Annotated in this window: 55 protein-coding genes (1 of these 55 only partly in view); 28 read left to right on the top strand and 27 right to left on the bottom strand. The window is 72.3% G+C overall.

Annotated elements, in window-relative coordinates:
- On the bottom strand, nt 1-1,125 hold the 5' portion of the coding sequence (gene leuC / locus E1269_RS24060; protein ID WP_131899329.1) for a 3-isopropylmalate dehydratase large subunit. It extends 300 nt beyond the left edge of the window; only the first 1,125 of its 1,425 coding nucleotides appear in the window; the start codon lies at nt 1,123-1,125; its stop codon lies off the left edge, out of view.
- Nucleotides 1,126-1,205: 80 nt separating this feature from the next.
- Here leuC and E1269_RS24055 point away from each other — a divergent pair, with 80 nt between their 5' ends.
- Nucleotides 1,206-1,928 carry an IclR family transcriptional regulator gene (locus E1269_RS24055; protein WP_131899327.1) on the top strand — a complete coding sequence of 241 codons (723 nt, stop codon included), beginning with the start codon at nt 1,206-1,208 and terminating at the stop codon, nt 1,926-1,928.
- Here E1269_RS24055 and E1269_RS24050 read toward each other — a convergent pair.
- Together E1269_RS24050 and E1269_RS24045 are read right to left on the bottom strand one after the other, a co-directional pair.
- Nucleotides 1,894-3,063 carry a Cmx/CmrA family chloramphenicol efflux MFS transporter gene (locus E1269_RS24050; RefSeq protein ID WP_131899325.1) on the bottom strand — a complete coding sequence of 390 codons (1,170 nt, stop codon included), beginning with the start codon at nt 3,061-3,063 and terminating at the stop codon, nt 1,894-1,896. The genes E1269_RS24055 and E1269_RS24050 overlap by 35 nt on opposite strands.
- Before the next feature lie 147 nt (nt 3,064-3,210).
- Nucleotides 3,211-3,816, bottom strand: coding sequence for a CGNR zinc finger domain-containing protein (locus E1269_RS24045; protein WP_131899323.1), 606 nt, complete (start codon nt 3,814-3,816; stop codon nt 3,211-3,213).
- A 65-nt stretch (nt 3,817-3,881) separates the two neighbouring features.
- Between E1269_RS24045 and E1269_RS24040 the strand changes: the two genes are divergently transcribed.
- Entirely contained in the window at nt 3,882-4,796 is a 915-nt protein-coding gene (locus E1269_RS24040) for an EamA family transporter (RefSeq protein ID WP_131899321.1), read from the top strand.
- On the opposite strand, the gene E1269_RS24035 is transcribed toward E1269_RS24040, so the two are convergent.
- Entirely contained in the window at nt 4,729-4,935 is a 207-nt protein-coding gene (locus E1269_RS24035) for a DUF1918 domain-containing protein (RefSeq protein ID WP_131899319.1), read from the bottom strand. The two genes, E1269_RS24040 and E1269_RS24035, sit on opposite strands and share 68 nt — an antisense overlap.
- Before the next feature lie 167 nt (nt 4,936-5,102).
- On the opposite strand from E1269_RS24035, the gene E1269_RS24030 reads away from it, so the two are divergent.
- Together E1269_RS24030 and E1269_RS24025 are read left to right on the top strand one after the other, a co-directional pair.
- Nucleotides 5,103-5,726 carry a ClpP family protease gene (locus E1269_RS24030; protein ID WP_131899317.1) on the top strand — a complete coding sequence of 208 codons (624 nt, stop codon included), beginning with the start codon at nt 5,103-5,105 and terminating at the stop codon, nt 5,724-5,726.
- Nucleotides 5,723-6,340 carry a ClpP family protease gene (locus E1269_RS24025; protein WP_131899315.1) on the top strand — a complete coding sequence of 206 codons (618 nt, stop codon included), beginning with the start codon at nt 5,723-5,725 and terminating at the stop codon, nt 6,338-6,340. The genes E1269_RS24030 and E1269_RS24025 overlap by 4 nt, the downstream gene beginning before the upstream one ends.
- Nucleotides 6,341-6,405: 65 nt before the next feature.
- Here the strand turns inward: E1269_RS24025 and E1269_RS33920 are convergent, their stop codons facing one another.
- The gene (locus E1269_RS33920) at nt 6,406-6,714 is read right to left on the bottom strand and encodes a helix-turn-helix domain-containing protein (protein ID WP_131899343.1); all 309 of its coding nucleotides are present in this window, start codon (nt 6,712-6,714) and stop codon (nt 6,406-6,408) included.
- 121 nt (nt 6,715-6,835) lie between these two features.
- On the bottom strand, nt 6,836-8,074 hold the full coding sequence (gene manD, locus E1269_RS24015; RefSeq protein ID WP_131899313.1) for a D-mannonate dehydratase ManD: 1,239 nt from the start codon (nt 8,072-8,074) through the stop codon (nt 6,836-6,838).
- A gap of 74 nt (nt 8,075-8,148) precedes the next feature.
- Between manD and E1269_RS24010 the strand changes: the two genes are divergently transcribed.
- Nucleotides 8,149-8,847, top strand: coding sequence for a GntR family transcriptional regulator (locus E1269_RS24010; protein WP_162606605.1), 699 nt, complete (start codon nt 8,149-8,151; stop codon nt 8,845-8,847).
- Nucleotides 8,848-8,866: 19 nt separating this feature from the next.
- On the opposite strand, the gene E1269_RS32480 is transcribed toward E1269_RS24010, so the two are convergent.
- Complete coding sequence (locus E1269_RS32480) at nt 8,867-9,106, bottom strand: hypothetical protein (protein ID WP_162606604.1); 240 nt, start codon at nt 9,104-9,106, stop codon at nt 8,867-8,869.
- Nucleotides 9,107-9,289: 183 nt separating this feature from the next.
- Between E1269_RS32480 and E1269_RS24000 the strand changes: the two genes are divergently transcribed.
- A complete protein-coding gene (locus E1269_RS24000; protein ID WP_131899309.1) occupies nt 9,290-11,590 on the top strand; it encodes an LLM class flavin-dependent oxidoreductase in 2,301 nt (766 codons plus the stop codon).
- Entirely contained in the window at nt 11,587-12,486 is a 900-nt protein-coding gene (locus E1269_RS23995) for an LLM class flavin-dependent oxidoreductase (RefSeq protein WP_131899307.1), read from the top strand. The genes E1269_RS24000 and E1269_RS23995 overlap by 4 nt, the downstream gene beginning before the upstream one ends.
- A 26-nt stretch (nt 12,487-12,512) precedes the next feature.
- On the opposite strand, the gene E1269_RS23990 is transcribed toward E1269_RS23995, so the two are convergent.
- The 3 genes from E1269_RS23990 to E1269_RS33560 form a co-directional block, all read right to left on the bottom strand.
- The gene (locus E1269_RS23990) at nt 12,513-13,604 is read right to left on the bottom strand and encodes a hypothetical protein (RefSeq protein WP_131899305.1); all 1,092 of its coding nucleotides are present in this window, start codon (nt 13,602-13,604) and stop codon (nt 12,513-12,515) included.
- Entirely contained in the window at nt 13,601-14,155 is a 555-nt protein-coding gene (locus tag E1269_RS23985; RefSeq protein ID WP_131899303.1) for an RNA polymerase sigma factor, read from the bottom strand. Before E1269_RS23985 ends, E1269_RS23990 begins: the two co-directional genes overlap by 4 nt.
- 443 nt (nt 14,156-14,598) lie before the next feature.
- Nucleotides 14,599-14,781, bottom strand: a complete 183-nt coding sequence (locus E1269_RS33560) for a hypothetical protein (protein WP_239001009.1) — start codon at nt 14,779-14,781, stop codon at nt 14,599-14,601.
- Nucleotides 14,782-14,970: 189 nt separating this feature from the next.
- Between E1269_RS33560 and E1269_RS23975 the strand changes: the two genes are divergently transcribed.
- Genes E1269_RS23975 through E1269_RS23965 form a run of 3 tightly spaced genes read left to right on the top strand, consistent with a single transcriptional unit; the run spans nt 14,971 to nt 16,900 of the window.
- A complete protein-coding gene (locus E1269_RS23975; RefSeq protein ID WP_162606603.1) occupies nt 14,971-15,648 on the top strand; it encodes a hypothetical protein in 678 nt (225 codons plus the stop codon).
- The gene (locus tag E1269_RS23970; protein WP_131899299.1) at nt 15,645-16,295 is read left to right on the top strand and encodes a hypothetical protein; all 651 of its coding nucleotides are present in this window, start codon (nt 15,645-15,647) and stop codon (nt 16,293-16,295) included. The genes E1269_RS23975 and E1269_RS23970 overlap by 4 nt, the downstream gene beginning before the upstream one ends.
- Nucleotides 16,292-16,900, top strand: a complete 609-nt coding sequence (locus tag E1269_RS23965; protein WP_131899297.1) for a hypothetical protein — start codon at nt 16,292-16,294, stop codon at nt 16,898-16,900. Before E1269_RS23970 ends, E1269_RS23965 begins: the two co-directional genes overlap by 4 nt.
- On the opposite strand, the gene E1269_RS23960 is transcribed toward E1269_RS23965, so the two are convergent.
- Entirely contained in the window at nt 16,887-18,257 is a 1,371-nt protein-coding gene (locus E1269_RS23960) for a hypothetical protein (protein ID WP_131899295.1), read from the bottom strand. The two genes, E1269_RS23965 and E1269_RS23960, sit on opposite strands and share 14 nt — an antisense overlap.
- Before the next feature lie 87 nt (nt 18,258-18,344).
- Nucleotides 18,345-19,043 (bottom strand): TetR/AcrR family transcriptional regulator, encoded by a 699-nt coding sequence (locus tag E1269_RS23955; RefSeq protein WP_131899293.1) that lies wholly within the window; start codon nt 19,041-19,043, stop codon nt 18,345-18,347.
- Between the two features lie 91 nt (nt 19,044-19,134).
- On the opposite strand from E1269_RS23955, the gene E1269_RS23950 reads away from it, so the two are divergent.
- Nucleotides 19,135-19,863: an SDR family oxidoreductase gene (locus tag E1269_RS23950; protein WP_131899291.1), complete on the top strand. Its 729-nt coding sequence runs from the start codon at nt 19,135-19,137 to the stop codon at nt 19,861-19,863.
- Nucleotides 19,864-19,878: 15 nt separating this feature from the next.
- Here the strand turns inward: E1269_RS23950 and E1269_RS23945 are convergent, their stop codons facing one another.
- The gene (locus E1269_RS23945; RefSeq protein WP_131899289.1) at nt 19,879-20,973 is read right to left on the bottom strand and encodes a LacI family DNA-binding transcriptional regulator; all 1,095 of its coding nucleotides are present in this window, start codon (nt 20,971-20,973) and stop codon (nt 19,879-19,881) included.
- Between the two features lie 214 nt (nt 20,974-21,187).
- Between E1269_RS23945 and E1269_RS23940 the strand changes: the two genes are divergently transcribed.
- Genes E1269_RS23940 through E1269_RS23925 form a run of 4 tightly spaced genes read left to right on the top strand, consistent with a single transcriptional unit; the run spans nt 21,188 to nt 26,623 of the window.
- Entirely contained in the window at nt 21,188-22,507 is a 1,320-nt protein-coding gene (locus E1269_RS23940; RefSeq protein WP_131899287.1) for an extracellular solute-binding protein, read from the top strand.
- Between the two features lie 2 nt (nt 22,508-22,509).
- Entirely contained in the window at nt 22,510-23,427 is a 918-nt protein-coding gene (locus E1269_RS23935) for a carbohydrate ABC transporter permease (RefSeq protein WP_131899285.1), read from the top strand.
- A complete protein-coding gene (locus tag E1269_RS23930; protein ID WP_131899284.1) occupies nt 23,427-24,263 on the top strand; it encodes a carbohydrate ABC transporter permease in 837 nt (278 codons plus the stop codon). The genes E1269_RS23935 and E1269_RS23930 overlap by 1 nt, the downstream gene beginning before the upstream one ends.
- Before the next feature lie 26 nt (nt 24,264-24,289).
- A complete protein-coding gene (locus E1269_RS23925; protein ID WP_131899283.1) occupies nt 24,290-26,623 on the top strand; it encodes a glycoside hydrolase family 3 N-terminal domain-containing protein in 2,334 nt (777 codons plus the stop codon).
- A 139-nt stretch (nt 26,624-26,762) separates the two neighbouring features.
- On the opposite strand, the gene E1269_RS33915 is transcribed toward E1269_RS23925, so the two are convergent.
- The 6 genes from E1269_RS33915 to E1269_RS23900 all read right to left on the bottom strand — a co-directional run bounded on the left by E1269_RS33915 (nt 26,763) and on the right by E1269_RS23900 (nt 30,577).
- Nucleotides 26,763-26,888, bottom strand: coding sequence for a hypothetical protein (locus E1269_RS33915; protein ID WP_275264630.1), 126 nt, complete (start codon nt 26,886-26,888; stop codon nt 26,763-26,765).
- Nucleotides 26,881-27,585: a hypothetical protein gene (locus E1269_RS23920; RefSeq protein WP_203434018.1), complete on the bottom strand. Its 705-nt coding sequence runs from the start codon at nt 27,583-27,585 to the stop codon at nt 26,881-26,883. Before E1269_RS23920 ends, E1269_RS33915 begins: the two co-directional genes overlap by 8 nt.
- Before the next feature lie 170 nt (nt 27,586-27,755).
- A complete protein-coding gene (locus E1269_RS23915; protein WP_203434017.1) occupies nt 27,756-27,947 on the bottom strand; it encodes a hypothetical protein in 192 nt (63 codons plus the stop codon).
- Between the two features lie 57 nt (nt 27,948-28,004).
- Nucleotides 28,005-28,385: a DUF2255 family protein gene (locus tag E1269_RS23910; RefSeq protein WP_131899282.1), complete on the bottom strand. Its 381-nt coding sequence runs from the start codon at nt 28,383-28,385 to the stop codon at nt 28,005-28,007.
- Nucleotides 28,386-28,457: 72 nt separating this feature from the next.
- Nucleotides 28,458-28,970 (bottom strand): O-acetyl-ADP-ribose deacetylase, encoded by a 513-nt coding sequence (locus E1269_RS23905; RefSeq protein WP_131899281.1) that lies wholly within the window; start codon nt 28,968-28,970, stop codon nt 28,458-28,460.
- A 38-nt stretch (nt 28,971-29,008) separates the two neighbouring features.
- Nucleotides 29,009-30,577: an MFS transporter gene (locus E1269_RS23900; protein WP_131899280.1), complete on the bottom strand. Its 1,569-nt coding sequence runs from the start codon at nt 30,575-30,577 to the stop codon at nt 29,009-29,011.
- 67 nt (nt 30,578-30,644) lie between these two features.
- Between E1269_RS23900 and E1269_RS23895 the strand changes: the two genes are divergently transcribed.
- The 3 genes from E1269_RS23895 to E1269_RS23885 all read left to right on the top strand — a co-directional run bounded on the left by E1269_RS23895 (nt 30,645) and on the right by E1269_RS23885 (nt 34,122).
- Nucleotides 30,645-31,310: a TetR/AcrR family transcriptional regulator gene (locus tag E1269_RS23895; RefSeq protein WP_131899279.1), complete on the top strand. Its 666-nt coding sequence runs from the start codon at nt 30,645-30,647 to the stop codon at nt 31,308-31,310.
- Between the two features lie 95 nt (nt 31,311-31,405).
- Complete coding sequence (locus E1269_RS23890; protein WP_131899278.1) at nt 31,406-32,833, top strand: basic amino acid/polyamine antiporter; 1,428 nt, start codon at nt 31,406-31,408, stop codon at nt 32,831-32,833.
- Between the two features lie 29 nt (nt 32,834-32,862).
- Entirely contained in the window at nt 32,863-34,122 is a 1,260-nt protein-coding gene (locus E1269_RS23885) for an arginine deiminase (RefSeq protein ID WP_131899277.1), read from the top strand.
- Between the two features lie 7 nt (nt 34,123-34,129).
- Here the strand turns inward: E1269_RS23885 and E1269_RS23880 are convergent, their stop codons facing one another.
- Nucleotides 34,130-35,377, bottom strand: coding sequence for an amidohydrolase family protein (locus tag E1269_RS23880; protein WP_131899276.1), 1,248 nt, complete (start codon nt 35,375-35,377; stop codon nt 34,130-34,132).
- A 60-nt stretch (nt 35,378-35,437) separates the two neighbouring features.
- Between E1269_RS23880 and E1269_RS23875 the strand changes: the two genes are divergently transcribed.
- Together E1269_RS23875 and E1269_RS23870 are read left to right on the top strand one after the other, a co-directional pair.
- Nucleotides 35,438-35,959, top strand: coding sequence for a MarR family winged helix-turn-helix transcriptional regulator (locus E1269_RS23875; RefSeq protein ID WP_203434016.1), 522 nt, complete (start codon nt 35,438-35,440; stop codon nt 35,957-35,959).
- Nucleotides 35,960-36,131: 172 nt separating this feature from the next.
- Nucleotides 36,132-37,340, top strand: coding sequence for a serine hydrolase domain-containing protein (locus E1269_RS23870; protein WP_162606602.1), 1,209 nt, complete (start codon nt 36,132-36,134; stop codon nt 37,338-37,340).
- Nucleotides 37,341-37,352: 12 nt separating this feature from the next.
- Here E1269_RS23870 and E1269_RS23865 read toward each other — a convergent pair whose 3' ends face one another.
- Nucleotides 37,353-37,964, bottom strand: coding sequence for a TetR/AcrR family transcriptional regulator (locus tag E1269_RS23865; protein ID WP_131899272.1), 612 nt, complete (start codon nt 37,962-37,964; stop codon nt 37,353-37,355).
- 94 nt (nt 37,965-38,058) lie between these two features.
- Between E1269_RS23865 and E1269_RS23860 the strand changes: the two genes are divergently transcribed.
- Nucleotides 38,059-39,453, top strand: coding sequence for an MFS transporter (locus E1269_RS23860; RefSeq protein ID WP_131899270.1), 1,395 nt, complete (start codon nt 38,059-38,061; stop codon nt 39,451-39,453).
- 61 nt (nt 39,454-39,514) lie between these two features.
- Here E1269_RS23860 and E1269_RS23855 read toward each other — a convergent pair whose 3' ends face one another.
- Both E1269_RS23855 and E1269_RS23850 read right to left on the bottom strand, forming a co-directional pair.
- Nucleotides 39,515-40,981, bottom strand: coding sequence for a beta-propeller fold lactonase family protein (locus E1269_RS23855; protein WP_131899268.1), 1,467 nt, complete (start codon nt 40,979-40,981; stop codon nt 39,515-39,517).
- A 177-nt stretch (nt 40,982-41,158) separates the two neighbouring features.
- A complete protein-coding gene (locus tag E1269_RS23850; protein WP_203434015.1) occupies nt 41,159-41,812 on the bottom strand; it encodes an HAD-IA family hydrolase in 654 nt (217 codons plus the stop codon).
- 89 nt (nt 41,813-41,901) lie between these two features.
- On the opposite strand from E1269_RS23850, the gene E1269_RS23845 reads away from it, so the two are divergent.
- Nucleotides 41,902-42,498: a helix-turn-helix domain-containing protein gene (locus tag E1269_RS23845; protein ID WP_131899266.1), complete on the top strand. Its 597-nt coding sequence runs from the start codon at nt 41,902-41,904 to the stop codon at nt 42,496-42,498.
- Here the strand turns inward: E1269_RS23845 and E1269_RS23840 are convergent.
- On the bottom strand, nt 42,495-43,016 hold the full coding sequence (locus tag E1269_RS23840; protein ID WP_131899264.1) for a hypothetical protein: 522 nt from the start codon (nt 43,014-43,016) through the stop codon (nt 42,495-42,497). The two genes, E1269_RS23845 and E1269_RS23840, sit on opposite strands and share 4 nt — an antisense overlap.
- Before the next feature lie 101 nt (nt 43,017-43,117).
- Between E1269_RS23840 and E1269_RS23835 the strand changes: the two genes are divergently transcribed.
- From E1269_RS23835 to E1269_RS23810, 6 genes are read left to right on the top strand one after another with little or no spacing between them, the layout of a single operon-like run.
- Nucleotides 43,118-44,332 (top strand): sialidase family protein, encoded by a 1,215-nt coding sequence (locus E1269_RS23835; protein ID WP_131899262.1) that lies wholly within the window; start codon nt 43,118-43,120, stop codon nt 44,330-44,332.
- Between the two features lie 33 nt (nt 44,333-44,365).
- The gene (locus E1269_RS23830) at nt 44,366-45,616 is read left to right on the top strand and encodes an ABC transporter substrate-binding protein (RefSeq protein ID WP_131899260.1); all 1,251 of its coding nucleotides are present in this window, start codon (nt 44,366-44,368) and stop codon (nt 45,614-45,616) included.
- Nucleotides 45,613-46,557 carry a carbohydrate ABC transporter permease gene (locus E1269_RS23825; RefSeq protein WP_131899258.1) on the top strand — a complete coding sequence of 315 codons (945 nt, stop codon included), beginning with the start codon at nt 45,613-45,615 and terminating at the stop codon, nt 46,555-46,557. The genes E1269_RS23830 and E1269_RS23825 overlap by 4 nt, the downstream gene beginning before the upstream one ends.
- The gene (locus E1269_RS23820; protein ID WP_203434014.1) at nt 46,554-47,381 is read left to right on the top strand and encodes a carbohydrate ABC transporter permease; all 828 of its coding nucleotides are present in this window, start codon (nt 46,554-46,556) and stop codon (nt 47,379-47,381) included. The genes E1269_RS23825 and E1269_RS23820 overlap by 4 nt, the downstream gene beginning before the upstream one ends.
- 35 nt (nt 47,382-47,416) lie before the next feature.
- Nucleotides 47,417-48,337, top strand: a complete 921-nt coding sequence (locus tag E1269_RS23815) for a dihydrodipicolinate synthase family protein (RefSeq protein ID WP_162606601.1) — start codon at nt 47,417-47,419, stop codon at nt 48,335-48,337.
- A complete protein-coding gene (locus E1269_RS23810) occupies nt 48,334-49,014 on the top strand; it encodes a FadR/GntR family transcriptional regulator (protein WP_131899254.1) in 681 nt (226 codons plus the stop codon). The genes E1269_RS23815 and E1269_RS23810 overlap by 4 nt, the downstream gene beginning before the upstream one ends.
- Before the next feature lie 9 nt (nt 49,015-49,023).
- Here E1269_RS23810 and E1269_RS23805 read toward each other — a convergent pair whose 3' ends face one another.
- From E1269_RS23805 to E1269_RS23795, 3 genes are all read right to left on the bottom strand, one after another.
- A complete protein-coding gene (locus E1269_RS23805) occupies nt 49,024-50,358 on the bottom strand; it encodes a sulfatase family protein (RefSeq protein WP_131899252.1) in 1,335 nt (444 codons plus the stop codon).
- Entirely contained in the window at nt 50,355-53,264 is a 2,910-nt protein-coding gene (locus E1269_RS23800; protein WP_131899250.1) for a polysaccharide lyase family 8 super-sandwich domain-containing protein, read from the bottom strand. Before E1269_RS23800 ends, E1269_RS23805 begins: the two co-directional genes overlap by 4 nt.
- The coding region (locus tag E1269_RS23795) for a polysaccharide lyase 8 family protein (RefSeq protein ID WP_131899248.1) at nt 53,261-55,611 on the bottom strand (2,351 nt) is incomplete at its 5' end. The genes E1269_RS23800 and E1269_RS23795, both read right to left, overlap by 4 nt.

The raw sequence follows: 55,611 nt of genomic DNA, 5'->3' as shown, positions 1-55,611 counted from the left end.
GACCAGGACGCGGACCGTGTCGGCCTTCTTGCGGCCTTTGACGACCGCGGCGGCTGCACGGAGGTCCTCGATCCGCCCGTTCGTGCACGACCCGATGAAGACGGTGTCGACGGCGATGTCGCGCAGCGGCGTGCCGGCCTGGAGGTCCATGTACTCCAGCGCCCGGCGGGCGGCGGTGCGCTCGGACTCGTCGGCGAAGGTGTCGGGGTCGGGCACCGCGGCGGACAGCGGCAGGCCCTGGCCGGGATTGGTGCCCCAGGTGACGAACGGCTCGAGCGCGTCGGCGTCGATGGTGACCTCGGTGTCGAACACCGCGTCGTCGTCGGTGTAGAGGGTGCGCCAGTACTCCAGGGCGGCGTCCCACTCCTTGCCCGACGGGGCATGCGGGCGACCCTCGATGTAGGCGAAGGTCGTCTCGTCCGGCGCGATCATGCCGGCCCGGGCGCCGGCCTCGATGGACATGTTGCAGATGGTCATCCGCGCTTCCATGGACAGCGACCGGATGGCCTCGCCCCGGTACTCCAGGACGTAGCCCTGGCCGCCGCCGGTGCCGATCTTCGCGATGACCGCGAGGATGATGTCCTTGGCGGTGACGCCCGGCTTCAGCCGGCCCTCGACGTTGATCGCCATGGTCTTGAACGGCCGCAGCGGCAGCGTCTGCGTGGCCAGCACGTGCTCGACCTCGGACGTGCCGATGCCGAACGCGAGCGCGCCGAACGCGCCGTGCGTCGAGGTGTGTGAGTCGCCGCAGACGACGGTTAGCCCGGGCTGCGTCAGCCCCAGCTGCGGGCCGACGACGTGCACGATGCCCTGCTCGACGTCGCCCAGGGAGTGGATGCGCACGCCGAACTCCTGACAGTTGCGGCGCAGCGTCTCGATCTGGGTCCGGCTGGTGAGGTCGGCGATGGGCTTGTCGATGTCGAGCGTCGGAGTGTTGTGGTCCTCGGTGGCCAGGGTGAGGTCGGGCCGGCGGACCGGCCGACCGGCCAGCCGCAGCCCGTCGAAGGCTTGCGGACTGGTCACTTCATGGACAAGATGAAGATCGATATAGAGGAGGTCGGGTTCACCCTCGGCTCGACGCACAACGTGCGCGTCCCATACCTTCTCCGCCAGGGTCTGGCCCATCACCTGCTCCGTTTCTCCGTCCGCAAGGATGTGTGCATCACCACTTGCGGTCTCGTATGTTGAGATGGCAATATCGAGTCATGGACAACTCTAGCGGAGTCGGCGTTCTAGACAAGGCAGCTCTCGTCTTGTCCGCTCTCGAGGCTGGCCCGGCCACACTCGCGAACCTCGTGGCATCCACCGGACTGGCCCGTCCGACGGCCCACCGCCTCGCCGTTGCGCTGGAGCACCACCGTCTCGTATCCCGCGACCTGCACGGCCGGTTCGTGCTCGGGCCGCGGCTGGGCGAGCTGGCCACCGCGGCCGGCGAGGACCGGCTGCTGGCCGCCGCCGGCCCCGTCCTGGCGCGGCTGCGCGAGGCCACCGGCGAGAGCACGCAGCTCTTCCGCCGCCAGGGCGACCAGCGCATCTGTGTCGCCGCGGCCGAGCGCCCCAGCGGCCTGCGCGACACCATCCCCGTCGGCGCCACCGTCACCATGCTCGCCGGCTCGGCCGCGCAGGTGCTGCTGGCCTGGGAGGAGCCCGAGCGCATGCACCGCGGGCTGCAGGGCGCCCGGTTCACCGCCACCATGCTCGCCGCGGTGCGCCGCCGCGGCTGGGCGCAGAGCGTCGGCGAGCGCGAGCCCGGCGTCGCCTCGGTGTCCGCGCCCATCCGCTCGTCGAGTGGCCGCGTCGTAGCCGCCGTCTCCGTCTCCGGACCCATCGAGCGGCTGACCCGCCAGCCCGGCCGGGTGCACGCGCCCGCGGTGCTGGCCGCCGCCGAGCACCTCACGAACGTGCTGCGGACCGCCGAGGACGGCTGAACGCCGTCGTCGCCACACCCACCGCCGCGGCGGCGAGGACCAGCAGCGCGCTGACCCACACCGGGGACCGGTAGCCCAGCCCTGCCTCGATGGCGAAACCGCCGAGCCACGGACCGGTGGCGGCGCCCACGTTGAACGCCGCCGTCGCGAACGCACCACCCAGGTTCGGGGCCCGGGTCGCCGCGTAGAGGGCCCGCGCGATCAGCGACGACCCGACGGCGAACGACAGCATCCCCTGGACCACCACGAGCACCAGCACCGCCGCCGGCACCGTCGCGACTGCGGCCAGCACCACCCAGCCAACCAGCAGCGCGCCCCCGCCGCCGGCGAGCAGTGGACGGGCCCGCCCGGAGTCCGCGGCCCGCCCGCCGAGCGTCACCCCGGCGAACGACCCGGCGCCGAACAGCGCCAGCACGGCCGGCACCAAGCCCTCGCTGATGCCGCTGACCTCCGTCACCAACGGCGCGAGGTACGTGAAGGAGCAGAACGTCGCGCCGTTGACCAGAGCGCCCAGGACCAGGGCGAGCAGCAGGCGGCGTTCACGCAGCGCGCCCAGCTCGCCGCCCACCCCGATCCGAGCCGGCGACGGCCGCAGCTGCGGCACCGAGCGCAGCACGGCCACGACGGCGGGCAGGCAGGCGATCGCCACGGCCCAGAACGCCGACCGCCAGCCCCACGCCTGGCCCAGCAGCGCGCCGCCGGGCACGCCGGCCACGCAGGCGGCCGTGACGCCACCGAGCAGCACCGAGGTCGCGCGGCCGGTCGCGCCGGGCGCCACCAGGGCGGTCGCCGTCGCCAGCGCCACCGCCAGGAAGCCGGCGTTGGCCAGCGCCGCGACCGCCCGGGTGCCGAGCAGCACCGGGTAGCTGGTGGTCAGCGCGCCTACGACGTGGGCGAGCAGGAACGTGACGAGGAAGGCGAGCAGGGCGGCGCGGCGGGACCAGCGCAGGCTCAGCACCGCCATCAGCGGCGCGCCGACGATCATCCCCAGCGCGAAGCCGGAGGTGAGGGAGCCGGCGGCCGGGATCGAGACCCCCAGGTCGGCGGCGATGTCCGGCACCAGGCCGGCGAGCATGAACTCCGAGGTTCCCTGGGCGAACACGGCCAGGGCGAGCAGGTACACAGCGAGAGGCACGGGAACTCCACGATCAGCGGATCGACGACGGGCACGCGTGGTCGATCGCGATGGCGGGGAGTCAGCGCACGAGAGTCAGGGCGCGACGAAGCAGCCACCGGCCGACCGGTGGCTGCTGTCTGGACGCCTCGGGGCTCCGCACGCGGATCAGGCTAGGCCGCCCAGGCCAGGGCGTCCACGGGATTTCTCGCGGCGGTAGTGACGGCGCTGGCGCACGCGGTTGCCGCAGTCGGCCGGGTCGCACCAGCGGCGGCTGCGGTTGCGCGTGGAGTCCAGGAACACCCAGCGGCAGTCCGAGCAGGCCCGGACCCGGCGCAGCGACCGCTCCGAGGTCAGCAGCACCGCGGCGTCCAGGGCCAGCTCTCCGGCCAGGTCCGGCTCCGGCGCCGACCACCGGGCGACACCGGCGTCGTCGTCGAACGTGAGACGGCGACCCGCCCAGGCGCCGGCCGCCAGGGTGCCGATGTGGTCCACGTCCGCGCCCGCCGGCACGTCGCCGTCGGCCACGGCGAGGAAGACGCGGGCCAGCAGCTCCCGCAGCTCCCGTGGCTCGGCGGGCCCGGCCCCGAGGTCGGCTTCGAGACCGGCCGCCGCGGCCCAGACCGCGAGGTTGTCGACCGGCTCCAGCCAGTCGTGCTGCCGGGCGGTGCCGCGGTAGCTGACCAGGTTGGCGAAGTCGAGCGCCCGCGCGCCGCCGATCAGCTTGTACGTCCCGCCGTAGCTGCCCGAGTCCAGATCCACCGGCTCCGCCATGACAACCACCCTAATGGTCTAACTGCCATTGACACATTAGTGCCCCGGGGTGTTGGGTGAGGTGCATGCCGGCGCGCATCCGTCCGGAGCTGTACTTCGTCGGCTCGGCGGTGTTCCACTACCTCGGGCCGGCGTTCGCGGTGCTGCTCTTCGCCCGGGTCGACCCGCTCGGTGTGGCCTGGCTGCGCATCCTCTCCGCGGCGGCGGTGTTCGCGCTGTGGCGCCGTCCGTGGCGGGCCTGGGCCGCCGCCTCGACGGCAGAGCGGCACACCGTCGCGGCGTGGGGTCTGTTGCTGGCGCTCATGAACGTCTGCTTCTACCTCGCCATCGACCAGCTCGCCCTGGGCACCGTCGCAGCCATCGAGTTCGCCGGGCCGATCCTGCTCGCCGCCGTCGCACTGCGCACCGTCCGCAACCTCGCGGCGCTCGCGCTGGCGGTGACCGGCGTCGGGTTCCTCGCCGAGGTGAGCCTGGACGGGTCGCCAGCCGGCTTCGCCTTCGCGGTGGCGAACATGGTGCTGTTCACCGGCTACATCGTGATCGCGCACCGGGTGTCGCGGCACCAGCGGCTGTCCGGCATCGACGGCCTGGCGACGGCGATGTGCATCGCGGCGGTGCTGGCGCTGCCGTTCGGGATCGCCGACGCACTCCCGGCGTTCGGTGATCCCGTCGCCTTGGCCGCGGCGATCGGCGTCGGCATCACGTCGTCGGTGATCCCCTACGTGCTGGACCAGCTGGCGATGCGCAGGCTGGCGCGGTCGACGTACGCCCTGATGGTGGCGCTGCTACCGGCGACGGCGACGGTGATCGGCATAGTGGTGCTCACCCAGATCCCATCGCCGGCCGAGGTGATCGGGGTCGGCCTCGTCGTCGCCGCGGTCACCCTGCACCGCGAAGGCGGCGGCGAGGCGGCTACGGTGTCCGGCCCGGCGCGCCGCCGTGCACGATGGCGGCGTCGGGTCCCGGATACACCACCGTGACCGCTTCGCTGCCGGTCCAGCGCACGACATAGGGCGGCTCACCCCCGGGGCCGCGGATCTCGATGACCTCGCCGTCACGGTCGTGCTCGCCGACGGCGTGTCCTTTGATGACGATGTGATCGCCCACGCGAGCGTGCATGTCGCACACCTCCGCCACGTCGATGTGTGGACCTGCGCTACGCACGATGCTACGCCGGCCGGCGCGCCTCTGCTGCCAGCAGATTTCCTTGGTCCGGCGCGATCGCGCGACGAAGGATCGAGGTGAGGCCGGAGATTCCGGCGTCGCTTCGACAGACGGGAGACACCGTGCCCAGCGCCAACGCCGGACCCACCGCCGTCGGGACCCTCGACGACCAGCTCGCCGCCCGGCTCCTGCATCAGCGCATCATCGTCCTCGGCACCGAGGTCGACGACCAGGTCGCCAACCGCCTCTGCGCGCAGCTGCTGCTGCTGTCGGCCGAGGACCCGCGCGGCGACATCAGCCTCTACATCAACTCCCCCGGCGGCTCGGTCAGCGCCGGGCTGGCCATCTACGACACCATGCGGCTGATCCCCAACGACGTCAGCACGCTGGCGATGGGGCTGGCCGCGAGCATGGGTCAGTTCCTGCTGTCCGCCGGGACGCCGGGCAAGCGGTACGCCCTGCCGCACGCGACGGTGCTGATGCACCAGGGCTCGGCCGGCTTCGGCGGCACCGCCGCCGACATCGAGATCTACTCCCGCCAGCTCGAGCGCACGTCCGCACTGATGACCCGGCTGACGGCCGAACACACCGGCCAGACGCCGCAGCGCATCGAGGAGGACAGCCAGCGCGACCGCTGGTTCACCGCCGACGAGGCGCTCGCGTACGGCTTCGTCGACCACCTCGTCGAGCGGGTCGACGACGTGCGCCCCACCTCCGGGCGCCCGGGCGTGGGGGTGGGCGCGTGAGCCAGTACACGATCCCCACCGTCATCGAGAAGACTCCGACCGGCGAGCGCGCGTTCGACATCTACTCGCGGCTGCTGTCCGAGCGGATCGTCTTCATCGGCACCCCGATCGACGACGGCGTCGCCAACGTCGTCATGGCACAGCTGCTCCACCTGGAGGCGACCAGTCCGGACCTGGAGATCGGGCTCTACATCAACTCCCCCGGCGGCACCTACAGCGCGCTGACGGCGATCTACGACACCATGCAGTTCGTCAAGCCGCCGGTGGCCACCACCTGCATGGGCCAGGCGTCGGAGACGGCGGCGGTGCTGCTGGCGGCGGGCGCGCCCGGCCGGCGGGCGGTGCTGCCGCACGCGAAGGTGATGCTGCACCAGCCGTCCAGCCAGGCCCGCGGCACCCTGCCGGACCTCGCCGTGCAGGCCAAGGAGGTGGCGAAGGTGCGCGCGGAGATGGACGAGATCCTCAGCCGCCACACCGGCCACCCGGTGCACAAGATCCGGGCCGACACCGACCGGCACAAGACGTTCAGCGCCCAGGAAGCGGTGGCCTACGGCCTGGCCGACCAGATCATCACCAGCCGCAAGCCAGTACCCGCCGAGGCGCTGGCCGGCTGACGTGATCGACAGGGGGTCGCCGCCGCAGGGGCGGCGGCCCCTGTCGATCACCCAGGTGAGCCCGATCAGGCGGCGAGCAGGAGGACGTCGCCGGAGCCGTGGCGGCGCTCCGGGGCGCCGGGGCGCCGGCGGACCGCGTCGAGCCGGATGACGGTGGCCCGGTGGTCGACGAGGTCGCGGCGGACCGCGCCCAGCACGTCGGCCAGCTCCACGCCCAGCGCGTCGCAGATGGCGGCGAGGACCTCCGAGGAGGCCTCCTTGCGGCCGCGTTCCAGCTCTGACAGGTACGGCAGCGACACCGTGGCGTCACCGGCGACGTCGGCAAGCGTGCGTCCCTGCTCCTGGCGGGTACGACGCAGGACGTCACCGAGCATGGTGCGCAGCAGCGGCGGCGACGGCCGCTCGCGGTCCTCGGGTGGGGTCACGAGATCACGGTAGCCGCGACCCCACCGGGCACGGGAGACGCTTTCGCCGCCGGCGTACAGCCGCCGCCGTTCACCAGTCGTGGACGGTGCCGTCCTTGAGCCGGTTGAATGGCAGGTACGCCCGCTGGTACGGGTACTTCCCCGCCTCGTCGAGGTCGAGCGCGACGCCGAGGCCGGGCTCGTCGCCGGGATGCAGCAGGCCGTCGGCGAACGTGAACGACTGCCGGAAGACGGCGTCGGTGCGCGCCCCGTGCCGCATGTACTCCTGGATGCCGAAGTTGTGCAGCGCCAGGCCCAGGTGCATGGCCGCGGCCATGCCGACCGGCGAGATGTCGGTGGGACCGTGCATGCCGGACTTGATCTGGTACTGGGCGGCGCACTCCAGGATGCGCTTCAGGTGGGTGATGCCGCCGGTGTGCGTGACCGCGGAGCGGACGTAGTCGATGAGCTGCTCGCGGATGAGCGTCTGGTAGTCCCAGACGGTGTTGAAGATCTCGCCGATGGCCAGCGGCGTGGTGGTGTGCTGGCGAACCAGCCGCAGCGCGTCCTGGTTCTCCGCCGGGGTGCAGTCCTCGAGCCAGAACAGGTCGTAGGGCTCCAGCGCCTTGCCCAGCTTGGCGGCCTGGATCGGGGTGAGCCGGTGGTGCGCGTCGTGCAGCAGCGGCAGCTCCGGGCCGAACTCGTTGCGGGCGGCCTCGAACACGTCGGGCAGGTGGCGCAGGTAGGAGCGGGTGTCCCAGTCCTCCTCCGCCGGCAATGGCGCGCGCTGGGCCGGCTCGTGGTCGTAGCGCACACCGATGTTGCCGATGGCGGTGGCGTTGCTGGCGATGCCGTAGATGGCGTTGAGCCCGGGCACGCCGGACTGGATGCGGATGGCGCGGTACCCCTGCTCCAGGTGCAACCGGACGGAGTCGAACAGCTCCGGCATGTCGCGGCCGCTGGCGTGCCCGTACGCGAGCAGGCCGCGCCGGCTGGCGCCGCCCAGCAGCTGGTAGAGGGGCATCCCGGCGGCCTTGGCCTTGATGTCCCACAGCGCGACGTCGACGGCGGCGATGGCCGCCATGGTGACCGGACCCCGTCGCCAGTAGGCACCGCGGTACAGGAACTGCCAGGTGTCCTCGATGGCGTGGGCGTCGCGGCCCAGCAGCAGCGGCACGACGTGGTCCTGCAGGTACGAGACGACGGCGAGCTCGCGCCCGTTGAGCGTCGCGTCGCCCAGCCCCACCACCCCGTCGTCGGTGGTCAGCCGCAGCGTGACGAAGTTGCGGTCCGGGCTGGTGACGACGACCTCGGCGACATCGATCTTCATGCGGCGATCCTCTCGCGGTGCGGCCTATACCCTATAGGGCATAGAGTATGGCCCGATCGAAGAGTGGACGAGTCATGGCCCCACGCACCGACGCCACGCTGCCGGAGTTCGACCGGCTCACCACCGGCCGCACCGACCTGACCAGCGTCGTGTACGAGCACCTCAAGGCCCGCATCATGGACCTGACGCTGGAGCCGGAGACGCCGCTGCGCATCGACGTCATCGCGCGGCAGGTCGGCGTCTCGCCCACCCCGGTGCGCGAGGCTCTGCTGCGGCTGGCCGCCGACGAGCTGGTCACCAAGCGCGGCGCGCGCGGCTACTTCACCAACCCCGTCATCACCCGGGCGGAGTTCGAGGACCTGTGGGAGTTCAGGCTTGCCGTCGAGCCGTGGGCGGCGGCGCTGGCGGCCCGGCGCGCGACGGCCGCCGACATCGCCGGCTTGCGTGAGGAGGTCGCGCATCCCGCGGGCCTCGGCCGCACCATGGACCTCAGCACGTACCGCGCGATGCAGGAGCACGACCAGCGCTTCCACGAGCTGGTCTTCCGGGTCGCCGGCAACGCGACCGCCGCCGACGCGTTCCGCCGCACCCGCACCCACCTACGCACGTTCCGCATCCGGATGGCGGCCGAGCTGGGCGACCCGGCGCTGCGCGAGCACGACACGGTCGCCCGCGCCATCGCCGACGGTGACCCCGAAGCCGGCGCCGAGGCGATGCGCCGGCACCTGACCTCGTCGCGGGACCGGCTCCTTCCCTTCGTGTCGGATGCCTGACCGTCCGGCGGCGCCAGGGTCAGCCCATGGCATCCGGGGTGCTGGACGTCGGTTGCGGCGCGGGAGCGCTGGCCGCGGCCTGACCGCCAACTTCGTCCCGGAACCCGAGCGCGCGGTCGCCGCGCTCGACCCGCAGGCCGCCGAGCTGGACGAGGGCCGGCGGTTCCCGCTGTGCCGCCCGGCGCCGCTGGAACGGCTGTGGCGGGTCGCGGGCGGCGATGGTGGTCGCGCCGCCGCCCGAGCCCCACGCGCACACCACGAGGATCCTCCGCGCCTCACGAGGCTTACAGGCGTGGTGGACCACGAGATCTCGTGCTGAACGTGATCATTTCGGGGGTGACGGTGGTGGGTTTGCAGATGGGAAGGTGCGGAAGCATCGGTGGGTTGGCATATCATCTGTTCCACAGACGATCTGCTACACCGAAGATGAGGAGCTCCGTCGATGAACTACGGACATCCGGTCCGGTTCGGGACGTTCGTCACCCCGGTGAGCGCGTCGCCGAACACCCCGGTGGAGCTGGCGCGGCGCAGCGAGGAGCTGGGCTTCGACCTGGTGACGTTCCAGGACCACCCGTACCAGCCGGCGTTCCTCGACACCTGGACGCTGATGTCGTGGGTGGCCGGGCGCACCGAGCGGGTGCACCTGGCCGGCAACGTGCTGAACGTGCCGTTGCGCAACCCGGCCGTGCTGGCCCGCAGCGCCGCGAGCCTCGACCTGCTCTCCGGCGGCCGGCTGGACCTGGCACTGGGCGCCGGTGCGTTCTGGGACGCGATCGAGGCGATGGGCGGGCCTCGACGCACGCCCGGCGACGCCGTCGACGCGCTGAGCGAGGCCGTCGACGTCGTCCGCGGCATCCTGGACGCCGGTGACCAGACGCCGCTGCGGGTGGACGGCCGGCATCACCGCGCCGCCGGTGCCGGGCGCGGCCCGCTGCCCGCGCACCGGATCCCGATCTGGCTGGGCGCCCAGCGGCCGCGCATGCAGCGGCTCATCGGGCGCAAGGCCGACGGCTGGGTGGTCTCGCTGCCCAACCTGCGGCCGGGCGACCTGCGCGCCGGCAACAAGATCATCGACGAGGCCGCGGCCGGAGCCGGCCGCGAGCCGGCCGACGTCCGCCGGCTGGTCAACATCGCCGGCCGGTTCTCACCGCGCCGCGGCGGCCTGCTCGACGGACCGCCGCAGCAGTGGGTCGACGAGCTGCTGCCGCTGGTGGTCGAGGAGGGTGTCGGCACGTTCATCCTGATGACCGACGACGCGGACATGATGGCGCGGTTCGCCGGTGAGGTCGCGCCCGCGCTGCGCGAGGCGGTCGACCGGGAGCTGCCGGCGCCTCTGCCCACCGCGGAGCCGCGCGACTCCGCGGCGCGGGCGGCCCGGCGCGACGACATCGACTACGCCGGCGTACCCGCCTCGCTGGCCGACTCCGCCGTGGAGCCCGGCGACATCGCCTACCCGCGGGTGCGCTCGACCTATCTGCGCGGCGGCGCGCCCGGCCTGGTGCTGCGGCCGCGCGACTCCGCCGAGGTGGCCGACGCGCTGGCCTTCGCCCGCCGCCACCCGCACCTGCCGCTGGCCGTGCGCAGCGGCGGCCACGGCATCAGCGGGCGATCCACGAACGACGGCGGCATCGTGATCGACCTCGGGCTCATCGACGGCATCGAGGTGCTCGACGAGGCCACCCGCCGGGTCCGCATCGGCGCCGGCGCGCGCTGGAAGCAGGTGGCCGCCGCGCTGAGACCGTACGGCTGGGCGCTGAGCTCCGGCGACTACGGCGGCGTGGGCGTCGGCGGCCTGGCCACCGCGGGCGGTATCGGGTTCCTCGGCCGCAAGCACGGGCTGACCATCGACCACGTGCGCGCGGTCGAGATGGTGCTCGCCGACGGCTCGGTCGTGCGCGCCAGCGACACCGAGAACCCGGAGCTGCTCTGGGCGGTGCGCGGCGCCGGCGCGAACCTCGGAGTCGTCACCTGGTTCGAGTTCGAGGTCGACGAGGTCGGCGACGTCGGCTGGGCGCAGCTGGCCCTCGACGCCAGCGACCCCGCCACGTTCCTGGAGGAGTTCGGCCGGGTCGCCTCGGCGGCTCCGCGCGACACCACGGCGTTCCTGGTCATGGGACCGCCGCGGCGCGGCCAGCCGGCCGTCGCCCAGGTCATGGCGGTGGTCGACTCCGCCGACCCGGACGTGATAGTCGAGCAGCTGGAGCCGTTCGCCCGGATCGCGCCGCTGTACCAGCAGCAGGTGGTCATCACGCCGTACGCGGGCGTCATGGCGACGGCGTCCGACGGCGACCACCAGGGCCACGGCGAGCCGGTCACGCGCTCGGCGTTCACCCGGGAGATCACGCCCGAGCTCGCCGCGGCCGTCGCCGACCTGCTGCGCAGCGGCGTCGTCTACTTCTTCCAGGTGCGCACCGTCGGCGGTGCGGTCGCCGACGTCGACCCCGACGCGACCGCCTATGCGCACCGCGACGCCGGCTTCAGCCTCATCGCGATGGGCGTCGACCGGAAGCGGCTGGACCAGCTCTGGGACTCCCTCGCCGAGCACTTCGACGGCCTCTACCTCAGCTTCGAGACCGACCGGCGGCCCGAACGGGTGGCCGACGCGTACCCGCCCCGGACGCTGGCACGGCTGCGCGGGCTGAAGCGGCGCCTCGACCCGGACAACCTCTTCCGCGACAACCTCAACATCCAGCCGGCCGACGCCGACAGAGCCGTCGCCGGCGCAACAGGAGTGAACGCATGACCGACTACGGACAGGACCTGCTGTTCGGGACGTTCGTCACGCCCACCGCCCAGCCGGCCCGGTACGCGGTGGACCGCGCCGTGCTCGCCGACCGTGTCGGCCTGGACCTGGTCACGTTCCAGGACCATCCCTACCAGCCGTCGTTCCACGACACGTGGACCCTGCTGTCCTACGTCGCCTCGCGGACCGAGCGGGTGACGGTCGCCGGCAACGTGCTGAACCTGCCGCTGCGGCAGCCGGCCGTCCTGGCCCGCGCCGCCGCCAGCCTCGACCTGCTCAGCGGCGGACGGTTCGAGCTGGGTCTGGGCGCCGGCGCCTTCTGGGACGGCGTCGAGGCGATGGGCGGGCGGCGGCTGTCCACCGGGCACGCCGTGGACGCGCTGGCCGAGGGCATCGGGGTGATCCGCGAGATCTGGACCGCGGACCGGCGCGGCGGCGCCCGCTTCGACGGCGACCACTACCGGCTTCACGGCGCCAAGCGCGGTCCGCTCCCGGCGCACGACATCGGCATCTGGGTCGGCGCGTACAAACCGCGGATGCTGGCGCTGACCGGGCGGCTGGCCGACGGCTGGCTGCCGTCGCTGGGATACCTGCCGGGTGGTACGGCCGATCTGACCGACTTGAACAAGCACATCGACGAGGCCGCTGCGGAGGCGGGCCGGGACCCGGCCGCCGTCCGCCGACTGCTCAACGTCGGCGGCCGTTTCACCGCACAGGCCGGCGGGTTCCTCGACGGGCCGCCGCAGCGGTGGGCCGAGGACCTGGCCGGCCTGACTTTCGAGTACGGAACCAGCGCGTTCATCCTGGCCGACGACGACCCGGCGGCGATCGAGCTGTTCGCCGCCGAGGTCGCGCCGGCCACCCGCGAGCTGGTCGCCGCCGAGCGGAGCCGCTGACCACGCGCTCACCAACGTGGTCATGGTCAGACGCAGAAGACGACCTGCCAGCCCTCGACCTCGGTGTCGCCGGAGATCACGAGCTCGCGCCCGCCGGGCAGCACGCCGTCGTCGACGATCGAGTCGATGTTCGCCCAGAACTCCTCGTCACGGTGCTCGACCTCGTCCTGAACGGCCCAGTCGCGCGCACCGCCCAAGGCGGTGGCCGCGACGTCGACGGCGGCCTGGTCGCCGGCGTCGGCCGCCCGGACCCACTCGGTGACCCATGCGCAGACCGCCTCGCGCTCCACGTTGTGCACCAGCTGGTGCCTGGTCACCGCCCCCGCCGGCGGCGTGATCTCATACCCGTCCGGCAACGGGATGTCGGCCAGCAGCTCGGCCAGGACGGCCTGGGTGTCGGCGGGCCGGACGACGTCCTGCGGCAGGGCCGAGAGCCAGGTGTCGACGTCCACGGTGTGGATCGACGCGATCAGGTCACGGTAGGTGGACTCCTCGACACCGCCCAGCGTCAGGGCCTCCACGACGTTGTCCCCGTGTTGCCAGATGACGGCGTACTCGTCGTCGGGGTAGGTGAGGAGGGTCCCCTCCTGCCCAGCGACGGTGACCGTCTCCTCGTCCACGGCGACGTCGCGGCGGTCGTTCAGGATCAACTCCAGGTCCCAGGTCGAGCTCCACGTCACCCAGAGCTCGTGGGTGCCGTCGGTGAAGTCCATGCTGCCGCGATCGGGCTCGAACTCGTTGGCGTACTCCACCGACCAGTCCTCGTCGTCGACGAGCAGCCGGGGGGCTCCCTCGGCCACCTCGACCGCGTACGCCGCCCAGACCTGGCCGCCCTCGTCCTGCTGGACGGCCTGGACGGTGAACAGTGCGGCCGCTCCCACCGACGCGGCGACCGCCAATGACACCAGCCGGCGACGGGTGGGCCGCAGCCGCCCCCGTCCGGACGACGGGGCCGGGGCGAGCCCGGGCTCGTCGACCAGCTCCCGCACGTTCGCCGGTGACGTGGCGAGGATCCGACCCATCAGGTCGGCCTCGGCGGTGCTGCCGACCAGCGCCGCGATCCGCTCGTCGCTCATCCGGGCGGTGCGCCGCACCTGCGCGTCCATCGAGTCGTTCACGACTGCTCCTCCTTCGTCACGATCTCCAGCTGCGTCCTGAACCGCGCCCGCGCCCGTTGCAGCCTGCTGCGCACGGTCGACGCCGGAACGGCCAGCACCGCGCCCAGCTCGCTCGGCGTCAGCCCTTCCCAGCTGGTCATCTCCAGCAGCTCGCGGTCTCCGTCGTCGAGCCGCCGCATCGCCTCGCGCACCCGGGCGACGTCGTCGTCGACCTCGACCTCGATCTCGGTCTCCTGGACCTGGGTGGCTAGGTGCCCGCGCAACCGGTCGGCGAGCACGGTGCGCCGGTGCCCGCCGCGGCTGTGGTTGGCACAGACCCGCCGGGCCACGCCGAACAACCACAGCCGCGCCTCGTCACCGGCCGGCACGTCGTCGATGCGCCGCCACGCCACCAGGAACGTCTCGGCGATGATGTCGGCGGCGTCCTCGGCCACCTCGACCCGCCGCAGCGCATAGGCGAGCACCGCGGACGAGTGTGAGGTGAACATGGCCTCGAACCGCTGCCGGCGCGAAGCGAGGAGGTAGTCGGACTGGCCGCGTGCTCTCGTCAAGATCGCCACGCTGTCCCTCTCTGTTCCGGAACTCTGTCACCTTCACATGTCCGCGAGAGCGGCCAGCGTCCCGCTCCCGCGGCTGCTCACGAGCCTTGCCGATCGCGCTCGGGTAGCGAGCATCGAGGCGTCCTCGGCCATCGCGGGCGTGGTCGTCGAGAACCGTGCACGTGCGGCGGCGATCGTTGCCGGTCGCGCCGGCGATCTGCGTACCCGCAGCGAGCAGGAGCTCGCCGGTTGCCGCGCCGCGCTGGACTATCTCTACCAGGACCAATGGCGCCCGTTGAACGTCGGCTTCCTGCTCCACCTCCATCGGCTCCTGTTCGCCTTCACCGAAGCCTCCGGAGGGCAGTTCGAACAGGCGGACAACCTGGTGGTCGACAGGCTGCCCGACGGCACGAGGACCAACGGTTCACTCCGGCACCGGCGGCGCGGACGCCTTACTACGTCGACGAGCTCATCGCCGGATACGCGGTCCACAGCAGGCCGCGCAGCATCACCCCGTCATCGTCGTCGGGCTCTTCGCGCTCCACCTGCTCACGATCCACCCGTTCCTCGACGGCAACGGCCGCGCGCGATCGGGCGGGACGAAGCAGGAGCGCGTCCGCGACTACCTTCGCAACCACGCGCCGCCGACCTTCCGCATCGCTGACGTCCGCGCCGCCTTGCCCGGCATCAGCGACCAGACCATCCGCCTCGCGCTGGACTCGCTGAAGACGACCGGGGAAGTGGAGGCCAATGGCGTCGGCCGGCGTGCCACGTGGACCAGGTCGTCCTGAGGCGGTTCGTCGGACTTGCCTTTACACTCTGGTGCCGTGATGGCCGAGGCAGGTGGTCGTCTGCGACGCCTGGCCCGGGGGGCCGCACGCCGGCAGCCGACGGTGTTGAGCAGCGTTGCCGGTGCGTCCGTGCTGGCCATCCTGGTCGCCGGCGGCTTCGACCCACAGGAGAAGACGGCCGAGCTCCAGCCGCTGGTGGTCGACGAGAGCGTCGACCTCGGACCGTTCGACGTGACGGTGCGACGCCTGCGGGTGGTCGACGAGCTGCCGGGCGTCTCCGAGAGCGACGACGACACCCGCGTCCTGGCGCTGGTCGCCACCGTGTCGGCGAACGGGCCGAAGACGCAGCATGGCGCGATGCTGACCGAGAGCGTGACGCTCGACGGCGTGACCGGCGTGCGCGCGGACGTGTTCGGCGAACAACCGGACGACGGTGAGCCGGTGCCGGCCGCGGACGCCTACGTCATGGCGGACGGGTCGCGGCTCGACGCGATCCAGCCGGGGCTGGAGTACGAGGTGGCGTTCGTGTGGGAGCAGGACGGCGCGGCCGAGGTGCCGACGACGGCGCGGCTGGTGTTGGTCGGACACACCATGCGCGAGAGCTCGATCGACCGGTCCCAGGAATGGCTCGACCCGCTGCCGCGGGTGGCCGGCGACCTCGAAGTCACGGAGCCGGAAGCCGAGACCGACGCCGCCGACGACGGTGACTCGTGACCGCGCGCCGCCGCAGCGCCACGACCCGCCGCCCGCTGACCCGCCAGACCGCCGCGGCCGTGCTGCTGATCGCCGCGCTGGCGACCGGCCGTGCCGTCCAGGACCTGATGCCCGCCGAGCAGGACGCCGCGCGCGCGTTCGAGCGGCACGGCGGGGTCGGTGAGCCGCTGGAGCTGCGCTGGGGCACCGTCGAGGTCGGCGCGGTCGAGGGCTCCACCCGCATCAGCGCCGACGGCCAGGTCCGCGTCACCAGCGGCGTCTACCTGGTGGTGCCGATCACGTTCACCGCGGCCGTCGAGCCGCGGGCGATCGCGTATGTGGCCGTCCGCGACACCAGCGGGCGCGTCTTCGATACCAGCGTCGAGCGCAACCCGTTCACCTCCGGCGGCAACGCACAGCCCGGCATCCCGCGCCGGATGACCGCGGCCGTCGAGCTGCCGGCCGACGCCGTCGCCGGCGCCGAGCTCGTGGTGGCGCTGCCGTCCAACGACGAGGACCACCGCCACGACGACGTCGCCGTCGTCGACCTCGGGCTCACCGCCGCCGACGCGCAGGCGTGGGCCGCCGTCGAGGACGAGCTGCCCGTCGACGAGCCCGTCGACGCCGCCGCCGGCGACCCCGCCGACCGGCCGGAGGCCGCGTCGTGACCGGGTGGTGGCGGCGCAACCGCTGGGGTCTGGTCGCGCTCCCGGTGTCGGTGGCCGCCGCGCTCGCGGCCGCCTCGTACCGCGTCGAGGACCATTGGTGGCTGGAGCGCCCGCGCGACCTGGTCCATGCCGACGCCGGCGAGTGGGTCGCGTTCGAGGGCAGCCAGTACGACCGCGGCGGGGACGTGCCGTTCGCCGTCCGGGCCCGGCTGACCGGGCTGCGCCCGGCCGAGGTGCCGTTCGGCGCGGAGGACGAGCTGACCCTGCCCGACGGCGTCCACGCGGTCGCCGTCGACCTCGAGCTGGCGGCCGAGCCCGACGTCCCGCTGACCGGTTGTGAGCTGCGGGTGCGTGATGCCGAGGGCACCGAGTACGCCTACGAGTCCACGTCGCCGTCGATCAGCCAGGCGACGTCGCCGTGCGTGCCGCCGGATGCCCGCGGCCCGGAGCTCGACCTGATCGAAGGGCTCGAAACCGACACCGGCCCGCGCCGGCCGGACGAGTGGCAGGTCAGCCCGGTCGTGTTGCTGCCGGACGGCGTCGAGGTCACCGAGGTGCTGCTGACCTGGGGCCCGCCGCGGGGCATCCTGTTCAGCGCGTCGTGACGCCGGCCGCCTGGCGACCACGGTCGAGCACCCGGTCGATGGCGGCGCCGAGCAGGCACACGACGGCGGTGGTGCCGATGACGTGCGAGATCATCCCGGTGTGCGGCGCGAAGGCGAGGTACGTGCTGAGCGGCATCGGCCCGAGCAGCTCGCGCCAGGCCAGGTCGACCGCGTTCTCCAGCCGCTGCGCGATGACGAACGCCAGCGCGAACAGCAGCATGGGCGCCAGGCCCGCCACGGCCAGCCGGCGCAGCGCCTTCGCCAACGCACCGAAGCGGTCGCCGAGGCCGCCGGTCAGCTGGTTGCCGACCTCGCGGACGTGCTGCGACTCCGCCAGCCGCGAGCCGGCCAGCCGGTGCCCGCCGATGCGCGCGCTGATGGCGTTGCCGCGCACCCGCCGGTGCGACGGGGGCCGGCGCGCCGGCTCGCGCAGCTGCTGCCCGTAGACGACGGCGCCGACGGTCAGCCACGCCACCGGGATCACCAGCAGCGCGTCGGCCGAGGCGAGCAGCTCAAACAGCCAGCGGCTGGCGGTGTCGACGGCCTGCCCCACCGGGCCGGCGAACGACACGGCGGACTTCCAGAAGTCCGCGACGGCCTGCAGCGCCGCGCGGTCCTGGACCCAGTTGAGGGCGGCCTCCTGGTGCGTGGCCAGGACACGCGCCAGCGTGACCAGCCAGACCACCTCGACGTAGGCCGCGACCCAGGCCAGCCCGCGGATGTTTCGCCGCTGGCCGAGGATGCCCAGGCCGTAACGGAGCACCAGCGCGATCGCGACCACGACCATCGCCATCCAGCCGGTGGCCAGAGCCGTCCGGTTGACGTCGATCCCGTCAGTGCCGAGCAGCACGTCGACGTCGAACAGCTCGTCGGTGACGGCGGCGTTGATGAACCGGAACACGTCCTCGTCCAGGAACCCGTACGAGGCGTAGATGGCCAGGAACGGCACCATGACGCTGCCGAGGACGTTGAGCACGCGCGGCCGCGAGCCGCCGCCGTCGTCGCCGGTCATCGCACGAAGCGACGGCAGCGAGTCGCGCAGCGTGTGCAGCGCGATGATCAGTGCCGCGACCGCCGACAGCGGCCCCAGCACGAGGACCAGGACGCCGAGCGTCCCGTTGACGTCGCTGAGCTCGACGGCCGCCCACAGCGCCGCGTACCGTCCGGCCTCGCCGGCGAGCAGCACCGCCAGCAGCACCGGCCAGTGCCAGCCCAGCAGCTGGACCGCGCGCAGCAGAACCGCGAAGACGTCGACGGCGGCAGCGGCGAGCGTGCCGCCGACGGCGGAACGTAGCCGCTCGGCGAGGCCAGGGCGAGCCGGCACGCGGCCGGCCGGCAGGTCGGGAGTCAGGGGCATCTCGAGGTCATCCGGGTCGTCGAGGACGCCTCAGCATAGCGACCGCGGCGGACCGCTCCCAGGCCCACATCCGGGCAGCACCAGTGGTCAGGCGCCCGCGAGCCGCTCCAGGAGCTCGTCCAACAGCGCCCGCTCCCCCGTGCTGAGCCGAACCGGGCTCGCGTCGAGGACGGCACCCAGGGCAACGGCTCGCCGCGCCGGTTCACCGTCGTCCGGCGCACGGTCGTCGTCGGCGTCGGTGACGGCGGCGATGACCGCCTCGCGGGTGAGGGCCGACAGCCGCGGGTCGCGGTCGGCCGGCGCGGTGCCGATGAGGCTCAGGGTGACGCCCATGCCGGCGGCGTGGATCATCGCGGCGGCCCGCTCGACGGGCATTGCGAGGCGCCCAGCCGCGGCGACCGCACCCACGAGACCCAGCAGTATCCCGTGCGCCTGCGCGACAGCCTTGCCGGCCGAGCCCGGTGTCTGGCCGGCGTACATGAGCTGGTAGTGCGCAGGGTTCTCCAGGCCGAACGCTACGTGGAGGTCCCATCCGGCGCGGAGGTCGTCGACCGGGTCGCCCGACGGCGCCTGCGCGGCCTTGCGCGCCAGGTAGCGCTCGAAGCCGTCGGCGGCCACCGCGTCGAGCAACCCCCGCATGTCGCCGAACAGCCGGTAGATGGTGGGCGGCTGCACGCCGGCCGCGGCGCTGACCGAGCGGGTGGTGACGGCGTCGCGTCCTTGCTCGGTCAGGAGCGTGGCCGCGGCGGTGACGATCCGCTGCCGCGTCTCGGAACGATCAGGCATGGAATCGATGATAACAGAGATTGGATATCAACGGTTGCATTCTGGCTCGCGAAGCGTTACGGTTATCGTCGATAACAACTGGGAGGAACCAATGAACACACGCGTAGCCATCGTCACCGGCGGCTCCCGCGGCATCGGCCGCGCCATCGCGGAGCGCCTGGCCGCGGACGGCCAAGCCGTCGCCGTCGTCTACGCCACCAACCGCGCCGAGGCCGACGACACCGTGCGCACCATAACCGACAAAGGCGGCGCCGCCATCGCCGTCCAGGCCGACGTGGCCGACGAAGCCGCCGTCACCGCACTGTTCGACACGGTCGAGGCGGAGTTCGGCGGCGTGGACGTCGTGGTCAACTCGGCCGGGCTCATGATCCTCGGCAACGTCGCCGACTTCGACCTGGCCGACCTGGATCGGCTGCACCGCACCAACATCCGGGGCACGTTCGTCGTCGACCAGCAGGCCGCCCGGCGGGTCCGCGGCGGCGGCGCCATCGTCAACCTGTCCACCTCGGTGACCAGGCTGGCGCTGCCCACCTACGCCGCGTACGCCGCCAGCAAGGGCGCCGTCGACGCGATCAGCATGATCCTGGCCCGGGAGCTGCGCGGCCGCGACATCACCGTCAACGCCGTCGCGCCCGGCCCGACGGCCACCGCGCTCTTCCTCGACGGCAAGGACCAGGAGACCGTCGACCGGATGGCGCGGGCGAACCCGATGGAGCGGCTCGGCATGCCCGACGACATCGCCGAGGTGGTGTCGTTCCTCGCCGGCCCCGGACGCTGGGTCAACGGCCAGACGCTGTACGCCAACGGCGGCGTCGTCTGAACCGGCCGCCCGCCGTCACAGGCCGCCGGTGTCAGGTCGGGGCTGGTCGGCCAGCCACCGGTGATGAACCGCGTCACCTCCGGGGCGGGGCGCGGCGGTGGAGCTGCGCTCGACGAGGGTGGTAGCCAGCTCGAAGTGGTGCGTCTCGGGGCGGTGGCCGCGGGCCAGGCCGAGCAGCGTGCGCAGCGCGACCCGGCCCATCTCCCGCATCGGCTGGCGGACGGTGGTGAGCTGCGGCGAGGCCCACTCGGCGGCGTAGGTGTCGTCGAAGCCGATGATGCTGAGGTCTTCGGGGAGCCGTAGCCCGCGCTGCCGGGCCTCCTGCATGACGCCGAGGGCGGACGCGTCGCACCCGGCGACCACGGCGGTCGGCGGGTTCGGCAGGTCGAGGAGGCGGGCGGCCATGGAGCGGCCGTCGTCGTAGCTGAAGCCCACCTTGAGGATGAGCTCGTCGTCGGTCTTGACGCCGTGGCTGCTCAGCGCGGCGAGGTGACCGTGCAGGCGCTGTTGGGCTGGCCGCGACGCGGGCAGGCCGCCGGCGAAGCCGATGCGGCGATGGCCGAGCGAGAGCAGGTGCTCGGTGGCCTGCAGCCCGCCGGACCAGTTGGTGGCGCTGACGCTGACCAGCTGGTCGGTGGTGCTGGGGTCGATGCTCACGGGGTCGATGGCGACCAGCCCGAGGCCGGCGTCGGCGCAGGCGCGGACCTGGTCGGGCCGCACCTCCGTGGTGACGACGATCAGCCCCAGGTGTCCCTTCGCGGCCAGCTCGCGGAACCATGCCGGCGTCAGCGCCTGCGGGCCGTCGGCGCCGGGCAGGTGGGTGACGACGACGTCGGCGCCGAGCTCGATGCCGGCAGTGACCACACCGGAGAGCACCTGGGCGGAGTAGAGGTTGACGAACGCGTCGAACAGGACGGTGACGGTGGGCGCCGTGCCGTGAACCCGCCGGCCGGTGCTGGGAACGTAGCCGAGCGCGTCGATGCTGGCCTGGACCCGTACACGCGTCTCGGGCGCGACGTCGCCGCGGCCGTTGAGCACCTTGGACACCGTCGCCTTCGAGACCCCGGCGGCGCGCGCCACGGTGTCCAGCGTCGGCCGTTCCGCACCCATGCGCCGCACCTCCGTCTCTCCAGTTCGATCACCGAAACTATTTCGGACGGATAGCCCTTGTCAAGCCACAGCATCACGGCTGTATCGCGCGTCATGGCATGTATTGACGGACAATAGGGTCGCCACTACTCTCGGCACATCCGAAACAACGTCGTAATAGTTTCGGAACGTTGACTCTCCGGAGCCACTGCTCCACGACGGACAGGACGGCGCAATGAGGCACACAGGACTCCGGGTGGTGGCCGCCACCGTACTCGCGGCCACGCTGGCCGCCTGCGGCGGCGCCAGCCCCGGCGACTCGACGGACGAGAACGGTGGCGACTCCAGCGGTGCAGGCGGCGGGGGCGAGGCCAGCGCATGGATCCTCACCGGCGGCGGCTGGCCGGTCACGGCCGCGTCGTTCGAGCGCTGGAACGAGTCGAACTCCGACCAGCGGATCACGGTCGAGGAGTACGAGAACGACGCCTACAAGGAGAAGATCAGGACGTCGGTGGGCTCCGGCGAGGCGCCCACGCTGATCATGAGCTGGACCGGCGGCACGCTCGCCGACTACGTCGCGAACGAGCAGGTCGTCGACATCACCGCGGACACCCAGGAGCTGGTCGACCGGGTGATGCCCTCGGTCGCGCAGAACGGCGCGATCGACGGCACCACGTACGCCGTCCCCATGAACGACGTGCAGCCGGTCGTCCTCTACTACAACGAGGACCTGTTCGACCAGGTCGGCATCGAGGTCCCCACCACGTGGGCGGAGACCCTCGACGCCGTGGAGGCGTTCGACGAGGCAGGCATCATCCCGTTCTCGCTGGCCGGCCAGAGCGTGTGGCCAGAGCTGATGTGGATCCAGTACCTGACCGACCGCATCGGCGGGCCCGAGGTCTTCCAGGCCGTGCTGGACGGCCAACCCGACGCGTGGTCCGATCCGGCCGTCCTCGAGGCGCTGACCCGCATCCAGGAGCTGGTCGACGCCGGCGCGTTCGGCGACGCGTTCGCCTCCGTCGCCGCCGACCAGAGCGCCGACGCGGCCTTGGTGCACACCGGCCGCGCCGCGATGCTGCTGCAGGGCAGCTGGGTCTACGCGACGTTCCACACCGACGCGCCTGAGTTCGCCAGCAGCGCGCTGGGCTTCACCACGTTCCCCGAGATCGAGGGCGGCGCCGGTGACCCGGGGAACATCGTCGGCAACCCGGCCAACTTCTGGTCCATCTCCGCCGCGGCCAGCGAGGCGGAGCGGCAGACCGCCCTGGACTACGTCAACGAGTACGTCTACGACGACGAGCAGCTCGCCGCGATGCTCGACGCCGGCAGCCTCCCCCCGGTCGAGGGCCTGGACGACCAGATCGCGCAGAGCGACGACGCGGAATACCTCGCCTTCGCCTACGGGCTGGTGCAGGACGCGCCGCACTTCCAGCTCTCCTGGGACCAGGCGCTGCCAGCCGACCAGGCGCAGGAGCTACTGACCAACCTGAGCCAGATCTTCCTCGGTGAGATCACGCCGCAGCAGTTCGTCGATGCCATGAATGCCACGCTCTGACGATGACCCTCTCGATCCGGTCCGGTGCGGTTTCGCGACGTGCCGCGCGACCCCGCACCGGACCACCGTTCTGGCTGGCCGCGCCGGCGCTGGCGATCTTCGCCCTGTTCGCCCTGCTCCCCCTGGGCGGCGTCGTGGTGCTGTCGTTCACGGAGTGGGACGGCCTGGGCACGCCGTCGTGGGCCGGCACGGACGTCTGGTTCGACACCGTCAGCGACCCGGCCACCCGCCAGGCGATGTGGCTGACGCTCGTCTTCGTCGTCCTCTCCTACCTGTTCCAGGCGCCGGTCGCGCTGCTGCTCGGCGTGTTCATGGCCGGCCGGCAGCGCTACCGCGCAGTCTGGTCGGTGCTGTACTTCCTGCCGCTGCTGTTCTCGTCCGCGGCCATCGGCATCACGTTCCGGTCGCTGCTGGACCCGAACTTCGGCCTGTCGCGCGCGCTGGACTCCACGGCGTTCCGGACGAACTGGCTCGGCGATCCTGACCTCGCCCTCTACGTCGTGGTGTTCGTGGTCGGCTGGTGCTTCGTCCCGTTCCACGCGCTGCTCTACCAGGCGGGGGTGCGGCAGATCCCGGCGACGCTGTACGAGGCGGCCGTGCTGGACGGCGCCGGACGGGTCAAGCAGTTCCGCTACGTCACGCTGCCGCAACTGCGCTACACCATCGTGACGTCGTCGACGCTGATGCTGGTCGGCTCGCTCACCTACTTCGACCTCGTGTTCATCCTCACCGGCGGCGGACCCGGCGACGCCACCCGCATCCTGCCGCTGCACATGTACCTGACCGGGTTCCGCGGCTACGAGATGGGCCCGGCCAGCGTCATCGCCGTCATCCTCGTCGGCGTCGGGCTCGCGCTGTCGCTGGCGCTGAGCCGCTTGTCCGGCGCCGGCCGGATGCAGAGCCAGCAGGCGGGCCTGTGATGGCCGCGCCCGGGGTCATCCGCGAGCGGCCGAACGTGATCGGCGCGCTCGGCGGGCTGCTGTGGCTGCTGGTCACCATCGTGCCGGTCTACTACCTGGTGTTGACCAGCCTGCGCCGGCAGCAGGCGTACTACGCGGAGAACCCGCTGCTGCCGCCGGCCGCGCCGACGCTCGGCGCGTACCGGCTGGTGCTGGAGAACGACTTCCTGCGCTACCTCACCAACAGCGTGATCGTGACGGTGGTCGCGGTGGCGCTGGTGCTCGCGACGTCGCTGATGGCGTCGTACTACCTTGTGCGGTCCGGTTCGCGGCTGTCGCGCGGCGTGCTGAGCGTCGTTCTGCTCGGCCTGGCCATCCCGGTGCAGGCGACCATCGTGCCGGTCTACTACCTGATCGTGCGGCTCGGGCTCTACGACTCGCTGTTCGCGCTGATCCTGCCGGCGGTGGCGTTCGCGATCCCGATCAGCGTGCTGATCATCGTCAACTTCGTCCGCGACATCCCCGCCGAGCTGTTCGAGTCGATGCACGCCGACGGCGCCGGGCACTGGCGCATCCTGCACTCGCTGGTGCTCCCCCTCTCGCGCCCGGCGCTGGTCACCGTCGGCGTCTACGAGGCACTGCAGGTGTGGAACGGGTTCCTCTTCCCACTGATCCTCACGCAGAGCTCGTCGGTGCGAGTGCTGCCGCTGTCGCTGTGGACCTACCAGGGCCAGTTCGCCGTCAACGTGCCCGCGGTGCTGGCCGCCGTGACGCTGTCCGCGCTCCCCGTCCTCGCCGCCTACATCGTCGGGCGGCGCCAGATCGTGTCCGGCCTGACCGCGGGGTTCGGCAAGTGACCCGCACCTACGACCAAGGGACGTCCATGAGCACAGACACCGCCGCCGGACCCTGGCAGGACACCGGCCGGCCGCTTACCGAGCGGGTGGACGCGCTGCTCTCGGCGATGACGCTGGAGGAGAAGGCCGGCCAGCTGGGCAGCTACTGGGACCGGGACACCGAGGACGACGACGGCGACGGCGGCGGCGTCGCCCCGATGGAGTCGGACATGGCCGAAGGCCTCCGGAACTTCCCCGAGGCCATCGAGCACGGCCTGGGCCACCTGACCCGCGTCTTCGGCACCCGCCCGGTCTCGGTCGCCGCCGGCGTGGCGACCTTGCGAGAGCGGCAGCGACAGGTCACCAAGGCGTCCCGGTTCGGGCTGGGCGCCCTGCTGCACGAGGAGTGCCTGACCGGCTTCACCGCGTACGGCGCCACCGTCCATCCGACGCCGCTGGCCTGGGGCGCCACGTTCGACCCGACTCTCATCGAGGCGATGGCCGCGGCGATCGGCGCCGACCTGCGCGCCCTCGGCGTCCACCAGGGCCTGGCTCCGGTGCTCGACGTAGTCCGCGACTACCGCTGGGGCCGGGTCGAGGAGTCCATCGGCGAGGACCCGTACCTGGTCGGCACCCTCGCCTCGGCGTACGTGCGCGGCCTGCAGTCCGCCGGGGTCATCGCCACCCTCAAGCACTTCGTCGGGTACTCCGCGTCGCGGTCGGCGCGCAACCACGCCCCGGTCTCGATGGGCGGGCGCGAACTGGCCGACACCATGCTGCCGCCGTTCGAGATGGCGGTGCGCGAGGCCGGCGCCGGCTCGGCCATGAGCTCCTACTCCGACGTCGACGGCGTACCGCCCTCGGCGAGCCGGGAGCTGCTGACCGGGCTCCTGCGCGACGCCTGGGGGTTCGACGGCACGATCGTCTCCGACTACTGGGCTGTGCCGTTCCTACAGGTCAAGCACCGTGTGGCCAAGGACGCGGCGGACGCCGGCCGGCTCGCCCTCGGCGCCGGGGTCGACGTCGAGCTGCCCGAGACCAACGCGTTCCGGCACCTGCCCGCCCTGGTCCGCGCCGGCCTCGTCGACGGGCGGGCCGTCGACGAGGCCGTGCGCCGCGTCCTGCTGCAGAAGGCGGCGTTCGGGCTGCTCGACCCGGCGTGGGACCCGGCGGCGGACTCCGTCGAGGAACGCGACCTCGACTCCCCCGGCAACCGCGCGCTGGCCGCGTCGGTGGCGGAGAAGTCGATCGTCCTGCTGGCCAACGACGGGCTGCTGCCGCTCGACCTGCGACCGCGGCGGGTCGCGGTGATCGGCACGACGGCGGTCGAGCCGCGGACGTTCCTCGGCTGCTACTCCTTCCCCAACCACGTGCTCGCGAAGCTCGGCGGCGACGATCTCGGGATCGAGGTGCCGACGCTGCTGGAGTCGCTGCGCGAGGAGCTGCCGGCGGCCGACGTCCTCCACGCCTCAGGCTGCGCCATCACCGGCGACGACCGCTCCGGCCTGGCCGAGGCGGCCGGGCTCGCCCGCGACGCCGACGTCGCCGTCGTCACCGTCGGCGACCTGGCCGGGCTGTTCGGCCGGGGCACGTCCGGCGAAGGCTGCGACGCACCCGACCTCACCCTGCCAGGGGTGCAGGCCGAGCTGGTCGAGGCGGTGCTGGCGACCGGGACGCCGGTGGTGCTCGTGGTGGTGTCCGGCCGCCCGTACGCCCTCGGCGGCCTCGCGCCGCGATGTGCCGCCGTCGTCCAGGCGTTCTTCCCCGGCGAGGAGGGCGGCCCGGCGCTGGCCGGCGTGCTGTCCGGACGGGTCCAGCCCGGCGGCCGGCTGCCCGTCGCCGTGCCGCGCACGCCGGCGGTGACGGTGCCGACATACCGGACCGCGCCGCTGGGCCAGCGCAGCGACGGCGTCTCCAGCCTCGACCCGACGCCGCTCTACCCGTTCGGCCACGGCCTGTCCTACACGACCGTCGAGTACGCCGGTCTCGTCCTCAGCGAGCCGGAGCTGCCGGTCGACGGCTCGATCGAGGCGACCGTGACGGTGCGCAACACCGGCCCGCGCGCCGCCGAGGAGGTCGTGCAGCTCTACCTCGGCGACCGGGTCGCCTCGGTCGCGCGGCCGGTGCGCGAGCTGGTCGGCTACCTGCGTGTGCCCCTCGCGGCCGGCCAGGAGCGGCGGGTGACGTTCACCGTCCACGCCGACCGCACCTCCTTCATCGGCCTCGACCGCCGGCGGGTCGTGGAGCCGGGCCCGCTCACGCTGTGGGCCGGGCCGTCCAGCCAGGACGTCCCGCTGACCGCCCGCCTGTCGATCATCGGCGAGCCGCGCGTGGTCGACGGACCGCGCGTCATGGTCACGCCGGCCCATCTGGACCGGTGACGGTGGCGCGTCCCGGGATCAGGCGTAGAGCTCGGCGCGCTGCCCTTCGGCGATCTGCCGGCGCAACGCCTGGTCGTACGGGCTGCTGACGGGGTCGTCCAGCGCGGCGACGAAGACGACGAAGACGCGGCCGGTGGGGTCAGCTCGAAGCTGGTCGCGCGTCGCGCGTCGCCCGCCAGGCCGCCAGGTTGAAGTAGTAGACGAATCCCAGGACGAAGGCCGCGACCGTGCCGAGGACGACGGCGACCGGGTCGAGGTCAGGCATCGGGGTTACCGTCCTCCAGCCGCGCCTTGAGCGCACCGAGGCGCTCGCGCCACCACGCCTTCAGCAGCGCGGCCGCCTCCCGGTCCGGAAGGCGGGAGTGCTCGATCGCGACGAGGGCCTTGGCCTCGCCCTTGGGCACGAACGTCACGGCGACGCGGCCCTGGCCGGGCGCGAGGCCGTCGACGCCGATCCAGTCGAACCTCGCCGACCTGGGCCGCGTTGCCGTCCGCTCCCGTAGGACCCGGCCGGGCAGCCAGCCCGCCCGCCGCGGCTCGTCGGCGCACGCGTCGAACAGCCGCTCGACGTCCACGTCGACGGTGCGGGACGCGGTGACGGCGAACCCGTTGGGGTGCTGGCCGACCGCCCGGCCGCCGCGGGCCCGCTCGTAGCTGACGGTGACCGCCTGCGCCGGCCAGGCCAGCGGGACGACGTCGAGCAGCTCGGCGACGTGGCGGGCGATCTCACGGTGCGGGCGCCCCGCGGCGCCCCAGTCGTCGAGGAGGTCGAACCACTCCTCCCAGCCGCGGCCGGTGCGCTCACGGATGATGGCGTCGGGAGCGGTCAGCACCGGTTCCTCGGCATCACGGGTGGGCGCGAGCCGGCCGGCGAGGAGGGTCGCCCGGGCCGCGGTGTAGCTCTCGCCGGTCTTGGCCATGCGGGTGCGCACGAGGTGCTTGAACGAGCTCTGCCTGGTCATCAGGTGTTCCTCTCGTGGGCGGCACGACGCGACTCACGCTCGCGACGTCCGCCGGAAAGGACACACCGAACCGGCATCCCGAGGACTCGAGCCCCCTTTGCCCCCGCTGACGCCGGCGGCGTGAGCACCGGAACCGGGGGTTGGGCGCGGGACGGCGCCACGGCATGAGGCTAGCAGCCCGGCGTCCGGCACGACAGGCGTAGCGACTCAGGCGGTGGCCGGCCGTCGCGCAGCACCCCGCGGACACCGTCGACGGTGATGGTGTCCGGCTCGATCCCCGTCAGCCACCACGTGGCGCCGGCCTCGCCGAGGCCGTCGCGACGGTGGAGCGGCTGCGCTCCGAGGCCGGCCGGGCGACGCACGCACGCTGGACCAGCTACGGTTCGACGGAGCCCGATCCGCCGCCCTATCGACGCCGCTCAGACCGCCTGCGGAAGCAGCCGGATCGTCACCTTCGCGGCATCGTCGCCGACCACCGTGCCGACGATCGCCGGCCCAAACCGGTCGTACTTGGCGTGGTACGCCGCGTCGATGTCGCCCTGGCCGTCCGTGTCCACGGCCTCGAACGTCACGTCGCGTTCCACGCCGCCGACCTTCACGCGCCCAGTGCCGCTGGCCAGCGCCCGCCGATACCAGCCGTTGCCCGGCCCGTACGCGGAACGGACATACACGTCGCCGCCGGAACGCACCGCCCAGATGATCACGTACGGCCGCAGCGAGCCGTCCGCCCGCCGCGATGCGAGGCGCAGCTCGTCCGTGCTGGCGATCGTGGCAAGTTCGTCCTCGGTCCAGTTCGTCATCGTCGACCACCTCGGTTCATGCCATGATCGAACTCCCCGTCGGGCCGCGAGCTTCCCGAGACCGTGTTCGCTCTACGACGAACGGGTCCGCAATGCCTCGCCGAGCAGCTCGAACGTCGGGCGGTCGAACGCGACCAGGCGAACCCGCTCCACCCGGGTGGGCGTGGACAGGACGGTGTCGACGGCGATCCGTGCGGCCTGGTCGGGCGGGTAGCCGTAGATGCCGGTGGAGATGGCCGGGAACGCGACGCTGCGGGCGCCGAGCTCGTCGGCGACTTCCAGGCTGCGGCGGTAGCACGATGCCAGCAGGTCGGCCTCGCCGCGGGTGCCGCCCTTCCAGACCGGGCCGACGGTGTGGATGACGTGGCGGATCGGCGGGTCGAGGTCGAAGGCAGGGGTCGCGACGGCCTCCCCAGGTGGGCAGGGCGCGAGAGCGGCACCGGCCTCGGCCAGCCGCGGACCGGCGGCCCGGTGGATGGCGCCGTCGACCCCGCCCCCGCCGCGCAGCGACGAGTTGGCGGCGTTCACGATCGTGTCCACGTCCTCGGCGGTGATGTCACCGCGGACCACCTCGACCGACACCATGCCCACCATCATGCCGCGGCGCCTGTGGCCCGGGACGCTCAGGACAGGTCGTCGGCGTCGGTGTGGCCGGACGGTGGGACCTTGCGCAGCATGGTCAGTGCGACCACCGCGAGGGCGGCGATGATCACGGCGCTGATGCCGGCCACGGTCTGCAGCCCAGCGGCGAAGGCGTCGCGCGCGGCGGCGAGGAAGTCCGCGGCGGCGTCGGCGGGCAGGCCGTCGGCGACGACGGTGGCGGTGGCCAGCGTGTTCTGGCCGGCCTCGGCGGTGGCGGCGTCGACACCGGCCGGCACCTCGTCGGCGAACTGCCGGCGGTAGACGTACGTGCCCACCGAGCCCAGCGCCGCGACGCCGAAGGCGACACCGAACTCGCCGCTGGTCTCCAGCATCGACCCGGCCGAGCCGGCCTTTCCAGGCGGCGCCGTCGCGACGACGATGTCGGTGCTCAGCACCATCATCGGTGCGACGCCGACGTGGATCAGCACGGCGCCGGTGACCAGCAGGCCGAGCCCGGCGCCGCCACCGACGCCGGTGAGGACGAGCAGCCCGGCGACGGTGACCAGGAGGCCGGCCGCGGCCACGTGGGCCGGGCGGAGCCGCCGGGCGATCAGCGGCGCCAGGACGGCCACGATCATCTCCGCGCCGGCGGCCGGGACCATCCAGAGCCCGGCCCACAGCGGCGACAGCTCGGCGACGAGCTGCAGGTACTGCGTCACGTAGAGGTACACGCCCCCGAGGACGGCCATCGCGATCAGCAGCACGCCGAGTGCGGCGCTGAACGCCTTGGTGGTGAACAGCCCGACGTCGAGCACCGGGCTCTCCAGCCGGCGCTGCCGCCGCACGAACACCACGCCCAGCGTCACCCCGATTGCGATCGCCGCCAGGGGCACGGCGGCCAGGCCCTCCTCCGCCAACTGCTTGAGGCCGTAGATGAACGGCAGGATCGCGCCGAGTGAGAGCACGACGCTCAGCGGGTCGAGCCGGCCGCCGCCCTGGTCGCGGACCCCCGGCAGCACCGCCGGACCGAGCAGGAGCAGGAGCAGCATCACCGGGACGCCGATCAGGAAGACCGAACCCCACCAGAACCACTCCAGCAGGACGCCGCCGACAACGGGGCCGAGGATGGTGCCGCCGGAGAAGCAGGCCGTCCACACCCCGATGGCGAGGGTGCGCTCCTTCGGGTCGACGAACAGCAGGCGAACCATGACCAGCGACGACGGCATCAGGGTTGCGGCCGCGACCCCGAGCAGCGCCCGGGCGACGACGAGCATCTCCGCCGACGTCGAGTACGCCGCAAGCACCGACGCCACACCGAAGCCGACCGCGCCCATCAGCATCAGCCGGCGCGGCCCGATGCGGTCGGCGAGGCCGCCCATCGTGACGAGGAAACCGGCGATCATGAAGCCGTAGATGTCGAGGACCCACAGCATCTGCGCACTGCCGGGCCGCAGGTCGGCGGCCAGCTGCGGGCCGGCGAGGAAGAGCACGCTGTTGTCCAGCGCGATCAGCACGGTCGGCAGAGAGATCACGGCCAGGCCGAGCCAGCGACGCGATCCGTGGGCCGGGTTCGGGCCGGCCTCGGGCGTCGCGGTATCGCTCGCGGACATGCGCTGGCTCCTTCGTCCTCAATATCGATACGAGTCGTAACGTAACTTAATCGCTAGACTGGCGATCATGCAATCCCCTCGAGCCACCGGACGGCCGCGGGACGCCCGCATCGACGCGGCGGTCCTTGACGCCACGCTCGCGGTGTTGGACGAGTCGGGCTACCGCCGGCTCACGCTGGAGGAGGTGGCCCGGCGGGCCGGCACCACCAAGCCGGCGATCTACCGGCGCTGGGCCGGGCGGGAGCGGCTGGTCCTGGCCGCGCTCGCGCGGCGCCTCGGCGAGATCGAGGTGCCCGACACCACCTGCACCATGTGCGACCTGGGCGAGTCTCTGAGCGTCTTCATCGCCGCGTTCCGGCGGATGCCGCCCGACGTGCTCGGCCCGCTGTACGCCGACTGCTCATCGGAGCCGGAGCTGCGCGCGGAGTTCATGTCCGCGCTGTTCGACCCGCCACGGGCCGCGGTGGCGCAGACACTGGACCGCGCGATCGCCCGCGGCGACCTGCGGGCCGACCTCGACGTCGGCCTCACCCTCGACCTGCTGGCCTCGTTCGTCCACTATCGGGCGCTGTTCGGGCACGCGACAACGGACGCGCACGAGACCGAGCGCGCGGTCGAGACGCTGCTGCACGGGATCGCCACCGACTACCCGCACCTCCTGGCGCACAGCCTCGGGCTCAGCGAGCCCCCGGTGCGGGCACACGAGCTCCACCACGACGCACCGGCCACCTGAGCGAATCCCGGAAGCACCCCATCCCGCCAGCGCACTTGCGATACGATCTTCGACGTGCTAAACGCGTGATCGTCGACGGGGCACGGGGGCCGGCCATGGCCAGTACGGCTGCACAGTCCGTACACAAGGTCACGCTTGCCACCCTCACCGCGATGGTCGTCGGCTCCATGGTGGGCGCCGGCGTGTTCTCCCTGCCCCAGCGGTTCGGCAGCGAGACCGGCGTGGCCGGCGCGCTCGTCGCCTGGACGGTCGCCGGCAGCGGCATGCTCATGCTGGCCTTTGTCTTCCAGACTCTCGCGGTCCGCCGCCCCGACCTCGACGCGGGCGTGTACGCCTACGCCAAGGCCGGCTTCGGCGAGTACCTGGGCTTCTTCTCCGCCTTCGGCTACTGGGCGAGCGCGTGCGTCGGCAACGTCACCTACTGGGTGCTGATCATGTCGACGGTCGGTGCGGTGGCCCCGGCCCTCGGTGACGGCGACACCGTGCTGGCCATCGTGCTCAGCACCGTGGGCGTGTGGACCTTCTACCTGCTGATCCGGCGGGGCACGAAAGAGGCCGCCGCGATCAACCGGATCGTGACCGTCGCGAAGGTCGTCCCGATCATCGTCTTCATCCTGCTGGCGGTCTTCTACCTGGATCCCCAGGTGTTCGCGGACAACTGGCGCGGCGGCGACGACCTCGGCTCGCTGTACGAGCAGGTCAGAGGCACGATGCTGGTGACGGTGTTCGTGTTCCTCGGCGTGGAGGGTGCCAGCGTGTACTCGCGGCACGCCCGCCGGCGCAAGGACGTCGGCCGCGCGACCCTGCTCGGCTTCGCCATGGTGCTGAGCATCTTCGCGTCGGTGACGATCGTGTCGTACGGGATCCTGCCGCACGAGGAGCTGGCCGAGCTGCGCCAGCCGTCGATGGCCGGCGTGCTCGAGGCGGCCGTCGGCGAATGGGGCGAGGTCTTCGTCAGCGTCGGCCTGATCGTGTCCGTCCTCGGCGCGTACCTGGCCTGGACGCTGATGGCGGCCGAGGTCCTGTTCGTCGCCGCGGGCGACGACGACATGCCGCGCTTCCTCGGCCGCTCCAACGCCGCCGACGTGCCGGGGCCGGCGCTGCTGCTGACCACCGTGCTCGTGCAGACCGTCCTGATCGTCACGGCGTTCTCCGAGGACGCGTTCAACTTCGCGCTCAACCTCACCAGCGCGCTGACGCTGATCCCGTTCCTGCTCGCGGCCGCGTACGCGGTGAAGCTCGCGCTGGGTCGCGACGCGACCTGGCCATCGGGCAGCACACGCGACGTCGTCGTCGCCGGCCTCGCCACCGCCTACACGGCGTTCCTGCTGTACGCGGCCGGGCCGAAGTACATCCTGGTCTCGTTCATCATCTACGCGCCGGCCACCGTCCTGTTCGTCATGGCCCGCCGCGAACAGGGACGCACGGTGTTCACCCCCCGCGAGCTCGTCATCCTCGCCGTCTCCGTGCTCGGCGCGGTGATCGGCGTCATCGCGCTGCTCCAGGGGTGGATCACGCTCTGACCACCGCACCCTCGGGAAAGGACGTAGCAATGTCCGACCACAGCGACCACGGCGCGCGGCACGGCGTCCACTCCGAGGTCGGCGTCCTGCGCAAGGTCCTCGTCTGCTCCCCTGGGCTGGCGCACCGCCGGCTGACCCCGACGAACTCCGACGACCTGCTCTTCGACGACGTGATGTGGGTCGAGGCGGCCGAGCGCGACCACCTCGACTTCGTCAACAAGCTGCGCGGCCGGGGCGTGGAGGTCGTCGAGCTGCACGCCCTGCTGGCGCAGACCATGGCGATCCCCGAGGCGCGCTCGTGGCTGCTGGACCGCAAGGTGACGGTGAACGAGGTCGGCCCCGGGTTCGTCGACAGCACCCGGGAGTTCCTGGAGTCGCTGGCGCCGGGGCCGCTCGCGGAGTTCCTCATCGGCGGCCTGGCCACCACCGACCTGCCCGAGGACTACCAGTCCGGCTACGCCGCGCTGGCGCGGGAGTCGACCGGGGCGCGCGACTACTTGATGCCGCCGCTCCCGAACACGCTCTACACCCGCGACACCACCTGCTGGCTCTACGGCGGGCTCACCATGAACCCGCTCTACTGGCCGGCCCGCCACGACGAGACCCTGCTGTACAAGTCGATCTACACGTTCCACCCCGACTACGCCGGCAGCACGCTCTGGTGGGGCGACCCGGAGCAGGACTGGGGACGCGCCACGTTCGAGGGCGGCGACATCATGCCCATCGGCAACGGCACCGTGCTCATGGGTATGAGCGAGCGGACCTCCCGGCACGCGATCACGCAGGTCGCGGGGGCGCTGTTCGCCCAAGGCGCCGCCGAGCGGGTCATCGTCGCCGGCATGCCGAAGCTGCGCGCCGCGATGCACCTGGACACGGTGTTCACCTTCGCCGACCGCGACGTCGTCACCGTCTTTCCCCGCATCGTCGACTCCATCCACGTGTTCACGCTGCGCCCCGGCGACCGGGCGTCGGGCGTCGACGTCACGGACGAGGGGTCCGCGCGGCTGGTCGACGTCGTCGCCGCGGCCCTCGGCCTGGACGGGCTGCGCGTCATCGAGACCGGCGGCGACCAGTACGCCTCCGAGCGCCAGCAGTGGGACAGCGGCAACAACGCCGTCGCGCTGGAGCCCGGCGTCGTCGTCACCTACGACCGCAACACCCAGACCAACACGCTGCTGCGCAAGGCCGGCATCGAGGTCGTCACGATCGTCGGCGCGGAGCTGGGCCGCGGCCGGGGCGGCGGTCACTGCATGACCTGCCCGCTCAGCCGCGACCCGGTCGCGTTCTGACCCGCCGTCAGGCGGCCGCGGTCACCCGGGCGGCCGACATCGCGAGCCGCGCCTGCACCGTGGCCGCGTCGACGCCGACCAGCCGCCCGTCGCGTTTGACGATCCGGCCGGCGACGACGACGGTGTCCACCGCGCGGGTGTCCATCGACAGCACGATCGCGCCCACCGGGTCGTGCGCCGGCGCGACGCCGAGACCGTCCGTGCGCAGCAGCACGAGGTCGGCGTGGTCGCCCGGGCGCAGCGAGCCGACGCCGGCGAGCCCAGCCGCGCGCGCACCGTCCACCGTCGCCGCCCGCAGCAGGTCCGTGGTGGTCAGGCCGTGGCCCGCCGTCGGATCCAGGCGCCCCAGGGCGTAGGCCGAGCGCAGCAGGCTGAACATGTCGCCCGGCCCGCTCACGACGGTGTCGGCGCCCAGCCCGGTCGGTATCCCCGCGGCCAGGGCACGGGCGGTGATCGGCGCGCCGAAGCCCATCCCGGCCTCGACCACCGGCGACACCGACACCGTGCCCCCGCTGTCGGCGATGCGCCCGAGCGCGGCGTCGCCGTAGCCGTTGCCGTGCACGTAGTTCGTGCGCGGCCGGAGCAGGCCGTGGCGTTCCAGGAAGTCCAGGCCGCGGTCGCCGCTGGTCGCGTCGCCGACACCCAGGTGGACCGTTACGGCCAGGTCGAGCTCGCGCGCAAGCCGCCACTCCCGCAGCGCCGCCTCCTCGCCGACGAAGTCCGGCCCGAACGGCGCCATCGCCATGGTCACCAGGCCGCCGGTCCGCGCGAGCGCCGCCCGGGCGGTGGCGACGTCCGGCTCGCTCACGCAGTACCCGAACACCGCGCGGATACCGGCGGCGTGCAGCGCGTCGATCGCGGCGGCCGTGTGGTCCGGGGTGTGCTGGATGTGTGACCAGTCGACGACGGTGGTGATGCCGGCGTCGAGACACTCCAGGGCGCCGGCGAGCGTACCGGCGTAGACATCGTCGGGACGGTAGCGGGGCGCGAGCGTGCCGAGAACGAGGTCGAGGTATCCGGCGAGGGTGACGTCCGGCCCGGCGGCCCGGATGCCGGCCTGCCACGTGTGCCGATGGGCGTCGACGAAGCCTGGCAGGACGAGCATGCCGCTCGCGTCGACGACCTCGGCACCGGCCGGAACGGGCAGCCCGGGAGCGACGGCGGCGATGCGCCCGTCCTCGACGAGCACGTCGGCCGCGCGGACGCGGACGGGATCAGTGTCGATGGCTGTGCCGCCGCGGAGCAGTAGACTCATGCCCGCACACTATGCAGAAAGCTTTTCGAAAAGCAACATCGACAGCGGTAGCCTGATCCGGTGCCTGACGACGTGCGTGACGAGGTGCGGGACGAGGTCGACCGCCTCGCCGAGCGGTGGGCGGCGGCGGGCATGGCCCCGGACGCGATCGCCCGGCTGTCGCTCGGCAAGCGGGCGTCCCGCCTGGCCGACCAGGTCGAACAGGCCACCAAGGCCGAACTGGCCGAGCTGGGCCTGACCTACGCCGAGTTCGACGTGCTGGCCGCACTGCGCCGGGCCGGCGGGCCGCTGCGGCCGAGCGAGCTGACCCGCTCCGTGCTCCTGACCTCCGGCGGCACGAGCAACGTCCTGCAGCGACTGGTCGCGGCCGGCTACGTCGAGCGCGAGGCCGACCAGGGAGACGCCCGCGGCCGGTGGGTCCGCCTGACCGACACCGGCGCCGCCGTGACGGACCAGGGCATGGCGGCGTCGGCCCGCGCCTACGAGGACGTCCTGGCCGGCATCCCCGCCGGCGCCATCGCCGCGGCCGCCGACGCACTGCGCGAGATCGTCGCCGTCACCGATCGCCGCCGGCGCCGCTGACCCGGCCCACCACGCGTCGATCGTCCGCCGGGCCGCCTCGACCCCGTTTCTCAGACTGCTCTTACGAAGGCCCTAAAAACTTCTCACCGTCCTGCACGAGCGTGACCTCGACAGCAGGCGGGTCGTCGGCGCGGCCGGCACCCGCCACAGGGCTCAGGCGAATGGAGCAGACGTGACGGGCTTCTCTCGACGATCGGTACTCCGCGCGCTCGGTGCGGCCGGCGCGGCATCGGCCGCCTCCGGGGTGGCGCTGAGCGCGGCACCAGCCCCGGCCGGCGCCGCCGGCTCGGGCTCGCCGGACCACGGCCGGGTTCCCGACGACCTGCGCCCGGGCGGCGCCTACGACCGGTTCGTCGCCGAGCTGGCGGAGCGGGACGAGTTCTCCGGGACCATCCTGGTCAGCCAGCGCGGCCGGACCGTACTGAGCCGGTCGTACGGCCTGGCCGACAAGGAGCGCGAGATCCCCAACGCGCGCGACACCATCTTCGCGACCGGCTCGGTCACCAAGCTCTTCACAGCGATCGCCGTCGTGCAGCTCGCCGAACGGGAGCAGCTCAGGTTCCACCAGACGGTCGGCGAGTTCCTCGACGGCTTCGCGCCGGAGGTGGCCGACGCCGTCACCGTCCACCACCTCCTGATCCACACGTCGGGCCTGGGCGACTACGTCCAGACCGACGCCTGGAAGGAGGGCCGTCAGGTCTGGGACAGCCCCGAGGAGATCATGGCGGGCATCTCCGGGATCGTTCGCGGCCAGCCCGCCCCGGCCGTCCCGCCGGGCGACGCTGAGGCGTACAGCAACTCCGGCTACCACGTTCTCGGCGAGATCGTCGCCGCCGTCTCCGGGCAGCCGTACTACGACTATGTCCGTGAGCACGTCTTCGGGTCCGCCGACATGACGGACGCGGACTTCTACACCAAGCCCGCCTGGCGCGACGACCCGCGCATCGCCATCCCCTACACCCTGGACGCGGCTGGCGACCGGGTCGATGCACTGGACCAGCTGCCGTACACAGGCGCTCCCGCGGGCAACGCCCACGCGACGGCCGACGGCCTGGCCGGCTTCGCCCGTGCCCTCGACGACGACGACCTGCTGGGCTCGCTGTACCGAGGCATCTACCTCGACACGAAGCGGCCGGGCCTGTGGTCGGACACCCAGGACATGCCCTCGCAGGTCAAGTTCAACACCTACGGACCGCACGCGCTGCTCGTCAACGAGCAGTGGGGCCTCGGGCACAACGGGGGCGCGCCCGGGATCGGCGCCTACCTGGAGTGGTACCCGGCGCAGGACATCGTCTCGGTCGTCCTGTGCAACTACGACGCGCAGATGACCTCGACCATCGCCGCGACCGCCCGGCGTATCGCCATGGGCGGCGACTGGTGACCGCGGCCGCCGTCAGGAGGACGCGGCCGCTCCCGGTGCGGGTGGGACGAGCACAGACCGGACGGTCGCCGTCACGACCCCGGCGGCGTCCGCGGGGTCCAGCCGGCCGGCCCGCTGCTCCTCCGCGGCGCCGTTCAGGAGGTAGTGCACGGCGCTGACCAGCCAGGTGACCGGCAGATCGGTACGGAACACGCCGTCGTCCTGACCGCGGCGGACGAGCTGCGCCATCCGTTCGGCCGGCGCGGCGTGCAGCGTGCGCAGCCGCCCGGCGGGAAGGACGCCCTGGGCGGCCTGGAGCAGCGCCGCGGACTCGGCGACCAGCGACCAGCTGGAACCGAGCAGCCGGGTCAGCGCCTCCCGCGCGTCGCCGCCGAGGTCGACGGCGGACAGCGTCTCGTCGCCGGCGCGCATGGCGTCGGCGAGCGCGGCCTCGACCAGCTCGGCCCGGTTCGGGAAGTGCCCGTACAGCGTCATCCGGCCGACACCGGCGGCCTTGGCGATGTCGTCGATGGTGGCGTCCGGATCGCGGCCGAGGCACGAGCGGGCGGCGGCGACGATGCGCACGATGCTCCGCTCGGCGTCGGCGCGCCGGCGCTGCTTGGGTCGGGCCTCGGTCGACGACATGCTACCAGTTTAACTCGTACCGGAATATACGAGTTAGCTCCTCCGTTTCCCTAACTCGTACTCACACATACGAGTTAGGGCGGGAGGCCCAACCATGACGTACGACCAGACATCGACACCGCATCCGTTGCGGTGGCGCATCCTGGGGTTCCTCGGCGTGGCCCAGCTGATGCTGATCCTCGACGTCACCGTCGTGGCGATCGCACTGCCACACATCGAGGTCGACCTCGGCTCGAGTCGCGAGGTCCTGACCTGGACCGTAAGCGCCTACGCACTGGCCTTCGGCGGCCTGATGCTGCTGGGCGGCCGGCTCGCGGACCTCGTCGGCGCCAAGCGGGTCGTGCTTGCCGGGCTGCTCGCGTTCACCCTGGCCTCGCTGGTGACCGGGCTGGCCGAGTCCTCGGCCATGCTCATCGGCGGGCGCGTCGCTCAGGGCGTCGGCGCGGCCCTGCTCTCGCCGGCGGCGCTGTCGCTCGTCGTCACGCTGTTCGACGGCGACGAGCGGAACCGGGCCCTCGGGGTGTGGTCCGCTCTCGGCGGCGGCGGAGCGGCACTGGGCGTGCTGCTCGGTGGCCTGCTCACCGCCGGACCCGGGTGGCCGTGGGTGTTCTTCGTCAACGTGCCGATAGGCCTGGTCATCGTCGCCGCGCTGGCTCGCATGCTGCCGCGGCGTCCCGCGGCCGCGCCCAAAGCCCGGCTCGACGTCCTCGGCGCGCTCCTGGTGACCGCATCCTCCGGCACCCTGATCTACGCGTTCATCACCGCCGGCGACCGTGGCTGGCTGACCGCCACGACCGGGCTGCTCGTGCCGCTCGCGGCCGTGGGCTACCTGGCGTTCGTGGTCTGGCAGCGGCGCGCGAGCTCGCCGCTGATGGACGTGCGGCTGCTCGCGCGCCGTCCGGTCGCGACCGGCACGTTCCTCATCCTCCTGGCGACGGCGTTGATGATCGCCGTGTTCTTCCTCGGCACGTTCTACTTCCAGCACGCCCGGGGCTACGGCGCGCTGCGGACCGGGCTGCTGTTCCTCCCGGTCGCGCTGGCCACGATGGCCGGCGCCAACCTCACCGGCCGGGCGATCGCCCGGCTGGGCGCGCGTCCGCTCGCGGTCATCGGACTGGTCGTCGCCGCTGCCGGGATGGCCGTCCCCGCGCTGTCGCTGCACCCGACCACCGTCGTCGTCGGAGTGTCGATTGCGGCCGCCGGCACCGGCGCCATCTTCGTCGTCGCCTCGGCGACGGCGCTAGGTCAGGTCGCACCGCACGAGGCCGGCGTCGCCTCGGGCATCGTCAGCACCTTCCACGAGTTCGGCGCCGCCGGCGGGGCCGCCGTCGTCTCCAGCGTGGCGGCGACCAGCCTGGTCGGCGACACCCTCGACGGCTTCACCGACGGCTTCGTCCTCGCCGCCGTGGCCGCCGGGGTCGCCGCCCTCGTCGCCGCCGCGCTGACGCCGCGCAAGCCCGCGCCGGCGCCGTCCACAGACGGATGGTAGACACTCGGACCCGTTCGGCACATCGGAAGGAGTCCGTGAGCCCGTGGTCGAGGTCGCCCGCTCAGTGCCGAGGCGACACGACGACGGCGTGCGTCGCGCTGGCCGCCCCGGTTCCGTGGCACAGGAAGGTCTGACCGGTGAACACGTCCGTCGTCGAGCAACCTTCGTCATCGGTGACGGTGAGGGTGACCCGGTGGACGCCGGGGGCGCGATACACGTGCGTTGGCGTGGGTCCGCCGTCGGTCAGCGTCGTGCCGTCGCCGAAGTCCCAGTCGTAGCGGGCCACCGAGCCGTCGGGGTCGGCCGAGTTCGTCGCGTCGAACCTGGTGGTGTGGCCTGCGCCGCCGGACACGGTGGTGAAGGCCGCGGCCGGCCCCTGGTCCGGCCGGATCGCCAGCGACTGGAACGCGGGTCGGCGCCCCCCGGTGTCGACGGGCGAGCCGGCGGTCTGCCGGAGCCCACCGGGCTCGACCCGGAACGCGGACAGTTCACCGGAGTCGACGTTGGAGACGTACAGGAACCGCCCGTCCGGGCTGCTCGTGACACCGACCGGTCCCTGCCCGGCATCGACGGGCGATCCGACGCCGCGCAGCGCGCCGCCCGGGCGGATCAGGAACGCCGACACAGCACCGGCGCCGTTGTCGGGCCGATGAGAGCCCGGGCTGGCGACGAACACGAACCGGCCGTCCGGCGAGATCGCGATGCCTTCGGAATGGTCCGCGACCGCATACGGCGACCCGGGCACCGGAGTCGGCCGGCCGTCACGGCCGATGCGGAACCCGTACACCTCGTCGGTAGTGGTGGTCGCGATGTAGAGGAAGCGCCCGTCCGGGGTGATCCCCATGCCGGTCGCCGCCCCACCGGTCTCGGCCACGACGCCGCGCCGGCTCAGGTGGCCGTCGTCGCCGATCTCGAACCGGACGAGCACGTTGGTCGGATCGGTCAGCGGAGCACCGTGGCCCACGTACAGCGAGCGCCCGTCCGGTGTCACCACGAGGCCGCGCGGGTTGGCGAACCCGGTGGGGACCGGTTGGCCGCGACGCGCCAGGGTGCCGTCCGCGCGGACGTCGAAGGCCGTCACGGTCCCGGAGCCGAGGTTGCTGACGTACAACGACCGGCCGTTCGGAGCCAGCGCGATGCCGAAGGTGAGGGTGCCACGGCTGGACACCGGCGGCGCCAGCAGGGACAGCTCACCGTCCTCGCCCACCCGGTAGGCGGCGACCTCGCCCGAGTCCCGGTAGGCGACGTACGCCACCTCGCCGTCGGGCGCGAACACGACGCCGCCCGGACCATCCGGCCCTTCGGTCGGCACTGGGTCGCCGTTCGGCACCGGCGTGCCGTTGGCACCGACGGTGAACGACGAGACGCTGTGGCTGCCACTGTTGGTGACAACGAGCTCCCGGCTCACGGCCGGGGTCTGGGTATCTGGCGACTCGCCGGCCGGTGCGGCGCCCGTGGGCGTGGGAGCGGTGCCGGCGGACGCCGCCAGCCCCACCGTCAGTGCCAGGGTGATCATGCGTTCGAACATGGGAATCCTCTACAGCCGGAGACACGGAGCACCGGGAGGCCACGTGAGGGGTCCATGGCCTCCCGGCTGGTACTGCCCCTCGCCCTGATCTACGGATGAGCGGCCGGGAAGGACTGAGCGCGTGACGATGCGCCCACGCCGCCCGGGCGTCCGCGTCGCCCCGGCGGCCGGTTCAGGTCAGCTGGTCCAGCTGAGCCGCACGCCGGCACCGTCGGGCGCGACCTGGACGCGGTGCAGGCCCGCGACGTGCGCGGCGAGCTGGTCGTCGGCGCCGGAGAGGGCGGGACCGACCCCGATGCATCGCATGCCGGCTGCCGCGGCGGCGCGCACGCCCGCGGCGGCGTCCTCGACGACGACGCACCGCTCCGGCACCGCGTCGAGCAGGCCGGCCGCGGTCAGGTACCCCTCGGGGTGCGGTTTGCCGTGAACGATGTCGTCGGCGGCCACCAGGACGGCCGGTTCCGGCAGCCCGGCCGCGGCGAGCCGGGCCCGGGCGACGGCGCGGGTGCCGGAGGTGACCACGGCCCACCTGCCGGGCGGGAGCGCCGCCAGCAGACCGGCCGCTCCCCGCGCCGCCGTCAGCCCGTCGATGTCGCGCTCCTCGCGCTCGACGATGCGGCGGGCCTCCGCCGCGGCATCCAGGTGCGGGGCGATGAGGCGCACGACGTCGATGTCGCGCCGGCCGTGGGAGAGGGCGACGGCGCGGTCGCCGTCCAGCTCGTGCTCGGCCGCCCAGGCGCGCAGGATGCGTTCGATCAGACCCAGGGAGTCGACCAGGACCCCGTCCAGATCGAACAGGATCTTGTGGCAGGTCATGGTGTGCTGGCGCATCGCGGTGCGTCTCTCCTACGGGGCGGTGACCACCCCACTCTGCAATGACAAGATTGTGGAAATCAATCACAAGATTTTAGTATTCGGCCATGGCAACGGAGGACTCGGTCGCCGAGGTGGCGCGCACGCTGGCCGCCAACCTGCGAGCCGCCCGTGCGGCGCGACGGTGGCGGCTGGAGGACCTCGCGGAGCACAGCGGGGTCAGCCGAGGCATGATCCACCAGATCGAGAACCAGCGCACCAATCCCAGCGTCGCCACCCTCGCCCGCCTGTGCACCGCCCTCGACGTGCCGGTGAGCGAGCTGATCGAGTTGCCGGGGCAGCTGGGTTCCGTGCACCGGCGCTGCGACGCCGCGGTCACGCACCACGGGGTCGACGGCCGGAGCGAGGCCGCCCTCCTGATCAGCGACGGCCGCCACGAGCTCTGGGAGCACGAGCTGCTGCCGGGCGACGAGATCCACGACGCCGGGCACCCGGCCGGAACCAGGGAGCTGATCCACGCCATCGGCGGCACTCTCGTCGTCGACGTCGGGTCCGCCTCGTTCACCGTCGCGGCCCGCGACGCGCTGGACATCCGCGCCGACCGGCCGCACACCTACCGCAACGCCGCGCGACACCCGGCCCGCTACACCGTGACGGTCGTCTACACCGGCGCCCGCGACGACCGCTTCCCTCTCCTCGCCTAGAGCGAGTGGGCGACGAGCTCCAGCACGATGACCAGGGCGCCGACGAGGAACTCGGCGAGCAGCACGATGACCCGCTGCCAGGTGGGCAGGTCGACCCGGCGGACCGCGAAGTAGCCGATCGCCGCCAGCGCGGCGACGAGCGCGATGCTCGATGCGCGCAGCGCCCGCTCGATGGTCCACACGTCGGCGATCGCGAGGACGATGAAGACGAACGGCAGCGCGAGTGCGCCCAGTGCGCCGAAGCTCACCCGCAGCATGTGCCGCATCTCTCCGCCGACCGGCAGGGCCGCGTGGACGCTGATGTGTGAGACCACGCCAGCGACCCACACCGCGAGCACCGTTCCCGTCACGACGACGGCGAGCGACACGGCCGCCTCGCCGGCCGACACTGCGTGCGCACGCAACGCCAGGACCACGGCGAGTGCGGTGAACGTGATGTAGATGCGTTCCTTCAACACCGCGGCGCGTTCCTCGGCGGGCAGCTCCCCGTCCGCGACGACCGGACGCTTCTCGTCCATCGCGCCAGCGTAGCCGAGCTGTAGACCCTGTTGACAGATATCAGATATCTGTATAGCTTCCAGGTCTCGATCCTGCACTGACGCAGTAGAGGGGAGCCCGCGTGACCTACTCGACCAAGCTCAAGGCAGCTCTCGCACTCATCCTGGTCGGCGGCGCGACCGCCGCCGCGCCGGCCGGCGCACAGCAGGAACCGGCCGCCCCAGCCACCCCGGCCTGCACCTCGACGCCCTTCGTCTCGGGCACCGACGGCTACCACACCTTCCGCATCCCGGCGACAATCGTGAGCCCGTCGGGCGAGGTCCTCGCCTTCGCCGAGGGGCGCGTCGACAGCGCCAGCGACACCGGTGACATCGACATCGTGCTGCGCCGCTCCGACGACGGCGGCTGCACCTGGTCCGACCTGGAGGTCGTGGCCGACCTGGGCGCCGACACGATCGGCAACCCGACGCCGGTGGTCGACCCGGAGTCCGGCGACATCGTCCTGCTGTCCACGTTCAACCTCGGCACGTCCACCGAGGACCGGATCAAGCGCGGGCTGGACCCCGCTCGCACCGCGCACGTGCAGCGCAGCTCCGACGGCGGCCGGACCTGGTCCGAGCCCGAGGACATCGCGGCGACGACCCGGCTGCCGTCATGGCGCTGGTACGCGACCGGCCCCGGCCACGCCATCGCCCTCACCAGCGGTCCGGACGCGGGGCGCCTGGTCGCCGGCGCGAACCACAGCCTCGCACCGGCCGATGGCTCGACCGACATCGGCACCGAGGCCCAGTACCTCGGCGGACACAGCTTGATCAGCGACGACGGCGGCCTGACCTGGCGGATCGGGTTCGTGGCCGACGACCCGACCGGTCGCGCCAACGCCAACGAGACGACGCTGGCGCAGCTACCGGACGGACGGGTCTACCTGAACAGCCGCAAAGGCAGGAACAGTGCCGCCGTCGGCAACCGGCTCGACACCTACTCCCCCGACGGCGCGGAGAGCCTGGACCGGCCCTACGTCTCGCAGGGCACCCTGTGGCAGATGCCGGCCTGCGCCGGAAGCGTCCTGCAGACCAACGGCACCGGGTCGGACCAGGCCCTGTTCTTCACCGGGCCGTCCAACCCCGGCGCCAGGTCGGCGCTGTCCATCCGCCGCAGCGACGACGGCGGCCTGACGTTCGAGCCCGTCCTCACGCTCTCCGGGCTCCCAGCCGCGTACTCCGACCTGGTGCAGCTGGACCGGGACACCATCGGCGTCATGTACGAGACCGGCAACTTCATTCCCTCCGAGACCATCACGTTCCGGCGGGTCCCACTGCGCGACCTGCGTTCGTGACGATCGTCGGCGCCTGAAACGAGGACACTCGTGATGACAGATAGCAGATATCTTCGAGCTCACCGCGGCGGCAGCGCGGCTGTCGCGCTCGCGGCCATGGTGGCGCTGGCGTCGTGCGGCGGCGCGGAAAGCAGCCAGGAGTCGGCCGAGACCATCACCCTGTGGCAGTACTACGGCGACCCGTCCTCACCCACCGGCGGTCCGCTGTACGACTTCATCGACCGGTACGAGCAGGAGAACGACGGGGTGGAGGTCGAGGTCCGGTTCATCCCCGCGGCCGACTTCGACCGCACCCTCCTCCAGGCCGCCGCGGGCGGCGACCTGCCCGACATCGCCCTGATCAACGCCTTCGACACCGCGGCGATGGCGGAGGCCGGCGTGCTCCAGGACCTCAGCGACCGGGTCACCGAGTGGGGTGAGGCCGACGCCTACCTCGACACCGGCTGGGCGACGACGCAGGTCGACGGCAAGACCTACGGGATTCCGCACGTCGCCGACGCGTACGCCATCTACTACAACACCGCCATGTTCGCCGAGGCGGGCCTGCAGCCTCCGCAGACGTGGGACGACATGGAGACCGTGGCGGCCCAGCTCTCCGACGGGAGCCGCGCCGGGCTGGCGGTGAGCGGCATCGAGGGGGTCGAGGGATCGACCGGGCTGGTCATCCGCATGCTCGCGGCCGGCGGCGAGGTGGACCAGCCCGACAGTGACGCCGGCCGGGAGGCATTGGAGCAGTTCACGACGCTGACCGCGTCGGGCGCGCTCTCCGAGGGCTTCCTGACCTGGACCGAGGACGACGTCAAGAACCAGTTCGCGCAGAGCCAGGCGGCCATGATGATCAACTCGGCCACGTACGTGAGCATCCTGCGGGAGGAGAGCCCCGATCTCCAGTGGGACGTCGCGCTGCTGCCCGCGGACGAGGAGCGGCTGACCTACCTGTCGGCGGAGAACCTCACGATCACGACCGGCAGCGACGACCCCGACCAGGCGTGGGACCTGATCGAGTTCATGCAGCAGCCCGACCAGCTCGCGGAGTACCTCCCGGCACGCAACAAGCTGCCCGCACGCGACGACGTGCCGGACACGACGGACGACCCGGCACGAGCGGTCTTCGCCGACCAGCTCGCCAAGGCCTGGGCGCCCCAGGACACCCTGGCCACGAAGTCCGGTGAGGTGTTCACGTTCCTTCAGCAAGCACTGCAGGCGGCGGTCAGCGGGGCCGCGACGGTCGACGCCGCGGCGTCCCAGGCCCAGAGCGACGTGGACGAGGCCCTCGCGCAATGACGACGGTGACCTCCGCGCGGCCGGCGCGGCCCGTGCATCGGGCCTCGTCGCGCCCGCGCGGGCGGCGCCGAGGGCTGCACAACTACCTGTTCCTGGCACCGGCGGTCGTCTTCGTAGCGGGCACGGTCCTGTACCCGCTGGGCTTCAACCTCGTGCAGGGTTTCCAGAGCGTCGGGCTCGCGGAGATCGTCAACGGCGGCGCCCGCTTCGTCGGGCTGGACAACTACCGCGACCAGTTCACCCGGGGCGAGTTCTGGCACTCGTTCGGCATCTCGCTCCTCTACACCGCCGTCGCCGTCGCGCTCAGCGTCGGCGGCGGACTCGGGCTCGCCCTGCTGTTCAACCTGCCGCTGCGCGGCCGCGACCAGCTGCGCGCGCTCATGCTGCTGGCCTGGCTCCTGCCCACCGTCGTGAGCGCCAACGTCTGGCGCTGGCTCCTGGACGGCTCCCACGGGCTGGTCAACGCCGCACTCTCCGCGGTCGGGCTGATCGACGGCGACGTCTTCTGGCTCGCGCGACCCGACGCCGCACTGGTCGCGGTGACCGTCGCGACGGCCTGGACGCTCGCGCCCTTCGCCATGATCCTGCTGCTGGCCGGCCTCCAGGGCATTCCCGGCACGCTTTACGAAGCCGCCCGCATCGACGGAGCGCGGCCGGTCCAGCAGCTGCGCTGGATCACCCTGCCCCTGCTGCGCCCGGTCACCCTGGCGACCCTGCTGCTCTGCTTCATCTACACGTTCAAGACCTTCGACACGGTGTTCCTGATGACCGGCGGCGGGCCGGGCGGCGCGACGCAGACGCTCCCGATCTACGCCTACGAACAGGCGTTCACGTTCTTCGACTTCGACGTGGCCGCCGTCGCCACCACGGTCCTGCTGGCCGTGCCGGTCATGCTCTCGCTGGCGTACTTCCGGTCCCTGCGTGGGGAGGACCGCCGGTGACCCGCACCCTGGGCCTGCGGTGGAGCGTCGCGGCGACCGCGGTCACGCTGATCTACCTGATCCCGGTCTACTGGATGCTCGCCACGTCGCTGAAGCCGCTGGACCAGATCTTCGCCTCCCCGCCCCGCCTCGTTCCGATCCCCGCGACGGTGGCGTCCTACACGGAGGTCGTGTTCGCCGACCCCGACGTCGTCCGCGGCCTGCTGAACAGCGCGATCATCGCCGTCGGCACGACGGTGCTGACCCTGCTGGTCGCCGTGCCCGCGGCCTTCGCGCTGGCGCGGCTGCGCATCCGGTTCGTCGCGCCCGTCCTCATGCTCTTCCTCGTCGTCCAGATGATCCCGTCGATCAACCTCGCCCTGCCGATGTTCGTGATCTTCAACCGCGCCGGGCTCGTGGACAGCTTCGCCGGGCTGATCATCGCCAACGGGGCGCTGGCCGTGCCGCTCGCCGTCGTCATCCTCCGTCCGTACTTCCTGACGGTGCCGGGCGAGGTGCTCGACGCGGCACGGGTCGACGGCTGCACGACGTTCGGCGCGTTCCTGCGCATCGCCACGCCCATGAGCGTCCCCGGCCTCGTGACCGTGGCCGTCATCACGTTCCTGCAGGCGTGGGGCGAGTTCGTGTTCGGGCTCGCGCTCGCGACCGACGAGGCGATGCAGCCGATCAGTGTCGTCCTCGCGGGCCTCAACAACGCGTTCGGCACCCGCTGGAACGACGTCATGGCCGTGTCGGTTGTCGTCGCGCTGCCGGTGGTCCTCGCGTTCGTCTTCCTCCAGCGCTTCATCGTCGCGGGTCTCACCGAGGGAGCGACCAAGAGTTGACGGGCATTCCGACACCGCAGAGAAGGGCAGGCGCCGTGCATCACGAGGCCGAGTTCTGGGCCGCGACGTTCACCCCGTTCACCGAAGCCGGGCGGCTGGACCTCGGGACGGTACCCGCCTACGCGAAGCACCTCGCCGCCCGCGGTGTGCACGGTGCCTTCGTCGCGGGCACCACGGGAGAGTTCCCCGCGATGTCGACACGCGAGCGCGAGGACCTGCTCGCCGCGTGGGCCGCGCACCGTCCACCCGGGTTCGGCCTGGCGGTGCAGGTCGGCCACACCGACCTGCGGGAGGCCCAGCGGCTGGCCGCCCACGCCGCCGGCCACGGCGTCGACCTGATCGCGTCGGTGGCGCCCTACTACGGCCAGGCCGACCTCGACCGGACGGTGGCATGGCTGGGCGAGGTCTCCGCTGCCGCGCCGCGAACGCCGTTCTGCCTGTACCACATCCCGTCCAGGACGGGGTCGACGCTGAACCCGGCCGAGCTGGTGCGAGCGGCGGCCGAACGCATCCCCACGCTGGCCGCGGTGAAGTTCACCGACCCCGACCTGTTCGGGTTCACCACCACGCGGGAGGTGTCCGAGCGGGTCCGGGTCTACTACGGCTGCGACGAGCTGCTGCCGGCCGCCCTGGGCTTCGGCGCCGACGGGTTCATCGGCAGTCTGTACAACTTCCTCGCTCCGATAGCCCACGCGGTGGTGGCGGCGACGGCGGCGGGTGACCCGGCCGGGGCCGACCGGCTCCACCGGCCCTTCCGCGAGGTCGTCGTGACCGCGCGCGCCCACGGCGGCCTCGCGGTCATCAAGGAGTTGGCGAACGCGCTGGGCCCCGACACCGGTCCCTGCCGGCCACCCGCCGGCGCGCTCGGTCCGTCCGGGCGGGACGCTGTGGATATGTTGGCATCGCGGCTGCGAGAAGCGCTCGACGGCATCGCCAGCGGGACGGACGAGAGATGAGCAGAGTACCGATCTTCCAGGAAGCGCAAGCGCGGTTGCGCGAGTTCATTCGCGACCGCGGCCTCGGGCCCGGGGACCGCCTGCCTCCGGAGGCGGTCCTGGCGGCGGAGCTCGGCGTCAGCCGCGTCTCAATGCGCGAAGCCACCAGGAGCCTGCAGACCATGGGCGTCATCGAGGCACAGCCGGGCGTCGGGCTGTTCGTGGCACCGTTCTCGTTCCGGCCGCTGCTGGAGCAACTGCCCTACGGCCTGGCACCTCAGGTGACCGCGTTCTCCGACATCCTGACCGCCCGGGAGGCGATGGAGGTCGGTCTGATGTCCGCGGTCGCACGGGCGAGCAGCGCCGCCGACCTGGCCAGGTGCGCCGCGCTCGCCCGCACCATGACCGACCAGGAGCGGGCCGGGAAGTCGATCGCCGAGACGGACCGGCAGTTCCACCTGACCCTGTACAAGAGCCTGGACAACCCCCTCGTCGACAGCTTGATCGAGGTGTTCTGGGAGCTGTTCGTGCGGCTCATCGACACCCTCGCCCGCCCTGACGACGACGGTCGCGGGCTGCGGCACCTGCGCATCGTAGAGGCGCTGCAGTCCGGTGACGCGGCGCTCAGCATGCTGCGGATGCAGGAGCACTTCGACGACGTGCGCGCCCGTGCCACCACGCTGCCGTCCGCCCCGTAGCGCGCGGTTCTAGCGGGGCGGCACGCCGGGACCGGGTACGTAGCGGACGAAGTCGTCGCCGAGGGTCGCGCAGTGCGCGGCCAGCCGGCGCCGGTGGTCGTCCAGGACGCCCTGGTGGGCGCCGCTGGTGGCCAGGTTGACCATCTCACCGGGGTCGGCGTTCAGGTCGAACAGCTGCTCACGGTGCCGGCCCCAGGAGTAGCACTGGTACTTGTGCCGCTCGGTGCGGACCATGCGAGCCTGCAGCCGCGCCAGGACCGGCGGCGGCATCAGCCCGGGGAACGTCCACTCGGTCTCCGCAACCACCTGGTCCCGCCACGACGGCGGCTGACCGGAACCGGACTCGACCAGCGGCCGGACGCTCGTACCGGCGGCGTCGGGATCGGGCTCGATGCCGGCGTAGTCGCACAGTGTCGGTAGCAGGTCCAGCCCGACGGAGACGAGCTCGTCGCGGACTCGGCCGCCCGCCATGCCGGACGGGGGCACGACGACGAACGGCACGCGGGACGCCTCCTCGTACAGGTTCTTCTTCTGGTTCCACCGGTGCGCGCCCTGCATGTCGCCGTGGTCGGAGGTGAACACGATGACCGTCCGCTCCCGCAGCCCGGACGCGTCCAGACCGGCGACCAGCGCGGCGATCTCGCCGTCGACCCGCTCACAGAGCCGGAAGTACGCGTGGCGGTAGCGCCGCCACCCCTCCTCGTCCCACTCCTGGGTCGGATGCACCGTCCACGCGAAGCGCTGGACCAGCCGCAGCGCCTCCGGCTCCTCCGTGCCCGGGGCGAAGTTCGCCGGCAGGACCGGCAACTCCCGCCAGTCGGCCTCGTCGACGTCGCCGCTGGGAGGCGTCTGTCCCCGGGCCCACTCGCAGATCCCGTGCGGCTCGTTGAACGACGCCACCAGGAGGAACGGGGTGTCCCGGCGGTCGCCGTCGGCCAGGAACGGGCGGCACGCCGCCACCAGGCCGTCGTCGCCGCCGGCGTGGAGCTGCCGGAACCCGCTGCCCGCCGGCGCGAGCCCGGGCACGTGCCACTTCCCGGCGTAGGCGCAGTCGTACCCGGCGCCGGCGAACAGCCGTCCCAGCGTGCGCGCGGGCAGCGGCCCAGCCGGTTCCCGGACGTTGTCGTCGACCCCGATCTCCGACGGCATGCGGCCGGTCATCATGGACGCCCGCGACGGTGCGCACAGCGGGTTCGTGCAGTATGCGCGGCCGAAGCGCACTCCCCCGGCGGCCAGCGCGTCCATCGCCGGCGTGTGCAGATCCGGGTTCGGCGCGCAGCTCATCGCGGTCGCCGACTGCTGGTCTGTCATGATCAGCAGGATGTTCGGCCGGTCGTCGGTCACGAGGCTCCGCGGCGGAACGTCGCCCGGTGCGTGCCGCCCCGGCTGCCACCCACGTCCACCCGGAACCGGATCGCCGGTCGCAGCGCGTCGACGGTGATGGTGTCGTCGCCACGCCACGAGTGGTAGCCGGCGCGGCCCAGCTGGACCGTCAGCGTGTCGAGCAGGTGGGTCGGATCGCAGACCGCTACCGAGAGGACTCCGTCGCGTTCCTCGATCATGATCGAGCACGGTCCGTCGACGGTGATCCCACGCAATGAGCCCGCCTGCCAGAAGTTCGTGGCCGTGATGCCCAGGCGCGGCACCCGCACCGACTGCGCCATCGCGGAGTTCTCCACGACCTCCGTGCCCGGGTCCGCCGCGAGCTCGGCTGTGTGCTCGGCCGACGCACCGGGCAGCAACACGTACGCGTACGACTCGGCCTCCGGGTGGGGGCCGTGATCCAGCCACAGGGTGACGTACCGGCGGGTGATCGGGTCCGGCGAGCCGAGGCCGTTGATGTCACTCCACCTGCCGGTGCGGTCCTCCCGCAGGGCGTGGAGCCTGGCACCGCCAGGGAGCAGGTAGCCGCCCACGCCGTCCAGATGCGCCCAGCGCGCGTCGTCGAACGTCGCGGTCCAGCCCGTCGTCGCCGGCTGCGTCTCACCGTCGACGACGAGCGCGTTGTCGCCGTCGGCGTGCAGGTTGCGGTTCTCCACGACGGTCTCGACGGTGTTCTCCGGCTCGGCGAGGGTGAGGTACAGGAAGGGGTCGTAGGCGTAGCTGCTGTACTCCCGGCTGGCCACCCACACGCTGAGCCCCGGACCGTCGGGCGGGTCCTGCAGCAGCGCGAGACTCACCCGCTCGTCGCCGGCGGCGAGCTGCTCGAGGACGTGCGCGGTGACGTCGAACGTGCGCCAGCCGCGCAGGTCGTCGACGCGCGCCGTGGCGAGCAGCTGGCCCGTCGCCGGACGCGTGTTCCAGGTGAGGGTGCTCTCGTCCCACGCCTCGGTGACGCCGTGCGCGTCCAGGACGGTCTCGCTCCCGCCGGAGTCCTGCACCTGCGCGTAGACGTTCAGGCTGGCCGAGATCACCCGGGAGGGCAGGGCGGAGAGGTCGAAGGCGAGGTAGGCCTCCCGGGTGGAGTTCGCACTCCCCTGCTTCACCAGCATCCGGTTGTCCGAGCCGAAGTTCTGGTCGGCCAGGTTGCCCGAGTTCACGTGCGCATCGGCGATCGCGGGGGCATGGTGACCGCCGCCGCCGCTGATGCCGGCGCCGAGCGCGACCACCCGGTCGTCGAGGCAGAACCAGGACTTCTTCGCCCGCAGCGTCGACTCCATCGCGCCGAGGTCCATGCCGACAGCGGCCAGCTCGCCGCCGAGGACCGCGCCGCCGGCCCACCTGCCGTCCGGCCGCGACCGCACGCCTACCATCTCGCCCAGCCGGCGGGTGTCGACGGTGATTCCGGGCAGCCGGTAGGGGTCCACGGTGGGCCAGAAGCCGTCCATGAACTGGCCGTTGTCCGCGTCGTACAGGTAGGTCATGCCCTGGCCGGTGTGCCAGCCCTTGACGTTCTCGCGATCACCGGACACCTCGTACCAGCTGACCCGGGCGCTGGACATGGAGATCGCGTAGGCCCAGCCCGGCCGGCGGTGTACCGCACGGGCCATGCTCGCGAACAGCTTGTGCGCGACCGGCTCGGGCGCGGGCGCGACGGACGTGTCCGCCCGCAGCTCCTTGAACAGCGCCAGCCGCTGGATCGAGGCGCCGGCCAGCGGGTCGTCGTACGTGTCGCGCTCCATCCAACCCTTGACCATGGACCGCCAGCGAGCCGCCGTGCCGGCGTCGGCGGCCTGAGCCAGTCTGAGCACGACCTCCGACACCTCGTGCCCGCCGCCGTGGTCGCCGGCCTCACGAGCGATCGACCGGCCCCTGATGAAGTCCATCAGGACGTTGTCGTAGACCACGGGGGCCAGCATGATGTCGACGGTCGCGAAGGCGAAGTCCCGCTCGGCACCGCCGAGCTCCCAGGGCGTGCCCCCGTAGAGGACGAACTGCGCGGCGAAGCGGTTGACGAACGACAGGCCGTAGCTGCCGGTGTACGGGACGCCGGAGTGGTACAGGTAGGAGCCGTCCGGGTACATCCCGTCGCCGCTCTGGACGTAGGCGAACACGTCGTCGAGCCCGGCGCGTGCCAGGGCGATGCGCTCCTCGTCGCGGCCGACGATGCCGCGGATCGCCACCGCCTCGCACAGCCACATCCGGTTGGAGCCGGTGGAGAGGTGCCGGCGCTCGTCGATGTACTGGTAGTGCGGGTCGGGGACGAAGTGGTCCACGGCCGCGACGTAGCGCTGCAGTGCCTCGGCCGGCACGTGGTCGTAAAGCAGCGCGCACGCGTTCATCAGAGCGTTCGGCCCGCTGATCTCCCACGAGTACCAGTTGCCGAACTCCTCGCGACCGGCGTGGTAGACCAGCCGGTTCGTGGTGTCCATGCCCGCCAGGACGTCCGCGACCAGGTCGGGCGAGTCCTGGTGCCGAGATCCGGGCGTGCGCACGGCGAGCGCCATCCGCTGGAGCCGGATCAGCGTGTTCGACACCCGGGCCGAGGCGTCGAGCGTGTCCTCCTCGACGAAGGGCAGGTCGGTGAAGACGCCCGGCCGGTCGGTCGACCGGTCGAGCAGGCCGAGGTTGGTGTCCACCTCGGCGTCGAGGCTGCCGACGACGGCGGCGAAGTCCGGGTCGGCGGGGTCGTACGCGCCGCCGGTGAGCAGGTCGAGCCAGGTGGCGCGCATGGCGTCGTAGATGCCGCCGGTGACGTCCTGGGCCGCGAGTGACCGCACGATGCCGTGTGCGGTAGCGGCGGGGAGGAGCAAGCCGGCGGCGACGGCTCCGGTTCCGGTGATGAGGCGCCGGCGCGAGATGGGAGTCACCACTCGACCTCGACGTGGTGGGAGCGGCCATCGGCGGCCGAGCTGTCGATGACGATCGTCAGCTCGTTCCCGTCGACGCTCACATCGGCCGTCGGGTCGGCGTACACCGTCCTCGGCCGGCGTCCCGGCGGAAAGGCGACGACGGCCCGCTGCTCGTCGCTGAGCTGGCTGGCATCGGCGACGGCGATCTCCATCCGGCGGTCGCGCCGGCGCATCAACGAGACACAGCTCTCCTGGCCACCCGAGATCGACATCGGGCCGGCGTCGATCGCCGCGGCGTCGTGGAAGTTGGCGCTGACGAATCCGCTCCCGCTCGCCGTCACCGCTTGGACCGCGTCGTCGTTGCGCAGGATCTTTACTCCCGGGTCCCGCTCGCGTGCCGTCACCTCGTCCGGCGTGGCCAGTGGCACCAGGAGATACGCGAACGAGGCTCCGTCGGGCCGGGCCCCGTGGTCCAGCCACGCCGTGTGGAACGCGTTGGTGTGCACCACGCTGCTGTAGCCCTCCGCGAGGTCGGCGAACGCGCCCGAGCGCGTCTCCCGCAGGAACTCCACGGTGCGCGGCTGGTCGAGCATGACGAAGCCGGCCGTTCCGGGCAGCGTCATGGTCCGGACGCCGGTGACACTGGCCCGCCAGCCGTCGAGCTCGGACTCCCGGACCGCCGCGCCGTTGACGTACCAGCGACGCATCTCGTCGGACTTGACGGCCCGGTTCTCGAGGATCGTCTCGACGGAGCTGTCGGCGCCGCCGCCGCGGATGCCGGCGCCGAGGCAGACGATGCTGTCGCCGAGGACGAACCACGACAACCTGGCGACCAGGTCGGACTCGTAGCTCCGGAGCTGCTGCACCCATCCCGCGTACGCGGGATGCTGGTAGAAGCCGTCAGGGGCACGCTCGCCGCCCACCTGGGAGCCGCCGACGAAGGCGAAGCCGCCGCGCCCGCCGCTGCTCGGCCCGAGCCGCCGCGAATCCACCGTCGTCCCCGGCATGCGGTACGGATCGACCGTGGGGAACCAGTTCAGATACTGGGCCTGATCCGATTCCAGGTACAGATACCGGGCGCCGGACCCTTGGTGCCAAGCCTTGATGTTCTCATCGGACTGGGTCTCGAATCCCTTGGTCCGGGTGCTCGCCGTGGCGAGGCTGAAGCACCAGCCGTCGCCTCTGGCGAGAATCCGGTCCATCTCCGGGAACAGCCGGGGGCCGTGCTCCTCGGCGAGTGCCGGCACGTCGGAGGCCATCAGCTTCTGCGCCAGCAGTGCCTCCGACAGCGGCCGGAGCGCGAAGTAGTTGACCGCGGTCGCCTTCTCGAGCCACCCCTTCACGTAGCCCTGCCACTCACGGGCGTACTCCTCCGGCGCTCCTTCGGCGAGCGTCAGGATGCTGCCCATCAGCCAGACCGACGTGGTGTTGTCCCTGCCGACGGCGCGCCCGCACACGGGCGGCATGGTCAGGGCCTCGCTGGTCCACGGCACGAACGTGCGCACGATGCTCTGGCGGAACGGGTTGACCTGCGCGGGGTCCAAGTCCCACTGTGTGCCGCCCAGCATGGCGAGGATGTAGCTGGACGACGTCACCAGCGCGCGGCCGTAGGTGCCGGTGTAGGGCACGTTGGTGTGCGCGATCAGGGATCCGTCGGCGTAGATCCCGTCACCGGACGTGGTCAGGGCGATCGCGTCGGCGACACCGCCGCTGGCCAGCTGGACGCGCTCGGCGTCGTCGGTCATGGCGGCTGCGACCAGGACGTTCTGGCACAGGTCCAGGCGGTTCGACCCGGTGGAAAGCTTGTGCCGGTCGTCGTACGGCGGGTAGTTGTACTTCGGGTCCGGCACGAAATGGGCCACCGCGGCCGCGAGGTCGGCTCGCAGCTGGTCGGGCACCATGACCGCGAGCAGGCTGGCCGCCTCGAGGATGCCGCGGGGCGCCCCGATCTCGAAGTGGTACCAGCTGTTGAACTCCAGCGTGTCGACGTTGTACTGCAGGTCGTGCAGGGTCTGCAGGGCGTCGACGATGACCCTGCCCAGCTCCGGGTCGTGCTGGTGCACCGAGCCCGCGGCCGCCCACGACTTGGCCATCGACGCGAGGCTCAGCGCGGTGGTCTGGATCGGGCGTGAGTCTGTGATGTCGACGAGCGGCTGGTCGGCGAAGACCCGGTCCCGGCCGGCCCCCTGCACCACGGCGGCCCAGAGGGCGTCCGTCGTCTCGGTCATCGATTGGAGCGTCCTGGCGATGTCCGGATGGCTGGTGTCGGCATCGGCCGGCCCGACCAGCAGCTCGACGTACCTGGTGCGGATCAGTTCGAACTCGTCGGCGGCTCGCGCGGTGCGTGGGGAGAAGATGCTGAACC

Origin of the sequence: Jiangella asiatica (genome assembly GCF_004349065.1) — a bacterium.
Classification (GTDB): Bacteria; Actinomycetota; Actinomycetes; order Jiangellales; family Jiangellaceae; genus Jiangella; species Jiangella asiatica.
Note: the sequence above shows the minus strand (reverse complement) of the source record. Positions and strands in the feature narration are given on the sequence as shown.

Coding starts and splice junctions, on each gene's coding strand:
- E1269_RS33920 (WP_131899343.1), bottom strand. CDS start 6,714: ATGCTCGGTGACGTCCTGCGTCGTACCCGCCAGGAGCAGGGACGCACG.
- E1269_RS23900 (WP_131899280.1), bottom strand. CDS start 30,577: ATGTCCGCGAGCGATACCGCGACGCCCGAGGCCGGCCCGAACCCGGCC.
- E1269_RS23830 (WP_131899260.1), top strand. CDS start 44,366: ATGACAGATAGCAGATATCTTCGAGCTCACCGCGGCGGCAGCGCGGCT.
- E1269_RS23995 (WP_131899307.1), top strand. CDS start 11,587: ATGACCGACTACGGACAGGACCTGCTGTTCGGGACGTTCGTCACGCCC.
- E1269_RS23845 (WP_131899266.1), top strand. CDS start 41,902: ATGGCAACGGAGGACTCGGTCGCCGAGGTGGCGCGCACGCTGGCCGCC.
- E1269_RS33915 (WP_275264630.1), bottom strand. CDS start 26,888: ATGCCTGACCTCGACCCGGTCGCCGTCGTCCTCGGCACGGTCGCGGCC.
- E1269_RS23885 (WP_131899277.1), top strand. CDS start 32,863: ATGTCCGACCACAGCGACCACGGCGCGCGGCACGGCGTCCACTCCGAG.
- E1269_RS24055 (WP_131899327.1), top strand. CDS start 1,206: ATGGACAACTCTAGCGGAGTCGGCGTTCTAGACAAGGCAGCTCTCGTC.
- E1269_RS23935 (WP_131899285.1), top strand. CDS start 22,510: ATGACCCTCTCGATCCGGTCCGGTGCGGTTTCGCGACGTGCCGCGCGA.
- E1269_RS23810 (WP_131899254.1), top strand. CDS start 48,334: ATGAGCAGAGTACCGATCTTCCAGGAAGCGCAAGCGCGGTTGCGCGAG.
- E1269_RS23840 (WP_131899264.1), bottom strand. CDS start 43,016: ATGGACGAGAAGCGTCCGGTCGTCGCGGACGGGGAGCTGCCCGCCGAG.
- manD (WP_131899313.1), bottom strand. CDS start 8,074: ATGAAGATCGATGTCGCCGAGGTCGTCGTCACCAGCCCGGACCGCAAC.
- E1269_RS23880 (WP_131899276.1), bottom strand. CDS start 35,377: ATGAGTCTACTGCTCCGCGGCGGCACAGCCATCGACACTGATCCCGTC.
- E1269_RS23905 (WP_131899281.1), bottom strand. CDS start 28,970: ATGGTGTCGGTCGAGGTGGTCCGCGGTGACATCACCGCCGAGGACGTG.
- E1269_RS23940 (WP_131899287.1), top strand. CDS start 21,188: ATGAGGCACACAGGACTCCGGGTGGTGGCCGCCACCGTACTCGCGGCC.
- E1269_RS23930 (WP_131899284.1), top strand. CDS start 23,427: ATGGCCGCGCCCGGGGTCATCCGCGAGCGGCCGAACGTGATCGGCGCG.
- E1269_RS23860 (WP_131899270.1), top strand. CDS start 38,059: ATGACGTACGACCAGACATCGACACCGCATCCGTTGCGGTGGCGCATC.
- E1269_RS23925 (WP_131899283.1), top strand. CDS start 24,290: ATGAGCACAGACACCGCCGCCGGACCCTGGCAGGACACCGGCCGGCCG.
- E1269_RS23895 (WP_131899279.1), top strand. CDS start 30,645: ATGCAATCCCCTCGAGCCACCGGACGGCCGCGGGACGCCCGCATCGAC.
- E1269_RS23855 (WP_131899268.1), bottom strand. CDS start 40,981: ATGTTCGAACGCATGATCACCCTGGCACTGACGGTGGGGCTGGCGGCG.
- E1269_RS24035 (WP_131899319.1), bottom strand. CDS start 4,935: ATGCACGCTCGCGTGGGCGATCACATCGTCATCAAAGGACACGCCGTC.
- E1269_RS24000 (WP_131899309.1), top strand. CDS start 9,290: ATGAACTACGGACATCCGGTCCGGTTCGGGACGTTCGTCACCCCGGTG.
- E1269_RS23920 (WP_203434018.1), bottom strand. CDS start 27,585: ATGACCAGGCAGAGCTCGTTCAAGCACCTCGTGCGCACCCGCATGGCC.
- E1269_RS24040 (WP_131899321.1), top strand. CDS start 3,882: ATGCCGGCGCGCATCCGTCCGGAGCTGTACTTCGTCGGCTCGGCGGTG.
- E1269_RS23955 (WP_131899293.1), bottom strand. CDS start 19,043: ATGCCTGATCGTTCCGAGACGCGGCAGCGGATCGTCACCGCCGCGGCC.
- E1269_RS24010 (WP_162606605.1), top strand. CDS start 8,149: ATGGCCCCACGCACCGACGCCACGCTGCCGGAGTTCGACCGGCTCACC.
- E1269_RS23960 (WP_131899295.1), bottom strand. CDS start 18,257: ATGCCCCTGACTCCCGACCTGCCGGCCGGCCGCGTGCCGGCTCGCCCT.
- E1269_RS24045 (WP_131899323.1), bottom strand. CDS start 3,816: ATGGCGGAGCCGGTGGATCTGGACTCGGGCAGCTACGGCGGGACGTAC.
- E1269_RS23865 (WP_131899272.1), bottom strand. CDS start 37,964: ATGTCGTCGACCGAGGCCCGACCCAAGCAGCGCCGGCGCGCCGACGCC.
- E1269_RS23850 (WP_203434015.1), bottom strand. CDS start 41,812: ATGCGCCAGCACACCATGACCTGCCACAAGATCCTGTTCGATCTGGAC.
- E1269_RS23910 (WP_131899282.1), bottom strand. CDS start 28,385: ATGACGAACTGGACCGAGGACGAACTTGCCACGATCGCCAGCACGGAC.
- E1269_RS23890 (WP_131899278.1), top strand. CDS start 31,406: ATGGCCAGTACGGCTGCACAGTCCGTACACAAGGTCACGCTTGCCACC.
- E1269_RS23825 (WP_131899258.1), top strand. CDS start 45,613: ATGACGACGGTGACCTCCGCGCGGCCGGCGCGGCCCGTGCATCGGGCC.
- E1269_RS23945 (WP_131899289.1), bottom strand. CDS start 20,973: ATGGGTGCGGAACGGCCGACGCTGGACACCGTGGCGCGCGCCGCCGGG.
- E1269_RS23950 (WP_131899291.1), top strand. CDS start 19,135: ATGAACACACGCGTAGCCATCGTCACCGGCGGCTCCCGCGGCATCGGC.